Source organism: Photobacterium rosenbergii (assembly GCF_003026455.1).
Lineage (GTDB): Bacteria > Pseudomonadota > Gammaproteobacteria > Enterobacterales > Vibrionaceae > Photobacterium > Photobacterium rosenbergii.
Map to the genome: position 1 here is coordinate 57,672 of NZ_PYMB01000011.1, position 57,671 is coordinate 115,342.

The following is a 57,671-nucleotide window of genomic DNA, read 5'->3' on the forward strand; positions in this document are numbered from 1 at the left end:
TGTTGATGTGTTAGAAATACTGCGTGTGCTGCGTAAAAATATGCAGGTCGAGGTCATTTCCTTTGACACTGAAGTCCGTGACCGGAACCCAATGCTGTATGCGAGCCTCCAGGATATTTACACCGGGGCCGGTTGTGATTTCACTGTTTGCAATCATGAGCAGTTAGTCAACGACGTCGCACCCAACGCCAAGGTGATCATCCGCTCGGGCTCATTCAACGCCTATGCCAATATCGCCTTAACCGCTGCAACCGACGCCCATGCTTGGTTTACCGATATTGAGCCGCTTGATGCCTACATTGAGCGAAGGAAACTCATCAAACAAAACCATGTACCGGTCTTGAAAGACTGATCGTGATGGTAAATAACATAAGCCGTTCAAGAAAGCTTGAGCGGCTTATTTGATTTTATTGCCTTTGCCTTCAGTCGGCATTGAAACGAGACCTTTTCCACACAAAACACAACACTCTAATTCGTTGTTAGATTTCGTAATTGTTCCCGTGACTATTTAAGCGGATACTGTCCTTAATAAGTATTGCGGAGGGCTATTATGCGCGTATCCATAGATGTTAAAAAATTCGGGGTTGAGGCCACGATGACGGATCACCTGGGTGAGACGGTTGGTAAGGCATCCGCATTTGCTTATTCGGATCTACTTTCAGCAACTTTTGATGTGCTGGATAGCCTTGGGGATGTTGCGGATCTGGCGAATGTAAAGGCAATCCACTTCAATGGCGAGCATGGGCGGGATATCCAAATGGATGGGGTACTCGATATCCATGTTGCCAGAAAACTAGAGATGCCATGTGTCCCAGTGCTTATCGGTGCTTAGGTGACCTAGCTCTCATCTTGATAGTAAAAATCACAAACGTATTACATTTACTTGCGCGGCCTCGCAATGTTGTACCGCTTCGCTCAGGTAAAATAAAGGACGATAACCATTAAAAGTAATTTGTTATGCGTAAGAAACCCTACAGAATCGCCCTGCTATTTAATGCCAACAAAGTGTATGACAGAGATATCATTAGCGGTATCGGTGAGTATATTCATGCCTCTAATGCCAGTTGGGATGTGTACATAGAGGATGACTTTGTCATTGCGAAGGACGTGATATCGCATTGGTCTGGTGATGGCATCATCGCTGATTTCGACGATCTCGAGTTGGCAAAGACACTACTTCGAAAAGACATGCCGATCGTGGGTATAGGCAGTTCGTACCACGACGAGAGGATGTACCCAGAGATCCCATACGTTGCAACCGATAATGATTCTGTTGTTGAACTTGCCTACAAGCACCTCAAAGACAAGGGCATTACCCAGTTTGCATTTTACGGTTTGCCTGATGTTGAGTCGAAATTATGGTCTTATGAGCGAGAGCAGGCATTCAAGAGGTTGATGAAAAAATACGGTCACGACCATTGGGTATACCGCGGCCTCCGTAGTTCGTCGAAAACCTGGGAGTATAGTATGCACCGGCTTTCGGATTGGGTGAAGCAACTGCCGAAAGGGACCGGGATCATCGCGGTGACCGATGCAAGGGCCAGGCATTTACTCCAGGTATGCGATAACTCCGATATCATTGTCCCTGATGATCTGGCGATTATCGGCGTTGACAACGAGCGGGTGGCGCGGCACTTAACCCGTGTTTCACTGAGTTCGGTTGAACACTCTTGCCGTAAGATGGGCTTTAATGCCTGCAAGATGCTGCACAAAAAACTGGAAGGGGGAGAGATAAAAAACAGCCGTATCGTTGTACCCGCTACCAGGATTTTCGAAAGACAAAGCTCGTCATATCAAGCCATTCAGGACCCATCTGTCATCAAGTCGCTCCACTATATCAGGACGCATATCAAAGACGGTATCAAGGTCTACCACGTGTTGGACGAACTCCGTCTATCTCGCTCCAACCTCGAAATGCGTTTCAAGAACGAGTTAGGCCACACCATCCATCACGAAATCCACAATACACGCCTCAATATGGCCTGTTCTATTTTATCCAGCACAGAAATTCCCATCAGTGATGTGTTCAGCATGTGCGGCTACCCGTCACTTCAATACATGTATTCGGTTTTTTCCAAAAATATGGGTATGACGCCCAAAGAGTATCGGAAGGCAAAGCTAAGCAATGAAGCTCTATAGAATTGAGAACAAAGGTATCAAGATAGATATTTCGCCGATTGGCGCATCCATTGTGAATTTCTTCGTTCACGATAAACACGGTGTCGAAAGGAATATCGTTCTTGGCTATGACAGTAGCGAGAAATACCAAAACAACGGGACATATTTTGGTGCGGTGGTCGGCCCCATTGCCAACCGCGTTGCCAATGGCGAATTCATGCTTGATGGCCGTAAGCGTAAACTGACGCAAAATGATGGCACCAATCACCTCCATGGTGGCGATGCGAACTTGAATAGCCGCACATGGGAAGTACTGGATAGAACCGACAAGGGGATTTTGCTATCGGTAAGGGTTGCGCGCAGAGATGGTGGTTACCCGGTTGATATTGTCATCTCTGTCGCCTACTTCCTTTCCGATAATGGCGCATTGAGCATCCGCTACACAGCGACGCCAGCAGGTCGCTGCCCGTTAAATATTACCCAGCACGCTTATTTCAACCTTAATGGGTCGGGAGATATTCTTGATCATGAGCTTTGGATCAACGCAGATTCCATACTGGCGGTAGATGACAAACTGATCCCGACAGGCCAGTTGAGTGTGCGTGGTAATGCGTTCGACTTTACCTCTCCTCGCCAGATTGGCGAAGCTATGTCGACTAAGCCTCTTCACAGACAACTTGAAATCGCCAATGGTGGATATGATCACTGTTATGTCTTAAACCGCGATGCTATGGAGCAAGATTCCATGCGGGTGACCAGCCCGAAAACCGGTATTTCACTGCATGTTCAGACCGACCTCCCGGGTGTACAGTTCTATAGCGGTAACTTTTTGAATAGCGAGGCTGGCCGCCAGGGCGAGACTTACAACAAGCATGCTGGGCTTTGCCTTGAGACGCAGCACTTTCCAAATCAAGTCAATACCAACGGCGCAGAGCGTTGCATTTATGATGTCCAGCGACCATTCATATCGACAACGATTTATCGGGTTGAGGTGAGCTAACCACCTCCCTTTTTCTAGGCTGCTAATTGATTGGGATCTGATTAAAGTTAGATCCCAACGAGTCCAGCTATATCGACTAGAGCAATGAATGTTAGCTAAATTGGATTTGAACTGAGTTAGCAATTTATCTAATTTAAATTTATATTAATTAGTTAGAGTACGTCTTTGATCTACTTTATATTAAATCAATTTCCTTTTATTATTCAGCGAAGCAGCGATTCAAGCAAAAATTTCGGCAGTAAGCCAATCCAAACATTTCTATCAGAGTGCTCACTACGGTATTTGTGACCGTCGTATATTTAAAGTAGGTCGAGGTTAAGTTGTCGTTTAGACTCTATAACCATTGTTCATTCAGTAAGTACTGTAGTCTACTCCTTAGGTTTTTTGGTCGTCTATTAGTTGGCTTTATATGTTTAATTGATTATCTTGTTGAATTACTAATTTAGATAAATAGATATATTTCAAGCTTAACACATTTACCAGTGACAGTGCCTTATTCCATTGTGATAGTGACAACCACTGGAATCTGTAGGTCCGGCATGCTTCAAATCGATTGTTAATATGGTAATTGTCAATGATAAAAAAGCCAGTGCATAATATTTTTTAATAATTGTATATGACATTTCTAAACCTTCTATTTTTTGTTTTTTAATTTGCGCCTTCATCTTTTATATATATAAAAGAAGTCGACATAAATAACATGGTAAAATATCTTGCCATTCTATCTTTATAGATTAAATCGTCTTCATCTAAAAACTCAACTAATTGCTCTTCAAATTTATGCTGAATAAAATCCCGCCATTCAATATGTTGTCTAATACCTCGAATTATCCAAGTTTGTCCATTTTTTCTTGCAGGTTTTGATTGGGTTTCAATAACCCAGTCAACAAACTTATTACCATCTTCGCCTTTTGTTCTTGCTTCTTTAGTCAAATCTTCTCTATCGATATCAACCTCTATTTCTTTGTCTGCATTTATATTGAATGTAGCATTTGCAAAATCAACCGGTTTCTTTACATGCTTATCGCAAGTTTGCATCAGCTCAACTATAAGGATGTCATTATCATTTAATATTTTCATTTTTGATGACTCAATAGAAAAACTTAAAAATTTAATGAAAACTCCCCTATCAAGTGTTCTAATAACCTCATACTTACTTTCAATTTCATGCTCTAATTCACTTGAAAACTTTGCATATATTTTACTCAGATCTAGCCCAAAGTTTAATTTTATCCTGTCTAATTCAGATTTTACTTGAACTATTTTTTCATCACAATTTTTTACATCACTTATGTTTGGAATTAATTTTTTTAATTCTTTTGATGAAAGGAGTACTAAATGACCAACAATAGGAGTACCATCAAAGAAAACTTCAGTATCAACATGATCAAACTTAAATATATCATTGGTATTGCAATATTGTATTGAGTTTATTGTATTTGGAAAGGGAATAATTAACTCACTCCCTTTTTCTTCATTTCGTTGATAGACTTGAACATTAAATTTCTTACAACCACCGTTGTATATGAAGTCTTTCTTTCCCATAACAGCATAATGATTTCTAATTGAAAATTCTTTACTTACTCCAGAACAATTATTTTCATTAGTACAAAAGAATGACTTTTCTAAAGTTCTGTTGACAAAATAAACTTTATCTGTTTCGATTTTTCTTGTTTTGTCAACCCGAACAAAACTCATTAACCCTGAGGATCTTATTCCATAATAATAATCGTTACCATTGAATTTGATTTTTTTTACGGGTTTAAATCTATCCCCAATTGCAAACATACCTGTTTCAGATAATCTTCCAGGTTCGCTTAAGTCTTGGCAATCTAAATTAAAGTAATAGCCTCTGTCTACAGTAAAATAATAACCAATCTCAGTATCAGTTAAGGGCTGCAAAATTTTGTTAGCTGTTTGTGTGCGAAATCTGTCTAACATTTCTGTAATTATCTGACTGTTATTATTGTTCATCTGTTTTTCTAAATTATAAAAAAATGAACAAACTTCGCCTTGAACAGCAAATGAGCGAACTGAAAAAAACAACAACACAAGAATGAAATTATTTCTCATAATATTGGTTCAAATGAAATGTATTACATACAATTATAGCCAACTTTATATACATTAAACGTTGTCAACTCAAAATTTGCCAGTCTTTATCGGTGTATGTGAAATTTACATATTAATTCAGTGATTTAAACGTAACGTTCTAAGTGAATTATTTTCTTAATTATAAGATTTAAAAATAAATCAAGTATATAGCTAATCTAAGTTCAGGGTAACAATGGAAGGATAAAGTATCAACACTGTACTAAGACACTCTCTTTTCGTTATTGCGATTACTAGATTGCTTAACCACAAAGTCAGTTTCATGTCGTAAGGAGGTTAATTGAATTGGAATATCCTATTTCTTATGATTCTGAAATATTTTAGTCCCCACACATTTTAGTTCTTCGGATGATTAGCTTAACAAACAAATATTGAAACAATAATGATATTAATTTTGGGGTGTTAAATTTGTTCAATATCTTAGGGTTAATTTTGAAGTGGAATAATCGATATGGCATAACCTATAGAACATAAAATAATGTTATTTAAAGTGGTTTCACGTACCTTATTAGGATAAGAATAATTAAAAGCATCTAACGCTAGACGAGGAAATTAAGTTACCTCAACCCCTGTTCATGAAGGACTTCATGGATTACCACATCACTCCCCATATCGGTTTTAACCAACAAAAAAGGGATCTGAAGTTATTCAGATCCCCTATGGGTTAGCACTCTACGCGATTGCGCAGTTTGACTGGGTTGAATTAGAACTCAACTTTACCCGTGCCGGTGAACTTACCGTTTGGTGAGTGAACGGTGATTTCTTGGTCTGTCATGATCCAGCCTGAACCGTCTTTGTTCAGTTTCCAGTGCGGCGCTTCGAACTCGATACCGGTACCGACTGTTAGTTCACAGTCTTCATTCACGAATACGCCACCAATATGCAATAGACCCAGAATCGGGTTAGTGTGAGCGTGAGTATTACAGATTGGGAACGACTGCATAGAAGCGTACTTAGCAGCTAGGATTAGAGTCTCGTCCACTTCGTTAGTATGATCGTTAGTTTGCTCTGCGATATCTTCATCTTCACAGCCTCCTTCGTACCAACCTTCCCAAGATTCGCCTGGGTTTAGACGAGATTCAGGTGCGTTCCAAGCGTCAGGGCCAGAAAGAACACCGTTCCAACGGTCAGCGTATGCTTCTGTCTTGGTATGAAGAGACATCTTCTCAAGCTCTTTCTTCGCCCAATCAACACGACCACACTTAGCAGCACCTGCGATGAGTTTCTCGTTAATTGTGTACCAAACACCACCGCGAGATGCACGGCCCTTACCAGTGTGAGGGTACATTGTACGAGCGCCCAGTGGGCTTTCTTTGCCGTTGAAGTTGTCAACGTGCTCAAGAACGGCGTCAACCATGCCCGCATCTTCTGCCGCACCACATAGCAATGCGAATGCTTGCACTTCGATCCAACAGATATCGTCACCAACAACAGAGCCGTCTGGCACAGTCGCACGAGCGAAGAATTTGCCGTTGTGTTGCTTAGCAACTAGCGCGCGAAGTTCTGCGGCTTGTTCACGAGCTTCTTTAGCGATTTCAGGTTCGCCAAGTTTTGCCATCAGGCCAGCAAACATTGGCAGAACCCATGCAGCTAGTGCTGAGTTAAATACCGAGCCGCCTTCGTTGATCATTTGCTCGCGGTCATAAGCACCGGCGAAGTCTAGTACGTCATCCTGCCAGTCAGCATTCCAGATACGTGGGTGGTTAAGAGCACCACGACCAACAACGTCTACGAAGAAACGGAATTGACGGATGAGGTTCTCTTTCAGCGTAACAGGCTCTTGCTCGTGCATTGGGTGGTAGTTTTGAAGGTCAGAAAACGCTTTCAAGTCACCCGTTAGTGCGTAGTATTCACAAGCAGCCCATAGAGACCATAGACCTTGATCTGATGGACGGAACGCCATCATGCCCGCTTCTTTGTCAGAAGATAGAGTGAATGGTAGGTCGCCATCTTCAGAACCCCACGCTAGAGTGTTCTTCAGACATTCTAGAGATAGGTTTGGCTCCATGTATGCCATTGCAGTTACGTACTGCAGTGGGTCACGAGGTGCTGCGTTACAGCCTACGGTGAAGCCGTACGCACAGCCCTGGTTAATGGTGTGGTGACCAAGGATCTTGTCTTCGAAAACCATACCGTAGATAGCTGCGGCGTTCCAAACAACCTCGGCAGAAGTTAGCGGTAGATCTTCACAGCTACCAGTAGGCAGGCGCTTCTTAGTGGCAGCTAGCGTGTCGTCGTAGAACTTCGGTGCATCGATTTTTGCATCGTCATAGCGGCCGAATCGGAAGTAGAACTCTTTGGTTTCACCTGGCTCTAGTGTGACTTCGCCGGTGAAGGTTAGTGTTGGGAACTGTTCGCCATTTGTAGCGGCTTCAAAACCAGCATTGAACGACTCAACCATCATCTTCGCTTCGGTACCGGTTTCGCCACCGAAATCTTCATCGCCAAAGACTTCCTGCGCAATGATCTTGTCACCAAGCTCGATGTCGTAAGTCACTTCATCAGCGAGTTCCTGGCGATCTTCAGGAAGCATTAGAAGACCTACGTAGAATGGGTTTAGTTTCCATTCTTCTTGTAGTTTGAATGTGCGAGTCGCCTGAGCTTCATCAAGTGATACACGAACGCGTACAAAGGCCCAAGGTGCATTGCCTTCTGGCATGATCATGTCACGCTGAACGTTCAGGCCGTTGTAGCTTGGGTAAACACCAAAAGAGGTAGGGCCGAAGTGGCGCTCTGGGATCATTCCCTCTGGCTTCTTAAGGATTGATGTCCCCCATACGGTTCCATCCGCTTCCACAATGTGGGTGAAACCTGTACCACCGTTTTGGTGATCTGGGCGAGTAAGCCAGCGAGAACATTCAAGCTCGTCCCACATGCCGGCGCCACCGTAGTTATCAACCAAGAATGAAACGGCTCTGTTACCAATGAAATGATAGTTCTGACGAGTTTTTGGGTACGGTAGCGGTTCCCACTCACACGCTGGGGTCTCTAGTGGGTTCACTTTGTAGTTGAATACTGGCAGACCATCTTTCATGATCCACTCACCAAATACGCTGTTGCCTTTGAATTCCTTAGAGTCAGGAGACAATAACATCTTTTTATCCTTACTTAGATAGTTCTAGAATCTTGTTTTCTTTGCTAGCGTCTAATGCGCCTTCGTGGAGGTAAGCGACCTTGCCATCTTTGACGATGATGACCGCAGCGCTTTGCTCCTCAAGTTCCCACTCGGCGAAGAGTTCACCATCGCGGTCAAGCACTACTCGTCCCGCAGGATCTTTCAGCATGCTTTCCTCAATCGCGCCTTCTACAAACATGCCAGTGCCAAATGCGGCATCGTCTTTGTTGATGAAATTAATCATGTCAACGTTGGCACTTTTCAGCTTCTCAACGAACTCTGTGGTAACCATGTCAGCCGCAGCGGCACGGCCGGCCTTGGCAATCAGTACAATGGTGCCCTGTGGTTTAATCTCACTTACCGACCATTCTTTGTACTCCACCTTGCCATCTTCTACATATGCGTAACCGCCATCCGTTACGGTTGCGGCAGGTAGAGTGTCGCCAACACCAAAAGTCGCGGCACTTGCCGAGCCAGAGATAAGAGCAGCAATGGCAGCCGCTGCGAACAGTTTTGTTTTCACGCTAGTTCCCTTCTCGTTTATGTGGTTGGCCTAACAATGAGTGAAACCGTGGGAAAAAAAATAGACATCGCGCAACTTTGCAAAATGGCGGATGGTGTTTGTTAAATATCATAAGTGAATTCAGCCATGGTCATGTAAACAATGAATCAAGACAGAGAGGGAAACATGACACCTGAAGAAAATGAGAAACGTAATAACAGGCTTAAGTGGCTTTGGATTATGGGTGTTGGCGCGCTATTTTCGCTAGCAATGAAAGACGCTTGTGAGCAACGGGGAAAAGATCCTGCGCTTGAACAAAAGGCATTTATTTTGAGCTGTGACGCAAAATAAACAGTCAAAATAAAGGATACTTTCCATTAATTATTAGCCAAGGAGGGAATTATGCCATTAATAGCAACGAAAATTACTGCCATAACAGCCGCTGCCGCAACTGTCATCGGTGGCTTTTTGGCTGGTGATGACCTGTCGAATGCCGCTAAGCTAGCATCCGATTATGTTGAGATAAAAGTCGAACGCCATACCCAAGAGCTGGGACGGGAAGCATTAACAGGGGCATTAGCCTCGCAATTCTCCGACCTAGGCGGTAATCCTTAATCGACAGTTTTTTAATTGAAGCCTTTCATATGAAAGGCTTTTTTAATGTCGAAAACCACATATGTCTATCACTTCTCTGTTTGTGAAGCAAAGCAATCATTACCCGTTTAATAAATAACGATAAATCTGAAAGATACCTGATAAGGACCTAATAATGAGTAAACTCTCAACCAGAGAATCGATAGGATATTGTTTTGGCGATGTGGGCAGTAATTTAACCAATACCTTCGCAAATATATTTCTATTGATCTTTTATACCGATGTTTTTGGCATTTCCCCGGCCCAGGCGGCAACGCTGTTTTTAGTGGCGAGAATATGGGATGCCATCAATGATCCGATTGTGGGATATTTCGTTGACCGTACCAATACCAAGAATGGCAGGTTCAAGCCCTACATTGGCATCGCAGCACTGCCCGTCGCACTATTTGGTATCGCGATGTTCACGGTCCCCGACTTAGGCCCTGATGCAAAACTGGTGTATGCCTATGTCACCTATATTGGCTACGGTATGGTTTACTCGTTAATGAGTGTGCCATATATCTCTATGATTTCTGCTTTATCAGAAGATAGCAAGGCACGTACTAAGTTGGTTGGTATTCGCAGTGCACTTGTGATGCTGTTTTCGGCAACCATGGCAGGGATCCCGGCACTGGTTGATTTGTTGGGTGGCGGTGATCCGGCTGTTGGTTACCAGCGTGCCATGATGGTATACGCATCTGTGGGATTCCTGATGCATGTGTACTGCTACCGATCTGTCACTGAGCATATCCAAGTTGCCGCCAATGATCAGGAAGAGCGAGTTTCATTCAAACAGGTGGTGTCGTACCTAGGTCAGAACAAGCCGCTGCTTATCTTGTTTGCGCTATTCTTTGCTGTCTTTGGCAACTCGTTTATTACGACCTCATCCGGTATCTATCTTCTGACCTACCTATTCGAAGCCAAAGATATCTTCCCGCTGTTTGTGGTCTGTCAGCTGCTTTGTATTGTGTTCGGCGTGTTGCTGTCGAGGAAGATGGTAGACAAATACGATCCAAAATGGATTTTTGTCGCTGGCGCCCTGCTGGCAGCAACGCGAACTATTGCGGTATACAGTGGCGATCTCAATACGTTCCTTGCCTTTGTCCCTCATAGCTCTCTGGGGCAGGGATTCATGGTCGGTGTGATTTGGGGCTTCGTGCCCGATGCCATCGAATATGGGCGACAGAAAACGGGACTAAATATTGTTGGTATTGGTAACTCACTGATTGGCTTTTTCTTGAAGTGTGGTGCTGCTGTGGGGGGCATCGTACCCGGTTTCATGCTCGAGATTTACAACTATGTGCCCAATGCAGCGCAATCTGAAGAAACCCTGATCGGCATCAAGCATATGAGCGGCACCTTCCCGCTTGCCATATTAGTGGTTGTGGCACTTATCGCGTCTGCCTACCCGCTTACCCAGAAGAAACTCAAAGAAGTTATTGTTGCATAAGGATATTAAAAGGGCAGCAATGCCCTTTTGGAGTGTTATAGATGTCGCTACAAATTCGCAATCTTTTTGTTGCCAAAGTCGCTAAAGGGGCCATTCCGATTAATGCCTTTTTTGCTTTTCTTATCCTGCAACCGTTTGAGCCGATTATCCTATTGTCGACAATGACGAATGAACTTATTGTGCAATCGACAGTGGCTGCCTGCCTGATTAGCCTTCTCTTTCCTATTGGGATCAGAAAGCAGATGGCCAAGCACCAAGGCGAACCGTCGGTGTGGAATGAAGGTACATTCAACCGCGTACTATGCCGCTTTATACCAGAGAATAAATATCAGGCCCTTCCGGTATGGATGTTCATCGCTGCGTTTTTTTTCCAGTTGCCAACGTATCTGCTATTGAAGGGGTTAGCTATTACCGAGATGTCTGGCTGGGGTTATTTTGCATTCAAAATGACTCAGTCGTGGCTATTCTGTGTGCCATTTAGCTATTTGGTCATTATCGTCAATATCTCTGCTCGGGAAGGTCGCGAATAACAACAGTGACGCTTATCACACTAAAGGGCTTCTGACATCAGGAGCCCTTTTTTGTTCAAAATGTGAAACGAGACCTTAGACACATTTAACATCCACTGTCCGCTATTTGTTAAATATCGTAATATTTCCCTCTAAAAAAAAGGAGCAAATTAATAGCGTTCAAATAAACAAAATTACTGGGTGTTCAATGAAAAAATTACTACTGACTGGCTTAATTGCTAGCGTGTTCTCTGGCGCTGTGTATGCCGATGCTATTGATGATAAAAAGGCTGAACAAGAGGGTGTTCGCTTCAATACGGCTATCGGTCCATTTTATGATCCTATTTTCGATTTTGCCGGCTCTGTTATCCCAACTCTAACTTATGAGATTGGCGATGCGACCAAAACTTCCCGTACTAGCCTGTATGGTATCTATGGCTCCAACGGCAACTGGGTAGCGAAAGTAAACACCACTAACTACCTTGGCTCTGAGAACCAGTGGAAAATTTTCGCCGATGCAACATATACCTACGCAAAGCTGGATGTCATGAACTTCATGCGCTTCGGCCAAGGTCTGGATGCCGTACAGGCGCTATCTCCTGATGCTGCCGGTTTCGCAGGCATCTCAGATTCACCGACGGTAGAAGTAGAGCAGACGACGCTCCGCTTTGAAGGTGACATCGGCTACCAGGTAATCGAAGATCTTTACATTGGTCCATCTTGGATTTACGTCGATACGGAGTTTGACCGTGATAGCAGTGCGCCTGAATACGGCACCATCAACATGATCACGGATAAAGAGTTGACGGGTTACGGTATCAAGGTTGAGTACGACAAGCGAAGCAACCCGCTAACGCCGCTGTCGGGTTTCTACGTATCTGTGAACGCTCAGACTATCGAGGTAGAGAACACCAATGGTTCAGTGGTTGGTGACCTATCTGCCGCGGCTGATTTCTTAGATGGCATGGGACAGCAGGAAGCCGCTGCTGGCCTTCGTGGTGTTCAGGGCATGACGCTCAATGGCACCGACGAGTACGAGAACGTTAAAGCTGACCTGCGTTACTACACCCCTATCAGCGACTCAACGACGTTTGCATGGCGTGGCATGGCCAACTGGAACTCAGAAGATGCCCCTACGACCCTAGCAACGTTAGACTCTGTGGCGACCGGTTTCACGATGGAAATCGCAGGTCGCTCATCTTACGGCACGGATTTCCAGCTTCGTCATTGGCTAACTAATGATATCGGTATTGTGGGCGGTGTTGCCTTTGCCAAGGCCCAGGATGTTGGCACCGGTGGTGATGATGACATTCACTACTCAGGCACTGTAGGTTTCCGTTACATGCTAGCGCCTGAAGATGGCCTGTCTATGCGTCTTGATATCACTTACAACGATCAGGAAGAAGACAATGTTCTAGCCTTCTTCAACGTCGGTGAAAGCTTCTAATTTGCCGGGTATTTTGGGGGCTGATGCCCCCTTTATTGTTTAGGGAATTAACATGAAAGACTTAGCGTTTAGCTCAGAGATCAGACGTTTTGTATGGCTTCAGGTGGCATTGAACATGTTCTTCAACAGCCTGGGAATTATTACGGCGCCAGGCGGTATGCTGCCAGTGATGGCACCAACTGGTTCTGTGATTTTTGACTTTACCCTCACCACAATTCTGATCCCATTCTTCTTGTTTGTATTCGGACGGCTAGAACTAATCGGCTTTAGAACCAAGAACAACCTTGAAGGCGTCGCTTTTGACCACAAGAACAAGAACCACACTAAACTGCTTCCATTTGCGACGGTATCGCCGGCAGTTGCCTACTTTAAGTTGCTGATCCGCTGTGCAGTGTTTATCACTCTGCCTATTTTTGCCGTGGTGTACTTCTTGTTTGGCGAAGCAGGTGCAGCGCCTGTGCTACCAATGCTTGGTATCAAAGAACTGCTAGCTGTGATCATGGCAATGTATACCGCTAAAGTCGGTGCATCTGTCGGTGCCTTTGATATGACAACGGTACCTGGCGGATATATGCCACAGGCCAAACCGGCCAAAGCTTGATATAACGAAAACAGAAAGCCTCGTATAGTGAGGTTGATAGCTATCTAGGGCCTGATGTGATCAGGCCTTTTTTGTGTCTTCAGTCACGTCCTAAAGAGTAAGTCATTTATCGAAAAGGGCTTAATGATGTTGATTAAGGCACCAACTTAAATCGTTCGATATTAATTGGGGGGTAACACTAGGTCGCCAAACTGATTTATGCCCCTTTCCTGCTTAGAGTAAATGCTTATTCAAAGTTTGTTCATCTGTCTTGGCCTTACATTTTCTTATCATGCTGGCTTTGTTTCCTAACTCGAGTTCAGGTAAAAAACGCCTAATATGACTAATTGTTAGGCGATCGCTATCGTTTCAGGCATGCCTAGCCCTGTGAGCTTGTTTAATGCTTTTATCATGGCGTAAGTCTCGCCAACTTGAGCATTGTAATCTCTTAAGCTCAATGTACCGCCGAGCAGTTTCTTCACCCGGAACATCGCCGTTTCTGAGAGTGAACGCTTATGATAACCGTACTTCTTTTTCCAATGCTTATTTGAACCGTAGAGCTTCTGGCAACCAACAGCTAGGTTGCGGGGATGACCTCACTCCCAGAAGGCGGCACCTTTCCTTGGCGGAATGAGTGGAACAGCTTGCTTGATGCGAATAGCTTCGAAGCACAACCTTGTGTCATAAGCACCATCACCAGATATTTCCATAATTCTTCGACGGGTCTGTCTAAGCAAATTTGGAAGCGCTTCACCGTCGCTCACATTCGATAAACTTAACTCTGCAGCAATAATTTCATGCGTGTTTGTATCGACCGCTAAATGTAGCTTTAGCCAGATCCGGCGTTTTCCATCAGTGCCATGCTTTTTAACTTTCCACTCGCCCTCACCTTAGACTTTTAGCCCTGTAGCATCAATAGCGATATGCTGGATTGTCTCTTTAGTCTTTGCTTTGAAAGCGAGTTAACCATTTTAGCTCGCTTACTAATGCATGAATAATGAGGGCATGACAAAGGCAGTTGAGCGAGTTTAAGAACAGAGTTGATGAGTCCTTGCTGACCTCTTAACAGCATTGAAAATACCTGTTTAACCATGAGAACTGTCGTAATCGCTAAATCACTAAACAAACTAGGTCTTCCCCGTTTGCCTTGCTTGATTTGTTTCCATAGCTGAATAACTTCTTCATCAATCCAAAATGTCAGTGAACCGCGATTGATTAAAGCTCGGTTATAGTGTTTCCAATTGGTGGTTTTGTAGCAAGGTTTGGCCATTGGTCAAAGTATTTGAATGAACTTAGCTGATCAGATCGTAGGCTGATGATTTAGCTCCCTGATTTAGGAAACAAAGCCCAGCTAATTGAAATATGATTATCAACTACTAAACTTAAAATTATTTTATGTGTGATATTAGCCAGTTCATTTAATCTGAGTTTATAATGGGAAGTGTTAATATGATTAACGATAAATCTAAATTATATAAAAAGTCAAGAGGTAAGAAGCAATATGAATTAATTGAGGTATTAACTCGAATACAGGAAACGTGTCGTACTCCTAAGACTCCGCCGCTACCTTGTGATCCCGCTAGTTTTGACAACTCTACTTGTAAAGGACCATCTGAAGTTCTACAACCAGAAGCTATAATTAATTTTAGGCGTCCAGTTCCAATTTTACCTTTATATTTCTCTGCACCTGAAGGTGGAGAGGTTGCCCCATCAGTTTACAATAATGGTTGTTTTTCACTAAATACAGTCTCATTTTCGTCTGTATTAGCTTTAGACCTAGAATTTAGTCAGAAATGGTGGTTTCAATCTCTGTTTCGTTCAGCGCTTGCTACAACGATATCCCTCTCACCCGGAGAACAATTGCGTATTTCAATAGAAACATCACAACGAAAATACTTTGAGCGGACATCTCTGGATGAAGTCGAAGAAAATGACTCATCAGAAAGTCAGATAGTTGATAGGGATGTTATAAATATAACTCGCTCATCAGCAAGAATAAAAAACTGGAATGTATCAGGTGGAGGCTCTATATCAATTCCCATTAAAAAGGCCGAATTAGGTTTAAATTTAAGTGGTTCTATTTCTGAATCTCTAGAAAAGAATTCGTCTTCTAGTACAGAAAAAGTACGCGACAGTACCCAAAAGTCTTCTGAGGCACTTCGCTCACTTCAGAGGGTTGAGGTTAAAGAAACCATTGAAACGTCAGAGGTAAATGGTCGCTCTAGGCTTCTGCGTAACCCTTATCGAGATCGTTCGTTGGATTTAAAAGTGTACGCTCTCGCCAAAAAGTTTTGTGTGGAATTCTCTTTAGAAAAAATTAGGCCTTCACTTATTTTTGAAATAAATGATATGCCTTTCACTAGGAAGTTTGTTCAATCTAATGCGTCGTTCCTTGAGAAATATTTACAAGATTCTCGCCTGCTCTTTGAATTACACGAAGCCTTGGAGTCACTCGTAGACTTCGAAAACAGGACAGCTTTTGAGGATATCGAAAAAATTTCCAAAATCGCTTTGCACTACTTGTTTGAAGAACCAAACATATTCAATGTAAAAGAGTTAGCCGGCTTTGATGCAAATGACCCTGCATCGTCCTTTGATGCAAATCTTCCGGGGAATGGACTTAATGATGCGACAAATAACAAATTGGGCCTAATTTTTACAACTTTAAACTTTTACTATGCCATATACAAAAAAGAAACTCCTTTGGATAACAAATTATATCTGACTTTAGCTTTATCTTTAGAGTCGGCTCTTAGGCCTTTGTGGTTTGGTGTAGAAGAAACGGAAAAATCTAACAACGTATTAGATTCTTCAGATTTTACTGAAACTTTTCGAAGGCTGGGTGGTTTTTTAACACTTGTTGGCGGTTCTGTACGTCCACTGCTTCACCCAGCAGAAGAAGATCGTGATACTCTTGAAAGAGCACGACATGCAGAGTTTGTAATAGATCGAGTAATAAGTCATTTAAAATGTCATCGACTTTTTTATATCGGAAAATATTTAGAGTACATTTCAAAGTTAGCTGACGGGGTAACATTTTCTAGAATGATTGAAGAATTAATGGAAGATATTGATGAACCAAATGAATTGAAGAATAACTGGGAAGAAATTTTTTCTACTGAAGACGCTTTTATTAGTGGCAATCAAATTATTATACCGGGTTATTGTGCTTATGATGAGGCTACAACAAGAAAATTCCTAAAGGAATACGAAGGTACAAGAAACATTCGTTTTGGTTTACTAAGTAAAACACATGTATACTCACCTACAGATGGAACACATATAGAACCTGTTTGTGGAGATTGTATATTAAGCGAAATACCACCGCTTGAAGAATCGGCACCAATCAAGGTTTCAATTTTACACAATCAAGACTTTTTATTTTCTGACATAGATTCTACAGATTGATGGGCTATATATGTGCCGATCTAGATATTGTCAAAGAGCCTATAAAGAAGCAAAGGGTTATGATCGAGTTTCTAATAAATTACTATCATTATTGAAACTCCCTATTCATAAAGATGATAATGTAGCCATCGTTAATCGTTATGTTAAGTTAATAAATATTTTTCTTTCTACTAGCAAAGTTGAAGCAAATAATCTTTTTAAAGTAATTACTAATCTTAATAATAGTCTTGGGCGTTTGTTTAAGTGTGAGTTATCCACTAGTGCTCGTAACCAATTGATAGATATTCTTAAGGCTAAAAAAAATATAGAGACTAAAAATAACTTTAAACCTGATTTTCATAAGAATAAATTACCAGTTATATTGTATTATGGTGCGGAAAATCCTCTTCTAAATCCTAGGTATATAGATAATGTTGTTACGAGCATTAGCTATACTATTGTACTTAAGTCATGGACTTTAATATGGCGAGGTAATGGTATACTACACGAAGAAGAAATAGCTAATTATGAATTATCAGAGACGAAGGGTTATGTTATGCTAGTGACTCAAAAAATTTTTGAAAGTAAAGAAGAAGCACTGAGTGAAGTGACGAAAATTAAGTTTATAAACGAAAATTCGAATGATGGGTATAATCCACAAGTAATAACCTTTTATAAAGGTAGAGGTGGAATCATTGTGCCATCTCGATATACAGACATATCCACGCCTCGAATTTTTTCTGGAATGAAAAATTATCTTAATGATGGGTATACGTTAGATACAGCAGATTCACTTATAAAACTGTTAAAGAATACTAAAGACGTAATCAATCCCTTACCTTTTGATATTGATGAAAATGGAGAAATTAACGGGGTGAGACCTTCTAGGTTTCCCAAAATCCCCAAAAATAATGGTGGAAATCGGTTGTCTGGAGTTGAGCGACTGATACGATCTAAAGTAAAGTTTACCTTAAGAAGCATTCTTAATAAAATAAATAAAAAAATTATTTGGACTACGAAAAAAAAACAGCCAATTTACCGAACAGATTCCGATTTAATTATAGGTTCCTACGAAGCGTTGAATAAGTATCGTGTCTCAAAACATGCCAATGGGGCGTTGAAAGGTTGGCATGCGCACCATATTATAGAGCAAAGGCACTTAGATAGGTTGGGAATTTCAGACATGTTCCCTGCTAAAGCTGATCTCCCGTGTGTTTTTTTACCCTCAAGAGCCCATTCTCAACGAATATCAGGTTTTCTTACGTCAGAACTAGGTACAAAAAGAGTAATAACTGACATTGACGTTGTTGTTGCATATTCTAAAGCTTATAAATTATTAGGAGACTTTACAGGCATGGGAGCAAGCGTAATCCAATTGGAGTTAAAAACAATTGTCCGGACAATGTTAGGGTTCGATTAATACTGGTATCGCTGATCAAATCAGGTACAACGCAGGTCTTACCTACGCGGTAAAGTCGTTAGTATCGAGTAGTCATACGGAGTCCTATAACTTTGTTTATGGTTTTAACTTTAATGAGTAACTCTCCGACTTGTGCATTATAGTTTCTTAAGTTTAATTGACTACTGGTTTCCTTCGCACCGAGAGGCTGTGTCAGATATAGAGCAGTCGTGATAACCATTGTCCACCTTCCATTGCGTTAACGCGTTACTTGTAAGCTTTTACAGTTTTTTTCTTGGGCTTCCATAGTTCTAGTAGTTGATCTAGCTTGCGTGTGAATTTTAACTAATCTTTTCGTTATTTAGAGTTTTGAAAAGGGGGGGACAATAGAACACACAATTTAGTGCTTAAATTAAAGAAGACAAGATTATCGAACTGACGCTGCTGAACCCTCATGCGACATTAATGCAATTATTGAAGGAGTTAAATCAACACGACATCATCGTGAGTATCGGCACGATTAAAAACATCTGGAAGGAAGAAAAGCTCAACACTAGAGAGCTTAGGATTAAAAAATTACAGTCGTGAATATCGACGTGTGAGGCAAGCGCGTAACTTGAGCACTAGAATATAGGAGCATGACAGAATCGGTTGGTATTTATCCCGTCATGTTCCCTCAGTAATGACAAGTAATCAGACCTTACCCTCAGCTCGGTTTACTGGTGCGATAACACGTGAAGGACAGTAGACTTTAGAAGCCCCGCAGTGCGGGGCTTATTATTAAGGGCTTATTTGTTCAGACGGTAGTATAGCGCGTTGTGGCTGAGCTCTTGTTTGAACGATTGGATTTGGGTGTTTTCGTTGATGTTCACAATCTCGATACCGGCAATGGTTGCGAAGTCATACATCATTTCCGGCGTTACCGCCTGTGAGAACGTGGTGTGGTGAGCACCACCGGCATGGATCCAGGCGCCGGCAGCAACCTTAAGGCTTGGTAGCGGCTCCCATAGCGTGCTGGCAACCGGTAGGTGCGGCATCTCTTTCTCTGGGCGGACCGCCTCAACCTCGTTCATGATCATGCGGAAGCGCGGGCCAAGGTCGATCACCGAAATGTTGATACCGTAGCCTTCTTTTCCGGTGAAAAGCATACGAGGCACAAGCACGTTACAACCGATGGTGTGACGGTGGATCTCGATAGTCGGCTTCTTGTTGGCAATGGTCGGGCACACTTCCAGCATGTGGGCACCCAGTACCTGATCAACATCGGCGAAATTGTAGGTGTAGTCTTCCATGAAAGACGTACCGCCCGCCAGACCCGTTGCCATCACTTTCATGATGCGGGTGAATGCCGCGGTTTTCCAGTCACCTTCGCCGCCGTAACCGTAGCCCTGCTCCATCAGGCGCTGGGTTGCTAGTCCTGGCAGGCCAGACATACCGGTCAGATCTTCAAAGCAGTTGGTGTAGGCCATGCAGCCTTTGTCTTCAAGAAAGGCCTTCATACCCAACTCAAGGCGGGCTTCTTTGCGCAGTAGTTCGTTGGTTTCCTCTTCGCTCGCCAAATCGCCAATCACCACATCGTACTGGGTGTGGTAGACGTCGAGCAGCACATCCACGTCTTTGTCTTCGACCTTGTCAATGAACTTAACCAGCTCGCCAACACCGTAACCATGGACTTCGAAACCGAACTGGATTTGAGCCGAGACTTTGTTGCCATCCGTCACCGCCACATTACGCATGTTGTCGCCAAAGCGGGCAACGCGTAGGGTTTGCGCTTCGGCCCACCCCATCGCTGCGCGGATCCAATCATCCAGCTCCTTGTGCACTTCACCGTCTTGCCAGTGACCGACGATCACCTTGCGGTCTAACTCCATCGCCGCCCCGATGAAACCAAACTCGCGGCAGCCGTGTGCGCTCTGGTTGGTGTTCATGAAGTTCATGTTGATGCTGTCCCAAGGCAAACCCGCATTGAACTGGGTGTGCAGGTGAGCAAAAGGTTTGTTCAACTGGCTCAGGCCCGCAATCCACATTTTTGCCGGGCTGAAGGTATGCATCCAGGTAATGATCCCGGCACATTCAGGATCGTTATTGGCTTTTTGCACAATATCGAGGATCTCCCCTGCCCCTTTGGCTGTCCCCATGTAGACAATTTCTGCTGAGATTTGCTCTTTGCGGTTGAGGCCTGCAACGATATTGTTTGAGTTGGCGTCTACTTCTTCGAGTACCTTCGGGCCATACAGGTGCTGTGAACCGGTTACAAACCAGATTTTCTTGTTAAATGCTTTCATTGTTTTACCTTTACTTCTGCCCGTAATAGGCGTCTTTGCCGTGTTTGCGCATGTAGTGCTTGTCTAGCAACTCTTGTGGGATGCGGGTGATACGTTGGTTGATCATGATGGTTTCCGTCGCCATCTTGGCGATCTCTTCCAGCACGACGGCGTTGTGTACTGCATTTTTCGGCGACGTTCCCCACGTAAAGGGGGCGTGTTCACGTACGATAATTCCCGGTATCACCATTGGATCGATTAAACCAATGGTTTCGATGATTACCTTGCCGGTATTTAACTCGTACTCGCCTTTTAGCTCTTCTCGTGTTAGCGCGCGTGTGCATGGAATGTTTCCGTAGAAGTAGTCTGCATGAGTGGTCCCCAGGGCCGGAATATCACAACCGGCTTGCGCCCATGCCGTCGCCTTTGGTGAGTGGGTGTGAACCACCCCGGCGATATTCGGGTATTCCTTGTACAGGGCGAGGTGGGTTGCGGTATCAGAAGATGGGTTGAGGCCATCACCCATCACCTTACCCTCAAGGTTGACCACCACCATGTTCTCCGGGCTGAGCTCTTCATAAGGGACCCCGCTTGGTTTGATCACCACCAGTCCTTGCTCGCGGTCGATGCCAGACACATTGCCCCAGGTAAAAGTCACCAGGTTGTGCTTTTGCAGCAGCATGTTGGCTTCGTATACCTCTTTCTTGAGTTGCTCTAACATTACATTTCCCCTTTAACGCCAGACATAATGAGGTTCTCGATTGACTGACCAAGAGTTTGGTAAGCTTCGAAGCGTTTCTGGTAGATCTCAGATTCCTGGGGTCTTGGGCTGTATACCTGACACACCGGGCTAGACATCACCTTCTGTGCTTCTTGAGCGTTAGTGAATAGACCTGCTGCGACTGCCCCGAAGATGGCGGCACCAATTGCACAGCACTGATCAGACTCAACAACGGAAATTCTGAGGTTCAAACAGTCACTCATTGTCTGCATAACAAGTGGTGACTTTTTGGAGATACCGCCAATGGCGATAACACGTTTGATATCTACGCCTTGGGCCTGGAAGCACTCGGTGATTGACTTCGCGCCAAAAGCTGTGGACTCAACAAGGGCGTGGTATAGCTCGGGCGCATCAGAGCCCAAGTTGAGGTTGGCGATAGCGCCAGTTAGTCGCTGGTTCGCATTAGGGGTACGGCGGCCATTGTGCCAATCCAGTGCGATAGCACCTTCACTGTTGTCGTTGTAGCCGACGGCAGTGGTCAGCATTGGGAAAATGCTTTCCTCAATATCTTTACATACCTGTTTGTCTTCAGGGTTCTGATCACGCCATTGCTGCAGCGGCCAGGACAGCAGACGCTTGTACCAGGCGTAGATATCACCGAAAGCAGACTGGCCGGCTTCTAGCGCAACCAGGCCCGGCAGGGAGCTACCGTTCACCTGACCGCAGATACCGTTGATGGTTTGCTTGCCCAACTCTTCGGCATCAACCATGAGGATGTCACAAGTGGAGGTGCCGACGACTTTCACTAGATCGTTTTCGCCTGCACCAGCACCGACAGCGCCCATGTGACAGTCGAATTCACCGACAGCAACGGCAATACCTTGGTTCAAGCCCAGTTTTGTCGCCCACTCTTCGGTTAGTGTGCCGGCTTTCTCGTCAGATGTGTGCACCGTCTTGGAATACTTAGAGCGCATTCCTTCCAGTGTCGGTGAAATCGCGGTTAAAAACTCTTGGGATGGAAGGCCGCCCCAGCTTTCGTGCCACAGCGCTTTGTGGCCAGCCCCGCAGATCCCCCGCTTGATTTTGTTAGGGTGTGTGGTGTCGGTAAGTAATGCCGGGATCCAGTCACATAGCTCTACCCAACTATGGGTGTGCTTGTGTATCTCGTTATCTTGTTCTGCAATGTACGCGGCCTTTGACCAGTACCATTCAGAAGAGTAAATACCGCCAACATACTTGGTGTAGTCTTCGAACTCGTCCGAAGCGGCAAGCTTGTTGATGCGATCTGCCATTTCCACAGAGGTGTGGTCTTTCCATAGAATGAACATCGCGTTGGGGTTTTCCCAGAACTCAGGTTTGAGTGCCAGCACTTCGCCATTGGCATCAACAGGAGCCGGCGTAGAGCCGGTTGTATCCACCCCGATCCCGACAATTTTTTTCGCGATCCCCTCTTCCGAATCAGCTATCGCATCCTGGATAGCTTTGGTCATTGCATTGATGTAATCGGATGGGTGTTGACGGAACATCGACTTGGATGGGTCTGAAAAGGCACCGTTCATCCACTGTTTGTAGAAAGCGACACCGCTTCCCTTTTCCTTGCCATTTTGTGCACTCACGATAACTGCGCGCACAGAGTCTGAACCGAAGTCCAAACCAATCAGATATTTTTTGTCAGCAGGCTTCATTCTTATTCACCGTCAGTTAATTTGCCGACAAGGTACAACATAGAAATCTGTCGAAATGAGACAGTAAACACATTAAGCAAATAGCGGATGGTGTTTGTTAAATATCGTAATTGTCTGTTTTGGCACTCAGGCGCAAAGTGAGCCTCGACATTAGATCCCGCTTAGGACAAGCACGATGAAAAAATTAATCATTAATGAAAATAAAAAGCTAAATCAGATCTCTGAGGACATCTATGGCCACTTCGCAGAGCACCTGGGGCGCTGTATCTACGAAGGTATTTTTGTTGGCAAAGACTCAGACATTCCTAACGTTAACGGTATGCGTACCGACGTGGTTGAAGCGCTACAGGAACTAGAGATCCCTGTTCTTCGCTGGCCGGGTGGTTGTTTTGCTGAAGACTATCACTGGAAAGAAGGCGTGGGCCCTCTTGAGCAGCGCAAGCCTGTGATCAACTCACTATGGGGTGGTGTGCTTGAGTCTAATCACTTTGGTACCCATGAATTCTTCGAACTGTGTGAACAGCTTGATTGTAAGTCTTACGTGAACCTTAACATGGGCTCTGCCTCTGTGCGCGAGATGCAAGAGTGGGTCGAGTACATGACAGGCGAAGTGGATTCCGAACTGGTACTTCAACGCAAAGCCAATGGCCGCGAAGAACCGTTTGAGCTGGACTATGTCGGGATCGGCAACGAAATGTGGGGTTGTGGCGGTCACATGAACCCAGAGCACTACGCTTCTGAGTTCCGCCGTTACAACAACTTTGCGCGTACTTACAACTGGAATGCACCTTTCCGCCGTATCGCTTCTGGCCCTAACCGTGGTGACTACGATTGGACAGAGAGAGTAATGAAAGGTCTTATGACTAACCATGATGGTCGTGATGAGATCGATGACTACTACCACATGACGGGTTCTAACGTTACTGGTCTTGCTCTTCACTACTACTGCTTCCCTAAAATGGAGCACCCTCGTGGTTATGCGACTGACTTCGACGGCGGCGAGTACTACCGTACCCTAGAAAGCGCGGCTCACATTGAAGAGTTAGTCATCAAGCACTCTGAAATCATGCGCAAGTACGATCCAGAAGGTGAAGTTAAGCTGATGGTTGATGAGTGGGGTGCTTGGTACCAGACTGAAGACGGCACAAGCCCATTCTTCCTGTACCAACAAAACGCAATGCGTTGTGCTCAAGTTGCAGCAATGACTTTGAACATCTTCAACAAGCACTCAGACAAGATCGACATGGCTAACATTGCTCAAACGGTTAACGTTCTTCAAGCAATGATTTTGACGGAAGGTGACAAGATGATCACTACCCCGACATACCATGTGTTCAACATGATGAAGCCGCACAAGAACGCTTCTCTAATCGAATCTCGTCTAGAAGGCGTTGAGAAGATTGGTGTTGAAGGCGCTCAAGTTGCTGACCTATTCGAGTCTACCTCTCGTACGCGTAAAGGCGTTATCACCACTACGCTAAACAACACGTCTATGACTAATGCTCATGAGCTTGTTGTCGAGTTCGCAGAGCTTAAGCCAGAAAACGTTACAGCTACTATCCTAGTGGGTGCGCCTGACGCGCATAACACGTTTGAAAACCCTGAAAATGTCGTTCCTGCCGATTTCACAGACTTCGAAATCACTGATCAAGGCATCAAACTGACTGTTCCAGCCTGTGCCGTAATCACACTGCAGGTTAAGTAATATGACAAGCAGCCTACGCGAGTGCAAAGCCTGCATCATGGCAAAAATAGATGCTGAGTTTGCAGCGAACCTTGAACAGAAGATCAAGCATATTGACGATGAACTGAAGGTAGACCCCTCAACATACCAGGAGCGAATGTCGATATGTGAAGGGTGTGAGAAACTGATTCAGGGGATATGCCGGGCGTGTGGCTGCTATGTCGAACTAAGGGGCGTCATGAGAAGGAATACCTGCCCCTATAACAAATGGGTAGCAATACCTGAAGATGTAGAAGACCGATAACAACAGCCCCTCTTTTGAGGGGCTTTTTTTAGGTGCATGGGTGTTATTACGATATTTAACAAACGCCGCCCGCTATTTATCAAAGGTGCGCAATGTCTATTTTTTTGTTTTCTTCCTGCCGCACTATAAGCACCAAGACACCGAAACACTATTAAAGGAATTTAGATTATGTCCAATATCGTTGTAGGCCAGAAACTACCAGAGTTCGAAATTGTTAAAGGTGGCGTTGCGACAGCATCTGGCAGCTTTGAGGCGTGGGGTTCAGACGAACTAGAAGGCCAAGCGGTTTACTTTGTGGCAAATGCGGGTCATGGCGAGTCAAACGACATGCACCACGAGACGTCAACCAAGATCCAGGAAGCGGGCGATATTCGTATGTGCCGTATCATCAATGCCAAAGACGCGCCAATGGGTGCAGGCATGTTCATCAAAGGTGAATTCAAAAAAGCGGCTGTTGCCGATGAATCTAACCTTTACATCATGGACAGCAAAGGTGTGATTGCCAAAGAGTTGGGTATGCAGAAGAAAGGCGCCGTGGTTGCTGTACTTGATGCTGCCGGTACTGTTGTTTACACCCACGAAGGCGTTGTAGGTACTGACGAAGAAGCAAAAATTATGGAAGCCATTGCTTCTGTGAAGTAAGCAAAAACTGTTAGCTATGTTTTGGCGGTCTTATGACCGCCTTTTTTATTTTTGATGCACGGGACAGGAAAGGTCATGACAAAAATAATGGAAAATTGGTCTATCAAAAAACAAATATCAGTGCCGACAGTCGCTGTAGGGTTGCTCTTCTTTGTGTGTCTGGTTTACACCATTGCCGATCTCAGCGGTATTTCGGCGCAAGCCTTTCGAGCGATAAAACAATCTGAGCGGCACACACAGCAACTGGTCATAAACGTCAAAGAGGCAAAGTCTCTATCTGAAGCGAGCAGACTGGTTCAAGCCTTTCAACAGCAGCATCAAAATGATGTCAAAGCGGCCGTCAACAGGTTCAATGCCAACCAGGCAAGCAGTGCACAAGTCCAAGGATTGTTGATTGTCGTGAGTATCTTCCTGCTCGCGATTTTCGTTCCGCTATATGTTGCCCGGTTGATAGTGGGCAAAATCAAGGAGATCGAGACGGCTGTCATTCGGATTGCCGAAGGGGATATGACCACCCATATTCCGGATGTCGGTAGTAATGAAATTGGCAGTTTGGCCAAAAGCCTGAACAAGACAACCGCCCGGTTAAATACGATAGCCTGCTCGTTGACCGAGATTGGCGCTACCGCTGACGGTGCCACCAAAGAGTTGGCCACCATCACCTCTGCCGCCGAGTCGAATGCAGAAACACAGAAGTCTCAGATTGACTCTATTGCCTCTGCCATCAACCAGCTCTCCAGCGCCGCTAGTGAGGTTGCCACCAGTGCGACCAGTGCCGATTGCTCGACGAAGCAGGCTGCTCATTTATCAGAGCGAGGGCTCAGGGCGTTTCAAGACAGTGAGGTTGCTACGGATTTGTTGAACGGTGAGCTTGGCGAAACCGCAACACTTATCACTGCCCTTGCCAAACAGTCAGAAGAAATTGGCCAGGTTATCAATGTTATCGAGGGTATTTCGGAACAGACGAATTTGTTGGCGCTTAATGCTGCCATCGAGGCGGCACGGGCCGGCGAGCAAGGGCGTGGTTTTGCGGTTGTTGCCGATGAGGTACGTACGCTTGCTGGGCGAACACAGCAATCTACAGAACAGATCCAGGCCATAATAGAAAGCTTGCAGACCAAAGCCCACATCGCCAATGAAAGCATGCTGGCTAGCCTTGAGAAACTAGACCAAAACAAAACGATGATGGCCAAGGCCAGTGAGCTAATTACCGGCATTACTGCATCCGTTGAAAGCATCAGTACCATCAATGCGCAAGTTGCCGCGGCCTCTGAAGAGCAATCCATGGTTACTGAGCATATCAATTCAAACATAACCTCAGCGCTCGATATCATTAACGACAATATCGCCGGTATTAATCAGTCTGCCTCTGCAGCACAAGCCTTGTCGGTGTTGGCGGAGAAGCAAAAACAACAGCTGTCATTTTTTAAATAGCCTATAGGGACAAGGTTTTGGACCATAAAAAAGATGGAGCTTTGGAGATTGTTGTGCGAATACTGGCTAAAACCAATCGATATGATCTGTTGGCGAGGATCCTGCCTGTATGTCTGTCTAGCGATAAGCACAATGATGAGGCCGAGAAAGAAAATAGCCCTAATCATCATGCAGAAAATAAAAACACGGCAAAATAGAAGATGGTCATGATGAACCTCGCTGGGGCGAAACAAGCGTCTTTAACACCCATTATGACGGACAGTGTACTTTATAGTGCGAGGTTTATTTGCTAAAGTAATATTTTACTTTTACATTCAAAAGTATTATTAGGGCGCCATGTCCGGAATCTGCTAACCAACGCTATGTAATGGCAATGTACCTTTGCCCGCTGTGTGCGGGCTCTTTTTTATGTATTGTTATCGTTTTAACCCAGGGTTTGCGGAGCATGCTGTCCCGCACATGGGCAATCACTAAGGCCCTGACCTTACCAGTTCATAACCTGACGGGGTTTGAGCTAAGGTTACTTTGGGATCATCCCAAGTCAGGTGCGTGGTGGACCCGCAACCAAACAGGAACAAGGCTGCTGCTACTAGAATGATTTTCTTCATTTTGTACCTCTCGCTGTGTATCTAGCCTAAAGGTAGCCAACAAAAATCGTCCGTTATTCCAATAATTAAGACATGGCATGATGCGTTTGTGTGTAGCGTTAAGTTTACTTTCGATCATTCATTCTCTGCGAGATTCACAACCGCATAACCAATACTCATATAAATGCAGCGTTCAACTTCTGCAGGATCGCCTGCAATCTTCTCGAATAGCCCTTTGACACCTCGCTGAGGCGATATGATGGCCCCTGAATGACTAATGGCTTTTACGAAGTCTTGATCATGGTGAATGGCATAGACCCACGAAGTAAAGAAAGCGTCTGGAGAGGTATAGATAAGTGGCTTATCAATGATTTCGACGAACATCGGGATCAAAACATCGATGAGATCGGCTTTATGTTTAAAGTGCGCGTTGATGCCCGAACGGGTGATCCCCGCCTTTTTGGCTATGGTACCAAAAGTTAATTTTTCAAAGCCCTCGTTCATCGCGATTTCAAACGAAACGTTGATAATTTTTCGTCGTGTTTCGGCTGCAACCGCCTGGCTCACTCTTGGCATGACTCGCTCTCCAAAAAGGTCTCTGTCTCTTATACGGTATGAGACATTGCAAACAGGTGCCATAGTAACAGCATTTTTCTTTTCATTGGATAACTACTTGAATGTAGTTGCCTTCCTTTTGGCTCAGTTTGTTTTCACCATTTCAGCTGATGACAATGTAATATTGCACTTAATAGTCAGTGTCTATTATTTGTTGTTTTTATGACGTGTGCCTCTTTTTGTAACTTTGTTAGCAACCTGCTTTGCTGTAAAAAGGAAGTAGAAAAACGTTAGTAGCTATCGATTATTGGGTGTCCTAATAAGTCCATGATTAAACCTATCGTTTTGGGGTTTATCGGCACAGACGATCTATTTGAATAATTAATATCCAGATGCTCTGGTTAAAGGTCTAATTAAGATTATTAATTGTTTGATTAATAAATTATATTTCAAAGGAATAGCAATATTGAAAAAACTCAGCCTATCGGTATTACTACTTATAGGGGGAGTCGTGTACTACTCGGTTGGCGCTCCACCCTTGCTTACTTTCGGCAACGACCTTGGCTTGCATACAACACTGTTTAGCGCTTTATTCGCCATGTTGCTGTTAACGTTGTTTTCTATTTATCAAACGCTCTCGCGCTATATAACTTCAGATATACATAAGTTGTCATTTGGAAATGGAGATTTTGCTTATAGGGTATTGGTCAGTTTTACGATTACCCTGATACTCAGTGCCGCTGTGATAGGTTTGATTTTGCAGCAAGATAAACAACATGGTGTGATGCTTATTTTCATCCTGATGGCCTTCTTCACCTTACCTTCCACCCTTTTTACCCTATATTTTGGAAAAAAAGCCAATGACAGTCTGCGAGAGTCGCGTTATGAAGTGATTCGCCGTCTAGGCCATGCGGCAGAATTCAAAGACAATGAAACGGCCTTACATATTATTCGAATGAGTTTCTATACCAAGATCCTTGCCAATAAACTGAAGATGAGCAAAGAATGGCAAGAACTTATCTTCACCGCTGCGCCTATGCATGATATCGGCAAGATTGGTGTACCCGATGCGATTTTGAATAAAAAAGGAAAATTAACTGCAGAAGAGTGGGTTATAATGCGAAAACACCCGCAATTCGGGGCCGATATTATTGGCCATCACAATAGCACCTTATTGAAAATGGCGCGTGATATCGCCATTGCCCATCATGAAAAGTGGGATGGAACCGGATACCCAAATCAGCTTAGCGGTAATGACATTCCGTTGGCATCTAGGGTTGTCGCCATTGCTGATGTGTTTGATGCCTTGACGAGTGAGCGCCATTACAAGAAAGCCTGGGCCTTCGAGGAGGCCGTGGCTTACATTGTTGCCGAATCAGGTCAGCATTTTGACCCAGACATCGTTAGGGCTTTCACCAAGTCTATTCCTGAGTTTAAAGTCATTCATCATCGATATTCAGATAAGATTGACCACTAAATATAAAAAAGGTATTTCTCTCGCCACTGAAAGCCTGTTATTGATCGCCAATATGCCCAGTTTTATGCAAAGCTAGGCAGGTCAGACGCGTATAGAACTCATCGCTTAGGCTAATACCAAAATCCTTGAGCAGGCTGACATTGATCGATAGCTGATGGAGTTCATCGAGGCTAATAAGCTCAGACATTTCACTGATGTTATCAATATTCAGTGCCATTAGTTTCTTGTATGTACTGATCACACCAATCTCTTCTTGGGTTATTCCGCTGGAAAGCCCCGCATCCTGCTCCATCGCCCTCTGTTTTGCTTGTGCGATGGCGGCACTCTCCTCGACGACATGTTGCAAGCCTGCGTATATGGTTTTCTTAATGTCATCGACGTCACTTTTTGCGTTAATAACACCGTTCTGCTTGAGCTGGACCAAAATTTCCTTGCAGAACTTATCGATATCTAACCCGTCATAGCCCGCTGTCAGCTCAGGCTGGGCTGCGAGAGCTTGTTCGCATGCATTGGCAGAGTTGTATTTCAAACAGAAGCGGATGTGGGTGACCGGGCGGCCACGGCCTGCTTTGTGCCGGCCTGAGAGTAACTCGTGGCCCAACCCTTCGCTATCTGTTGCGGTCCACACCCCGCCAGATTCATTTAGCAATTGGGTAAATGACGGCGTCAGGACATTATTGCGCAGATCTTTGATCGACGGATAAATTCTGATCCGGTTCCATTTCGGCTCGTTCGGGTCGCGAACCTTGATGTAGTCGCCAATCTTTGCCCCTGCCTGCATCGCTTCTTGTGGGTCGTCGTAGACCTTGAAATCGACACCGAACAAGCGCCTGAACTCTTCGATCTCCATGGTAAATTCAGTGCGGTTCTTATCCCTGCTGACCAACTCTAGCAGGCGGATAGCATGGGGGCTGGAGAGCTTGGTCCAGATCTTGAGGTCAACCACCGAAAACCCCCTGGAATGTTCCATGAAAATCGGTACCGCTGTATCAAGCACACCGAGCGTCAGCTTCTTATTTTTGTATTCGGCAAAAGGCACCGGCACGAACGACACGAAAGAATCCTTGCCGTTGTGATCTTCCAGCATCACCACTTTGTTGGTGATAGCCTGGCACGAGCGTTTCAGGGTTTTATGGAATGAGGTCGGTTTGACCCCAAGGAAAGACAACACCGTTTCGTAGTCAAAGGTATGGTAGCGGTTTACTTCCATCTGCTCTGAGGGGATATAGTTGTTGTAGTGCTCCCTGGCCTGGGCGGATGTCATCGTTTTTGTTAGCGGCTTGCCGACCGGGTCAACCTCGTACAGTCGGTTGCGCTCCTGCTGCATGCCCAGCATCACCAGAGCCGTCATACAGCGTTGGTATCGGGTATAGTCCTGCCGTCCGCGAAGGAACTTATTGGGGATCACCAGCGAGTCGGGAATTTTGCTCAGGTGCTTTGGCTTTTTGTTCATAGTGGGGTTCTCGCGAACAGACATATTACGGTCAGTCAGCTGCCGTTTAAAAATAGGAGCTACCTATATTTTAACTCCTCTTCTTGCGGACAAGCACTCCCCTTCACAGCGTTTTTTTATCCCTATCGGTGCCTTTATGTGCATAGGTGCAGGCGGTGATCTGGTTTTACTCCCTTTCCGATATGGTTATGCTCCTATTAGTATCGGGTTCTACTCCCTTTTTCATCGGGTTTGGCTCCTATTCAATATGGTTACACTCCTCTCCTATCGGGCTTTACTCCTTTTCATTGCTTATAAATGATTGTAATTAATGAATTTTTATGTACCTAAAGTAATAAAGCTCTTTAAGCTCTATAAAGAATTAAAAGTAATTATTAAAAGTGCTGTGGATGTGTGGATAACTGTTCCTAACATGCAGTTATATAACGGAATACTAGGTTGCCCAGACTTAGGTTGTCGCTAACTGATGTGCTAAGCACAGTTTGCAGTGGGGAATTTGGTTGTTATGGAAAAGGGAGTCGATGACAATGATAAAAATCTAGTGCACTATAATTTTAAATGCCCCAATGATTAAAATAAATAACTACCAACAGAAAAGTTCTAAGACCAATAACAAATAAGCTCAACACGATAACGTTCCGTGACGGTGTCACTTTCACATGTTTAGTAACTCTTTTACCCGTTTTGGCCAGAATTGCGATCCTGTTCAGCACCTGGCACCGTAGAATTTGCATAAGCCACAATTCTGTTATTTAATGCCAGAATAATGTCATCTATGGAACATGTCGTGAGTAAAGACACTAACTATCCCGCGATTGGGCCGGCACTGCCAAAGCATATCAAAAAGGGCCATCAACTGGTCTTCAGCCGCCAAGATCTCTCCGCCCGTGAAGCCGATTTGTTTGCCCTGATGATGGCACATATGAAAGAGCCGGACTGGTTCAACAATACCCCTGTCTATTCCTTTTCCTGCAGCCAACTCTCTGAATGGCTTGAAATTGATTCACGCCATGTAGGATCGATCCTTAGTCCGGTGGCCGAACGACTGTCACAGCGTAAAGTCGGGATCCGCGGTGTCTCTGAAAAAGGTGATGAAGAGTTTGACTACATTCCTTTCTTCAAACGTCTGACTTATAAAGACGGCAAGTTGATGATGATCCCCAATGATGAGCTTCGAACTGAATATATTGAATATAACCAGGGTTTTGCTCTTATCAACACCCGGAATTTCTTCAACCTCAAGAAAGAATACTCTAAGCGTCTATACGAGCTATTGAGCCGTTTCAAGACCGAAGGCACTACGATGAAAGTCCAGAATATCGACGATCTAAAAGGTCTCTTCGGTATCCTGGATGAAAAAGGAAAGCTCAAAGCTGATAAAAGTTCCTTTAAAAACAACAGCGTGTTTATGAAGCGGTGCATCCGCGACAGCATCGATGAGATATCCACTAACCCACAGACACGTAAAGAGCTGCTGTTCTTAACCAGTGATAAAGGCGAGAAAGGCTACCGCTTATATAAGCAAGGCCGCAAGATTGTCGGTATCGAGTTTCTTTACCGCTGGCTAGAATCCGGTACGGTTCAAGAACTTAACCTTCAAGCAGCGAAAGAAACGATCCGCAAACTAGAAGTGAAACGGCTGCAATCCGGTGAAAAACTTGGCATTGATGAGCTGCGCCTATTGGCTGATGCCTATCGTGCTATTGATCATATCGACACTGCCGAACAAATCGAACGAAGCATTGCCGAACGCCAACTAGAAGAAGTTCAGAATCAACAAGATAGTGCCCAAGCTGACGAATTCAATGACATGCTAGCCAAAATCGAAGCCCTTAAAGAGATGGGTGGCAACCCCCAGTATTGATCATATTTATGGCGTCATAGCGTTTTGACGCCATAAATGTGTTATCTATCGCCTTCTAAACCCTGACAGATATCACAATTCTGGCTTACCCCCCTATAAATAACATAATTATGGTGCGCCACATGCATTAAGCCATAAATATGTTATCTATAAGCCAGAAAACTGTCCTTCAAACACCATAAATAAGATCAATGACACCACATATATGATCATCAACGCCATAAAAAGGATCATAACAGCCAGAAAAGTGTTATTTATACGCCAGAAATGTGATCAATAAGCGTTGTTTTAACCTTATAAATCAGTTGGTTACAACTCCTATAGATCTTATAGATCAATAGTATTAATAGATTAATATAGAAAAATAGATCTTATAGTCACTGTGGATAAGTGGAAAATCAAAGATTTACACACTTACCCACAGCAGCCATCAAATTCTTTCTCTCTTTGTTTCTAACCAATGTAGCCTCGACCCCGCAAAAATCCCCTACTAAGCCAAGATCTTCTCTTACAGCGCGTTACAGAGCGTCTGTGAAGGTCAATCAGCGGGTTTAGACAAAATAGTACAACAAAAAAATAGAAGCAGATCATACAGATTTTGATTTACTTTTTTTCTTATATGCAGCATTATGGCTCTAAGGCTAAAATGCTGCATATTAAAGGAACGCACGATATGTATGACCCACAACACCTGATCACACGAGTCGCTGAGCGCTCAGAACGTATGCTGAGCTCACTCACTGAGCAAATTAAACAGCAAAAAGAAGAACTCGATTCCGATACGTATTACCAGGTGTACTCCAAAGCCGCTGTCGCCAAATTACCGAAGCTAACCAAGGCTATCGTTGACAAAACGGTTGGAGAGATGGAAGAAACTGGCTACGTATTTGAAAAACGCAAGGCAGGCAGCTCTGAAAAGTACGCCATGTCTATCCAGAACATTGTTGATATTTACCATCATCGTGACGTTCCGAAATACCGCAACAAGCATGACCAAGCCTTCACTGTCTTTGTCGGTAACCTAAAAGGCGGTGTATCGAAAACGGTAAGTACCGTATCTTTGGCGCATGGCCTACGCACCCACCCTCACCTGCTGCAGGAAGATCTTCGCATTCTGGTGATTGATCTTGATCCTCAGTCATCGGCGACTATGTTCCTTAACCATGCTCATTCTATTGGCTCAGTGGACGCCACTGCTGCTCAGGCTATGCTGCAGAATGTCTCTCGCGAAGAGCTTCTTGATGAATTCGTTGTTTCATCCGGCGTCCCGGGTGTGGATGTGATCCCGGCTTCAATTGAAGATGCATTCATTGCATCAAGCTGGGACGAACTGTGTGCCGAGCATCTACCAGGCCAGAAAACCCATGCCGTGTTGCGTGAGAATGTGATCGATAAGCTTGTTGGTGACTACGACTTTATCTTTGTCGATAGCGGCCCACACCTTGACCCGTTCTTGACCAACGCGCTGGCAAGTTCTGATCTGCTGATGACGCCGATCCCACCGGCCCAGGTTGATTTCCACTCAACCCTGAAATACCTCAACCGCCTGCCTGAGCTACTGGGTATGATTGAGGAATCCGGTACCGAACTGCGCGTTGTCGGTAATATCGGCTTTATGTCGAAGTTGGCCAACAAAGCTGACCATAAGTTGTGCCATAGCTTGGCCAAAGAAATTTTTGGTGGCGACATGCTTGATGTTGCCCTTCCTCGCCTTGACGGCTTCGAACGTTGTGGTGAGTCATTCGACACTGTGATTTCAGCAAACCCGGCCACTTATGTCGGTAGTAGCGAAGCGTTGAAAAATGCCCGTATTGCTGCGGAAGATTTTGCCAAAGCAGTGTTCGATCGAATTGAATTTATCCGTACAAACTGAGGTAAGTGATGAGTAAGAGAAAAACAATTGGCCGTACTTTTAGCGGTACGTCACTGGCCTCTGAAGCACCGAAAACCAATGCTAACCAGACATTCACTCTAGCATCGGGCAATACAGCCACTTTCAGCCTGCAAGAGATCCCTGCAGCTGATCTGGCTAACAAAACTTTCGTTGAACTGGTGACTAACGGTCGTGATCAGCAGGCATTGACCGAAGAGTCAGTGGCAGACATTGCCCGTACCATTGGTTTGCAGCAATTTTTCCCGGCGATTGGCCGCAAGGTTGAGGATCGTATCGAGATCCTCGATGGTTCTCGCCGCCGGGCTGCGGCGTTATTTAGCAATGTTGGTTTGAAAGTACTGGTTACCGAAGAGCCAATCAGCGCTGAAGATGCCCGCCAACTGGCAGCTGATATCCAAACAGCCCGTGAGCACAACCTGCGTGAAGTCGGTATGCGCTTGCTGGTACTGCGCGATAGTGGTTTGAACCAGAAAGAAATTGCTGAGTCGCAAAAGCTATCAACGGCGAAAGTAACGCGTGCTATTCAAGCTGCGACTGTCCCTGCCGAAATGCTGGCCGTTTTCCCGGATCAATCCGAGCTTAATTATCCGGACTACAAGCAACTGCTAGAACTAGCAACGTCTCTGTCTACGAAGGGTATTGATCTCGCTGATGTGATTGCCCAGGTAATGGTTGATAAAGATGAGCTTGATGCAGGCCTTGCTGTTGATGAAGTGAAAGCCGCATTGATCAAAGCTTACCGCCATGCGGCTGACGAGTTGTTGGCAAAACCAGCCGCTAAGAAGGCCAAAATTGAAAAGCTATGGAAATTTGAAGATACCAACACGTTCGCTCGCAAACGCAGCAAAGACCGTGCTTTTAGCTACGAGTTCAAGCGTTTGCCAAAAGCGCTCCAGAGTGAGCTTGATAAGGTGATTGCCGAAACATTGCAAAAGCACCTGGCCGAATAAGCATCGCCAACGCGCTAGACTTCAGTGTCAGAGTTAAAAGCAGGGCGATCCGAAAGGGTTGCCCTGTTTTGTATCTGCTAACGGTTATAGCGTGTAAAACTGGATTTAACGGTTATACCGTGTAGAATTGATTTTACCGGTTATCGCGTGTAACGTTGTCATGTAGAAAGGTGCGCAATGAAAGTAACGTCAGCCTCCCAGCTCAGCCATTTACTGCAAGAAAGCCGCAAAGAACAAGGCTTATCACAGTCGAATACCGCGCAAAAAGTCGGGATCCGGCAGGACACGGTATCTAAATTCGAAAATGCACCGGAAGGCACCCGGCTTGATACCTTATTTAAATTGCTTGCGGCGCTCGATCTGGAATTGGAAGTCCGCCCGCGTGGTGAACAAGCTAGCTCCGACACCGAACAATGGAAAGAGGAATGGTAAATGGCTGATTTGATGGTGGCGATGAACGGCTATGAAGTGGGCATACTGCACCAGTCCCCCACCGGTGCCCACCGCTTTCACTATTCACCAAGTTGGCTCGATACCCCCGGTGCGCGACCTATTTCGTTGTCGCTGCCGCTTGGCCGGCGTCCTTTTCATGGCGAGGCAGTCTATAACTTTTTCGATAACCTGCTGCCGGACAATATGCAGATCCGCCAACGTATTGTGGCCCGCCATCAGGCCAAATCCAGTCAGCCCTTTGATTTGCTGGCCAAGATCGGCCTCGACAGTGTCGGCGCGTTGCAGATCTACCCGTTGGGCACCAATCCCGGCGATGTACGGCACATTAGCTGCAAACCACTCGATGACAGTGCGTTGGTACGCATCCTCAAGGGTTACCAAAGTGATGCCCCGCTGGGCATGATTGCCGAGGAAGACGACTTTCGTATATCCCTGGCTGGCGCCCAGGAAAAAACCGCCTTGCTGCGCAGAGATAATACCTGGTGTCTGCCGCAGGGCAGTACCCCGACCACCCATATTATCAAACTGCCGATTGGCGAGATCCAAAGCCATTCCTATACCATCGATCTTGCCGAAAGTGTTGAGAATGAACTGGTGTGCCTTCGTTTGGCCAAAGCGTTCGGGCTGCCTGTTGCCGAGGCTGATGTGCTGGATGTAGCCGATATCCGCGCGTTATCAGTCTCGCGTTTTGACCGCCGTGAATCCAAAGATGGCCAGTGGATCATGCGCTTGCCGCAAGAAGATTTTTGCCAGGTACTCAATATCTCGCCGGGTCGTAAATACGAGGTCGATGGCGGCCCCGGTATTGCGGAAATCATGCGTTATCTTCTGGCTTCCGAACAGCCAGATGCCGATCGTCGTGAATTCATGCGGGCCCAAGTCCTGTTTTGGCTGCTCGCGGCGACCGATGGCCATGCCAAGAATTTCTCGGTATTCCTATTGCCCGGCGGTGCCTTCAGGCTGACTCCTTTATACGATATTTTATCTGTTTACCCGGTGATGGGTGGCAAGGGGGTGTCGGAGCGAAAAGCCAAGATGGCCATGGGTTTGTATGGTGAATCCGGCCGTCACTACAAATGGTATTCATTGTTCCCCCGTCACTTCTTGGCTACGGCTCGGGCGGTAGGGTTTTCAGAGGCAGCGATGCAGCAGATCTTGGATGAGTTCCGCGACCGTGCCTTTGAGGCCGTTGAGACCGTACGTGCATCTTTGCCTGATGATTTTCCCCACCATATCAGCGACGCTATTTTGGACGGGGTGCTTAAGCGAGCCCGTCGGTTGGGAAACGAACACCCGTAATATCTTCAGAAAAATCCCAAAGCTGCTGGGCCAGCGCGGCATTGACGTATTTCGGGGAAGCTTTGTGTAAGGCCGGCGATCCCCAAATGCCATATCTTGGGCCATAGAGCCCTTGTGGTTTGATATTTGGCGCCGTAGCGGCCAGCAGTTGTGAGCGGCAGCCATTGTCGACAGAAGAAGCTAAGCTGCGTGAAAACACTCCCCCTACCCCAATAGTTTGCTGTCGTTCGGTACCCGTTAGCCCCGGATGGGCGGCTACTGACATTGCATTAGCGCCGATGCTGTCGAAGTAGCGTTGTAGCTGATAGCTAAACAGCAGGTTGGCCAGTTTACTGTCGCCATAGGCTTTGACCCGGTGATAGGGGCGTTGTTGCCAATTGAAGTCGTCGAAATTGATTGTACCGTATTTGTACCCCCCGCTGCTGACGGTGACAACACGGGCATGATCAGCAGAAAGCAGTGCGGGAAGTAGTCTTCCGGTCAAAGCAAAGTGACCAAGATGGTTGGTGGCCATGTGCATTTCAAACCCTTCAGGTGTGGTTTGTCGCTGGGCTAAATTAACCACGCCCGCATTGTTCACCAAGATATCGAGCTGGCTGTACCGGCTGGTAACTTGATGGACGAAATTTTCAATTGACTGGCGGCAAGTCAGATCCAACGAAATCACATCCAACTCAGCTTCCGGCAGTGTCTGGCGCAACCGGTTAATGGCTGCCTTCCCTTTTTCCTCGTTACGGCAGGCGAGTACTACTTTGGCGGCATTGCGGGCCAGCTCTAGTGTGGTTTTAAAACCTAAGCCGGTATTCCCCCCAGTGACAATCGCTGTCTTTCCCGTTAAGTCAGGTATGTCTTTGAGTGACCAGCATCGTTTTGTTGTCATCGAAAATCCTCATTTTGATATGGCTTTGTTGAGCCTGTTTTGAATCTATGCCGGTCAGTGTAAACTGTGTGGTATACCACACAGTCAAGGGGGACGTTTATGCTTATCGGACAATTATGCAAAGAAGCTGGGGTTTCTAGAGAATTAGTGCGCCATTACGAATCGCTCGGCTTGTTGGTGTCGTCCCCCAGAACGGCAGGCAGTCGGACTTACCGGGAGTTTTCAGCTGACTCTCCGAATCGGCTCCGTATTATCAAACAGGCGCAGGCTATCGGATTTACGCTCAAGGAAGTGGAACCCTTGCTTAATGCCTTCATGTCGCAGGATCTGACACGCGCTGAAGCTTTGTCGGTGTTAGATGAAAAACTCGAGCGGATAGAACGCATCATCCAAGATGCATTGGAGGCCAAAGCGACCTTGCTCTCAAAGATCGAGACCATCCGTGCCAAAGACGGTTCAGGCTGTCTGAAATAGTTTTTGTGTCGTCGTTGAGAGAACAATCCGATCGATCTCTCAATTACCATTTCGGTTATTCCTGATGTGAAATATCGCAATAGAGCCTATCTAGGGAATGGGGCACACTTAACTCGGGGCAAGGAGGTTTGCCTTTTTGGAATTAGCAATGATATACACCTTGAAGTCGGTTTATTGTTTGCCTTTTCTCCTGATTAAGTTGGGTGTGCCAGGTACTACCCCCCTGATTTTAGGCAAGTAATGTTGTTGACCCGGGCAGTGTAGACTGCCCTTTTTTTTGCCTGAAATTCATAGCGGCATAATAAAGCCATTATAGGTATCTACCTTCCAGCTTCTCTTTCAAAAAGTCGATAAAGCACCTGACTTTCAATGGGACATAACGATTTTGCGGGTAGATGGCATGGATTGGGATGTTATCTGCCTCATAGTCGGCAAGCACCTGTACTAACTCTCCGCGCTTGAGGTGTTGGTCTACCATCCATATCGGTAATTGGGTGATGCCCATACCGGCCAGTGCGATTTCCAGGTTTGTTTCACCACTGTTGCTACGGAATATCCCTGATACGGAGACTGAACTCTCGACACCACTGTGTTTGAAGTGCCAATTGTTCAACGTTTTCTTATAGGTATACACAATGCAGTTGTGGTGCTTGAGGTCGTCAGGTGTTTTGGGCTCGCCATATTGCGCGATATAACCTGGCGCTGCCACTAAGAGTTGCGGATTAGCAAACAGTGGCCTGGCGATTAAGGTGGAGTCTTCCAGTTTGCTGGCGCGGATGGCGACATCTATTCCCTCGGCGACCATATCTATACGTCGCTCTTCCAGCACCATATCGACTTCGATATCAGGGTAGGCCCGTAGGAATTCTGCAATTAACGGCGCCAGTACCAATCTTCCCAATGGGACTGAGGCGGCAATGCGCAATGTTCCCTGTGGCGTGCTGACCTTGGAACGTAATCGGGCTTCAACCTCGTCAATTTCTGCCAGCAGCGCAATGCAATTCTCGTAGTATTCCTCGCCCACTTGGGTGAGAGACAAGCTCCGACTGGTACGGATCAGCAACTTGACGCCTAGTTTGTTTTCTAGCGCTGCCACCTTCTTGCTGATCGTCGCTTGGGAGGTGTTCTGCTCCCTTGCTGCAGATGAAAAACTGCCGGTTTGAATGACACGCACAAAGGTACGCATAGCGCTGAGTTGGTCCATATATGCTTTCGATTTTGGAATAGATGCTATGCACTTTAGCCCAGTTCTATTCGATATTCATCATAAGTACTATTTTCCCGACAGCGAGTCAGCCACCTGATCCCTTTGTTCGGGAAGTCTGACAGTAATGAATAACCGATACGGATGAATACCCATGACCAACACTACCTATACCAAAGAAACTCATACGCCTGCCGCGATTCGAGCGGCCATGGATCACCTAATTGACCGGGCAACCAATTTTGATATCGAGGCACTAGATACTATCTACCATGACGATTTCCATACCACACTGGTTATGCCTGATGGTAGCGTGATGACATATAACAAACAGGCGTTCAAAGCCCACTTTGCCAAGCAGGCCGAAGAAGGCAAAACCCAGCTGAACACCTGGGCTGACTGGCATGATTTCCATGTGCTGGGAGACAGTGCGGTATGTGTTTTGAGCCGCATCCACAGCGGCATGAACGGCGAGGAAATGAAGTTGTTGTGCAACATCGAATTCCGCTTTGAAGACGATCGCTGGCAAGTGTTGCGTGAGCAAATCTTCCTGCGTCCACTCTCTGAAGGCTAAGCCTCTTACATAGCTACATTTCAATTTAGGCAGGAGCGCGGTTCTTTGTGCCCTGCCCTCATCATTTAAAGGAAATACGATGGAAAATAAAGTGGTTGTGATCACCGGTGGCAGTAACGGGATCGGAAAGTCGGCGGCCCTCGCCTTTGCCCAAAAGGGGGCCAAAGTGTTGATCACCGGTCGTCACATTGATGCGCTAGAGCGTGTAGCCGCCATGAATAACAATATTATGGCGTTGGTTGCCGATAGCCGTTCCCCACAAAGTGCCGACCTGATTGTGAATACCGTTATCGAACAATGGGGCCGGTTGGACGTATTGGTGAACAATGCAGGTGCCGGAGCGAATGCGAAATTGGACGAGATGAACGAGCAAGCGATCACCGACATTTTCTCGGTCAATGTTGTGGCGGCGAGTTTATTGGCCAAGACCAGCCTACCCTACCTGAAAGCGAGCAAAGGCGTGATCGTGAATGTGTCTAGTACCATTGGCCATATGCCGGCAGCCAACCTTTCCCATTACGGGGCAAGTAAGGCGGCGCTCGATTATTTGACCAAGTCGTGGGCTTTGGAGCTTGCGCCGGACATTCGGGTCAATGCTGTGGCTCCTGGCCCAACAGACTCTGGCGCCTTGACTGGAATGATGGGGCTGACCGAACAGCAGGCCAAAGAGGTCGAAGATCAGGAAAGGGCGATGATCCCAATGGGGCGTCGAGGGGTACCGGAAGACATCAGCCGCTGGATAGTCCTGCTCGCTGAACCGTCAAGTTCATGGGTAACGGGGCAAGTAATTGGTGTTGATGGTGGTCTGGGACTGAACTAAACCTAGAGCCAAGTTTTGCTTGGCTCTGCTGCTTCTTTTTTCCAAGCCCCTTCCCTTACCATTTACTATTAACTGCTCAGACCTTATTTAGTGATAAGGTTAATAAAACCAAACGGATGAAATTGTCATACTAAACGGTTCACACTCCACATACTGTAAAGGAAATACGGATGTTAAAACCGCTGGGGATCGCCCTAACTGCTTCTACCCTTCTATTCTCAAACCTTGCACTTGCCGGTGAGCATGTTTTTGCACAAGCCTCAAAAGGCAGCTTCAACGACGCGGCTATTACAAAGCTGTTTGAACAACAGCCAGCGCTAAGTGCGTCCGTGACGTTTGCGGGGACACCAAGCAACACTTTCAAGCAATCTATTGAGCATGATGCCCTCGCCTTCAGCGCAGTAGAGAACAGCACCATCGATGGCCGTTTGGTGCAGGCCACGGTTGAAGCCTTTCAGCAATACCGCCTGGTTGAAGCCAAGGCTTTCATCACCACGCCGATTGAAATGTGTGTGCTGATGAACAATCAGGATGTCGCCAACGACACGGCCATTACCACTATTGCCTCCCACCCAGCTGCCCTTAAACAGATCGATAGCTGGAAAAATAGCTTCGAGCCTAAAGAGCTAGCAATCCCAGAAGGGACGGCAGCGGCAGCCCAGAAGGTTGCAAACCAAGAATTACCGTCCGGCACGGCAGCGATTGGTGCCTGTGTACTGAGTAACGTCTACCCCAACCTAAAAGTGGTCGAGCAAGGCGTGCAGGATAACAAGAACAACAAGACCTCGTTCTTGCTGATGGACGTCGAACCGCGTGAAGAAAAAATCAGTGAAGCACAGGCGCGCAAAGAACTAACCGCAGCCATTGAGGCGGGCAAGAAACTGGCGAAAGCTGGGTAGTTAGCTTGATAGATACCCGTGGGATGTACGGGAGTTTGTTATCCATACGCATTTCATGGCTAACTAGTTGATAAATAGTAAGTGTTGATGGCGATTTCAGGGTGAAATCGCCATGGTTTCGGGCTGGGTTATAGCCGTATTAATGAGAGATCTTCTTCTGAGTGAGTCATATAATAAATGACTGGGTATCATAATGATGATCCTTTCTTGCCTGTATAGCCATTGAAGAACCATGTGCTTAGATAGTCATGTTGTGAGGCGGAAGCTTTACCATTAGGTTTACCAAATCTTGTAGTAATGATTGTCTCGCCCTCGGTGTTCTTTCTCGCTCTGATAATATTATTGCTGTAGTGGATGTATGTTTTATCGCTACGCCCTTTATCAAAACTGATGTATTGCTTCCTTTCATTAGCGGTGTAGCCCTTTGAGATTAATACCTTATAAAGCTCTTCTGAAATGGCATCAGTAAGGGTTAACACTTTCATCATTTGCTCCTTGGTTTGTGCTTTTATTGATGGCATTGTCGAAGCTTAGCCGCTAGCTAAGGTGCCGTTAATATTAGAGGACATAATTATCTACGCTAGTTGAGAAGAAATATTCCTTGGAAGTTAAGTAATCAGTTTTAATAGCATCTATGTGTGAAGCCAGTTGTTCGTCACCTTCTCTTAATGTTCAGCCTAATAAGGTTAGCTGGCACACGTTAAGGAGATTGTGCCAGCTGTTGTAGTTGCTCTAGAGTCTTCGTCATCTAGAAGCTATGAATGTGTACAGAGATTAAACCACTTTTTTTGTGGGTTGGATGACCTCTTTATTGCCTTGTTCGTGAGGTTCTTCATAACCGGTGACCATGGTTTTGATATGGCTCAGAGGAGTTGGCCCTGTGGTTGTCATATAGATATGTACGATCAAGAAAATCAGGATCAAAAACGCAGTGGCTAGATGCACGTTTGATAGCGTGGACAACGCGAACACTTCCAGCCCAAAGGGATAGGCAAGCAGCAATAAGCCCGATAGCCAAATGACAGGTGCCAATAGCAACTTGAAACCCAAGTAAGAGAAACGCTGTAACGGGTTGTGTTTGCGATCCGGTGTCGCTTTATAGGGGTGAGGTTTGCCGAAGAAGATATCCTTACTGTAATAACGAATGACGGCCATCAGTTTCTCTGTGGTCGGGATGTATTGCCGCCACTCCCCTGTGGTGAAATGCCAGAAAATGGCAAACAGCCAAAGAATGATCAAGGCAAGAGCCCCCACCTCATGCCAAAGCAGTGCTTGCTCGAAACCCAGCCAGCTAAAAAAGCCGTGGATTTCAAACCCTGTTACTAACATGGCCAACATCAGCAAGCTTTGCGACCAATGCCAGAAACGCTCAAACCGTTTATAAATCATCTGACGCATAACTCACTCCTTGTCTTTTTTGTTGGGGACGAACACTCGCAACAGTGCATGAATGCACACGACCCCGAGTACTATCACCACTAACCACCGAAGGAACGGCCCGCCTCTGAAGGTGTGGGATTGGCCGGGAATATGGAATCCCGCCAATTTGGCCATTCGGCCATCCGGGTTATGGCAAGCCTGGCACTCCAGCGCTTTTTCAGCAGGGGCAACCATATGGGTGATTGGGAAGTGGTACTCGGTATTGATGAAATCAAGCTCACCACTAAAGGTTTCACCACTGGCTTCCATCCCTGCCTGTGCTGAGGCATCCCAGTCGTAGCTTTTCCAGTATGCGGCTTTGTCTTTACCGAATAGATGCGGTGTGACCATGATTTGGTTTTCACTATCGTACGGCTGTATGCCTTTCATCACCTTAAATGGCCAGATACGGGAATCGTCATCGCCGCAACGTCCTTGCGGGGTCGTTAACGCAATAATGCCGGCATTATTAGGTGTGACTTTCTCACCGACAACGGTGTAGTCAATATCGCCGTTGAAACACACATATTCTGGTACGACATTCATTTCCCAGATGAAGTCCCCTTTTTTCGGGGTATAGGTTACGTTGCCCCATTGGTCTTTGGTGACTGGGCGGCTCTTGTCACCTGCTGTTGACCAGTCCCAAAAAGTCTTGGTGGCTTTTTCCCGGGCGAACTCAGGAATATGGCAAGTCTGGCAAGCGATGTTGTCAACGTGTTGGTTGAGGCGTATGGCATTTCGGGAGCCTTGATGCGGTTCGATACCATGGCAGGATTCGCAGCTTGCCCGGCTAAAATCACTGTGGCCGGGAATATCGATACCTAAGGTATCTTTCGCAAGCATGGCGTAGCGCGAGCCCTTGGTTTGGTGATTGCTTGTGGTATGGCAGTCTTGGCAGTTGAGGTTCGCGCCCTCTTTAGATAAGTGGACATCCAGCTCTGGTGACGCACTAAAGAGGGTTGAGTCCATATCACCATGTTTTACTGAGTCCCCGCCTCCACCGAAAAAGTGGCAGGCACCACAATTTTCAATATCTGGGGTGGCAACACTTTGGGCGGCCATCGCTAAGTCAACCGCAGGTAACATCTTGCCAGAGCCTTTCGGCCACTCCTTGTCGACATAGTTGGGGTGGCCGGCATCGGTCGGGAACTTGCGGTACTGCCCAGATTGCTCGTGGCAGATCAGGCAGTCGATACTTTCCTGCTTGGTGAAGTCAAAGCTATCATCCTTCCAGCCATAACCAGCATGGCAACTGGTACAGCGTGGTTCATTAGAAGCGGTAGCAATACAGAAGTTATTGACGACACCTGTTTTGCCGTACACGGTATCACTACCCGCTTGGCCATGTTGCCAAGTCCAGTGAGTGGACTGCTGTAATTGCTCTCCGGCTTCGGTATGGCAATCCAGACAGGCTTTAGTGACTTGCTCTGCTCGCTCAAAAGGACCATGCAGTTGTTCAAAAGTGGTGTGATCGGCGGTCGAGGCAATAATTTGAAGAGGCAGAACCAAAATAGCTGCAACGCAAACAGCCCGACACCATATCGAGAATGTAATCCTATCCATTGTAGCGCCTCCTTACATTAGCTGTTACTTAATTAAGTGATCGCTAATGCTAGAATGCCAACACAACTGAAAGCAGATTTGTCCTATGTCAAAAAAGACGCTCAAAAAATGCACAGTTTATGTGTTGGGTCACATTCTCTTTTCATCCACAGGCTGTGTCGTGACTTTTCTCCTATCACACAAATCATGTGTTAGCAGTGTTGACTGATTTCAGGTTATAGCCGTGCTGATTTAATCTTTAAGTGATTGATATTTAATGGTTAGGTATGGCGATTTCAGGGTGAAATCGCCATGGGTTTCGGGGGCTGGGGTCTGGGGTCTAGGCTTTGTGTTTTGGGTTGTGCGTGTAAGTTCATCGGCGAATGATTAATAACGAAGAGTTACTCAATCGTCACTATGCCGTGCTTAGCGAGTGTTTTCAGTTTTCCATTGACAGCGCTTTGCTTTGGTACCATGACGGTAAGATTGAATTTAGCGCGACTTAACATGATATAGAGTGTGCTGTCTTCAGTGTGCTCATCTACAACAGAGATAACGACAGGGAACTCTTTTCCTGCAACTTGCTCTGCCTGTAGGAAGCAGACATCACAGTGATCTTTCAACTGCCTGACTGAGACAGATAAGCCACTAAGGATCAGCTCTTTAATGAGCAGCCGCATTCTAGTTTCATTCTGCTGTTCAAAAATGATAACCAACGGCAACTTTTGAATGAAATGGTTCTGGATGTATTCCAGTTTTCTACTCACCTCAGCACTTAAACTTTTGTTGGTTACTGTAGGTTTGTCGAAACCTTTTTGATTCTCAAAGTACTCTTCTTTCAAGTCTTCAATTTCGAGCCCTAGCATCAACTGTCTAAAGTTGTAACTCAGGTTGCCAAGCTCATAGGTTTGACGGAAGTTATGTTTAAGTTTGTGTAAGGAAAGCTGTCCTTTATTGACAAAGCCTGACTCATGGCGCAAGTTGAGCCAACTCCCTACCCCATCAGGATTCTCATTTTGGGCTTCGTCACCAGAGAGAATGAGTTGCTGTGTGAAAAAGCCTACTAGTTCTATGTCTACAGAAGGGATATCTTGGGCTTCATCAATGATAATTGTGTTGAGAACCTTTACTTCACGAATTGCCAGTGTTCTCAATAGAGTCTTTGACTCTGCATCTTGGTAACCAATGACGCTTTCTGGCGTTGCCCGTTCAATCTTTCCATATACATTTTCTAAGCTAGCTTGGTGCTGTTGCAAACCGCGTTTGATTTGATTCAGCTCCAGATCATTATTTATTTCATTTCTACGGGCATTATCAATCCGATTTTTCTCAGCAAGTTCGTAATCTTCGAGTTGGTCATTGATGCGCTTTTCTATCAGATCATGAAGGACCTTTAATTGACCTTTGTGGTTTATGCGACCCTTGATTCGCTTTTCAAGCTCGAAGGTTTTATTTTCTAAGTTGGCAATTAAAGTATCATATTGAACCCGTTCTTCTTCATCGGACATATCTCGCAAGTCTACTAGAGAAGAGTATTTTCGTTTTGCTTGATGTAGTTTCTCTTTGTCATCATCACTCATCCCGAAATTATGATGAAACTCGTCACGATTTGATAAATTCGAGAGTTCTGCACGTTTGTTGCTAAGGCGTTGTTCCAACTCAACATCAAATGGCTTACGGAGCTCTTGCTCTCGCTTTTCTTTTCTAGCCCTCAAGTGCTCACCGTCAAACTGAATTGCGTTGTGTTCTTTTAGCAACTCAAACAGTGTGCCGTCATCTAAGCAATCTGGCAAGGTGACCATATGGCTGTGTTTTGCTTTGGGTTTTAACTTTTTGAGAAAGTCCCTGAGTGTTTCAGAGATGCTTACAAGCTCATCAATATTGCCTTGTGTGAGGTTTTGGTAGTTACTTCCTATTTGCGAGGCCAAAAAGTCAGAGACAGCAATGATTTCTACCCCTTCGATGCCCATCTGAGATAGTAGGCCTTTAAAAGGCGCAACGAGTCCCTGGTGCTTTACCATGACCATGATTTGGTTCGGGCTGATTTTTTCATCGTTGACTAGAACCAAAATCTTTTGAAGTATTGATGTTGATTTACCTGTCCCTGCCGGACCATCAATGATGTGATTACCTGAAGCATAGATCGCCCTCATCTGACTCGCTGTCGGAATCACCTCTTTCATTTGCATAAAATTATCAACATCGATTTTGCCGCTATCACGCTGGGTTGTGGTGTCTTCAATCGTTAGTGAATGAACGGCATCTTCGAAATAATGGCGCCCTTGTGCGGTAAGATATGTGACAGACTTTAAGTTGTGGGCCTCGGGTTCGTAGTTACCAATCAGGCTGACTAGGCCATGCTCGCTAACTTGATTTATCTCAGTACTGAGTACACTGCGGGCCATCTGATGGTTCCAGGGTAAGTGCCGGGCAAATTTCCCTTTTAATGCAAAGGTCGATAAACCGTAATTTGAACTGCGTGTCACATAGAAATTGGCATTTGATGTCTCAACCCGACGAAAGTAAGGCCTGTCACCGTAATTTAAGTGCGTTTCGACGTCGATGGCGAGCTCACCTTCAATTTGGCTTAGTTCTTGTTTCAATTTGGACTTGAAGCTATTAAGCCGGTAGATCTTTTTGGCTTGCTCTAACTCTGTGAAAAAAGTTGGATACTCTTCGAAACTCAAATGCTCACGATATAGTTTTTCAGCTTCTTCTGGTTTCCCTTCTGATAGCAATAGTGCTAGTTGGTTAATGTATTCACTTTGGTGGGTGTAGACCTCACTTGTCATCTGAAGATGGGCAAAGTGCTGGTGAGTAATAATCTGGGGATGCTTATCGACCACCTTCCTAAGCAATATTGAGTAAGCCTCTTCTTCCAGTTGCTCTTTAGCCTTATCTAGCCATTTGGCGGCATCAACGTAATCGGAGTAGCGAATACAACCTGCAATGTTTGAGTAGAAGCGTTCCATAGAGTTCTCAAGATAGAAAGGCAGAAAGATAAGTAGTCAATACGCAGAGGGCTGGCGATGAGCTTGTAGCAAATCTATGGTGCCAACTGACATTAATTTGCGATGTTGCTACAGGTAGACTTCAGAGGTCAAGCCCAACAAGTGACTAACTCTGTAATTGTCGCAATCGAACAAATGCGTTTCATATTTAGGTTTTTGACTTCTTAACTTAAGTAGAAGTCAAGTCAATAATAGAGTCTTTAACGACCAGGGTTTGTTGTCTGGTGTTGAGTTTAGGTACTGCAGTGTTGAAATGTATCCCTATTGATTTAACTCTTAAGTGATTGACATTGAAAGGTTTGGAGTGGCAATTTCAGGGTGAAATCACCATGGTTTAGGTTGGTTTAAACCATAATCTCGTTTTTGGTATTTACTGAAATACCGGTTAGACGCAGTTTGCTGTATTGAATTCTCTCTCATAGGTATGGGAGTAGTACTGTTCACCTTTCTTGTTTTCGTAGATGTAAACTCTCGAAAAATGAATAAGATTGCTTTTTGATATGTCTATTCTGGCGAGTGTAATGCCTGAGTTCGTGGTTGCTGAGTAACCAAAAAACTTTTGATTAAACCCTTCGGGATAATCCATATCGACGTGATCGAAGTAGCTAACAATTTGCTTTCCGGTTGATAAATCAGTTGTTGTATATGTCAGTTTCTCATAGCTAATCTCGAGCTTTTCGCTGTAATTTCGAACTTCGTTTTTGTTGATACAGATCTGATCAATAGTATTGGCATATACATTAGGTACAACAAAGAAGGATAGTAGTAGGGCAACTTTAGTCATAGGTAATTTAACGATCCGCATTCAGCTCAAGTCAAAGATTTCGAATCCTATCGAAGTAGGAGATTCGTGAACAGGTCATTTGCCGACACATTATCAATTTCTGTTGCCAATACAGCAGCATTACCAGTGCAGGATAGAGTTATTTACGTATTCATTTAGTATTGTGCTAATTGAAACCCTTATAATATATTTCCATCTTAAAGCTATTCTTAAGTTTATGAATTTTATATTTTTGATGTGACGATTTCAGGGTGAAATCGCCATAGGTTTCGGGTGGTTTATCTTGTGATTGGAGGATAAGTCGCAATGTGTGGACGGGCGGAGATCTGCTCAATATACGCCTGCATGTTCTCGCTCAAAGTGAGCTCGGCAATCATTGTGAAATTCCGAAGCTCGGCAAAGGCGGCGATATCATCGATTGTCAGGCTGCGACGTCCTGATATAAGCCCTTCCACATCTATCTCTTGTTCCATCAATTCAAGTTGTTGCTCCAATTGCGGCAGGTACAGCTCGGTCTTTTCAAGTGCCTGCTCGATACTTTGGCCAAGTACGCCTTTGCGCGATTCAACAAAACTATCGAGCGCCTGCGCCGTTGCCAACTCAGGTAGGTTAAGCTTTGGCATTCGTGGATAGAGCAACTGAGCCGTTACCGGCTTGAGTTGTTCTAGCCGCAACTCGAGAGCTTCTGATAGTTCATAGCTGTCGAACATCGGCTGGTTTAGTGGGCTTACGTGTAGTTGGTCTAACTTGCGGATGATATCCAAGCTTTCGACCATCAAAGAGATCTCGCCAGTTTCTGGGTGGGTTTCTTCCAGCACCGGCACGCTAAAGCGCTCCAGCTTTCCTTCGAGCGAGGTTGGCATCTCGCCCAGTACCATTGGGCTGATTTCACACTCTATGCCCTTCAAACCAATAACGGCTTTCACCCGCACGCAAAAGGGGCAGCTGTCGAATACATGTAATTTCATTGGGGTTCTCTCTAAAAGTAATTAAACGGTTTGGCGAAAGTGCCCTTAGTTACCGTGCCAAATTGAGTACGACATTCTTTCTACGTGCGCTGGAAGGTTCTCTTCGTAACCGCGCCAGTGACTAAACTCAGGTAGCTTGATGGTTTGTTTTAGCTCCTCGGTGGATTTACCTTCCTGCATGCCTTTCCATACCGCATCAAAAAGGGCTTTGTTGAAGCGGTAATCTTCCTTGAGGGCGTCGGGTGATGAAGCTGGCATATGGCCACTCAACACAGTGTCAAATTCAAGTTCATCCAGAACGCGCTCGAAGGTGTTGAGAATCGCCACATAGTTGTGAGCCGTCAGGCGGTAGGGCTCATTAACGTAACCGGGTAGGTGCCAATCAACTGCCATAAGCACCTGGTCGGTTGGCATGTGAATAATGCTCATGCAGTCGCCATCGTTCGGCCCGTAGTAATGCAAATCAACCTGCTTGTCGCCTAACGTGATTGAGTAGGTATCTTGATAGGTGGTATCCGGTTGGACGACCCTGTTTTCTAAATCTCGGCTTAAAAGCTCGGTACACTTTTCTTGTGTGATGAACTCCGCACCTTCCTCTTTGAAGATCTGGCCACCTCTGGAGTGGTCAAAATGGTCGTGGGAGTAAATCACTTTCTTAACCGGTTGTTCGGTCAATTGACTGATTGCTTTGCGCATCATTTTGGCGCGAGCTTCACCAGAAGGGTCTGTCACAATGACACCATCATCTGTGACCACAACCAGGCTGTTGTAGAAGAACTGCGAGTATTGGTATACGCCTTCTTTAAGTTCGGTCATGACCGGTTTAGTGGGATCGAATCCTTCGGCGGCATTGGCGTTGGCCGCCATACCGACTGCGAGAGACAAAAGAGTGAGAGTAGGGGTGATCTTCATAACGATGTTCTGCTTTGTTGGATTTGGTAAAGCAGAAGATAATTAATACAATGAAGTTACACAATTGAACGAAAAGTAACTTCAAACTATACAAAAAGTATCGAATGGATAAGTACAAGAATATGCAGCTGTTCTGCACCGTGGTGGAAAAAGGCAGCTTTGCAAAGGCAGCAAAAGCCATTGGTGTGACCCCTGCAATTGTCGGGCGAAGGATTGCGGATTTAGAAAATGACCTAGGTTTTGTATTGCTGAATCGAACTACCAGAAGCATGCAACTGACACCCGGTGGTAAAGATTACTATCAAGGTGCCAAACGGATAGTCGAAGATATCAACCGGCTTGAAGACTCATTGAGTAGCGATCACCAGCATAACCCTTCCGGCCTTATCCGCCTCTCTGCGCCGGATGGGCTAGGGCCGTTGTTGCTTGAATCAATACGTGTGTTTCGGCAAAGCTACCCGAATATTCGCTTCGATATCATGTTGAGCAATAGCCAGACCAACCTGATTGAAGAGGAAATCGATCTCTCCTTCCGCTTATCTTTCGACTTGCAGGATTCCTCCTACATTGCGACCAAACTCGGAACAAGCAGCTTTGGCCTTTACGCCTCACCGCTTTATCTTGATTCTAACGGCCGACCTGAGCATTTCAGCGAACTGGAGAATCATGACTGTATCCACATGGGAAGCAGCCGTTACGGCGATGCCTGGAATCTGCATGTGGACGGCAAGAACATCACCTACCGCCAACCTTGGGCAATGGTAGTCTCTAGTACTACGGCATTGATTCAGGCTTTGGTAAGTGGAATGGGAATAGGGGTTGTACCGACACTTTTCGCTCGTGAGTATGTCGAGCAAAAAAAACTATCGGCATTGCCCGGCCTTACCCAGTTCCCGGAGGTCGGTATCTATGGCATGTACCCAACCCGCAAGCATATGCCTTACCGCATGACGCTATTCCTTGGCTTTCTAAAAGCGTGGTTTGAAGAGAATGTCGGCGAGTAGTGAAATATGCCAGTTCAACCAAGTAAATTTCGTGTTTAAGTAATTGATATTAATGGGTTTGGTGTGGAGATTTCAGGGTGAAATCGCCTTGGGTTTTAGGCATTATATGTGATATCGCAGCAGTTGATGAAGGATAGGGCTTTTTCCATGAATGAAGCTACCCTATCCGAGATGCCTGGTTATTTATTCAAGAATTTTTCGAAGACTTTTTCACGGTGGTAGTCTAAATATTCCTTTTTGGGCGGGGATTTCTTTGGTTTCCGCAATTTTTTCCCTTTAATCAATTCTGTAATTGCTTGCAATGATGGATCTTGATTAACGGCATCAGATACAACGACTTTAAGGTCAGCATTCAATGTGATGTACCCTGAATCAAATAGCTTGTCGTGCATGACACACAGCGATATGCCATTGGATGGGTCAAGTCTTATATCTTTTCTTTTTGCCCAAGGGATTATATGTGAGCCGATCAAAAAAGATTTGGTCTGAATACCACAAAGAGCACAGGTATTCCCATAGTTATTCTTGACCTTATTGGAAAATACACTTTGTTTTGAGCGACGAGCAGCTGCGCTTTTTTCATCTTCAGCGTGGTAGTTTTCGTTCTGGATATCTTGAAGTGCTTCAGTAGCGGCTGTGTTGTCGTAATCCGAATCTATACCATCTTCTGCTATATCCATTAGGGCGATAAAATCCTCCCTATCTATCTTGTTCATACCGTACTGGTTAAAAAAATACATCCAAGTATCAGGTTTTCGATCTTTAAAATGCCAGTCGAAATCTTCAAGGTCTTCCGGGTGAATATCATTAACAAAAGGGAGAGGTTTTGTTATGGCACCGTTGACTCGCTTTTCGTCATCTACTTCGCCTTTAGTGTCAAAGGCGGAGGCAATTGTTTCGATTTTTCCTGCACCAAAAAAGTAGAACTTTCCCGTTTCAGATGCTTTACCTGGACGACGATAGATGAATAGATCACCGACATTAACCAGACCAAATTTATTTGTCCTCCAGGAGTATTTTATGAAATCCGCATCATCATGCTTTACACCACTTCCTTTAGTATCAAGAATGAAAAAGTTGGTGTCAGGGTTGCTTAGCTCTTTTTCATATAAAGTCTTGTAATTCATTACGCTATCCAGAAGTATGTTGTCTTCTTAACACTACATTCATTTGAAATCATAGGTCAATTGACTTAGATGGGATTTTTGAACTTAACGATTAGACACATGATTAGAATGTTAGTAGATGTTCATACCTTAGAACGCTGTCCTGATTAAATAAACCTAAAACGGTTCGTCTTCCATTCTAGGCCGTCGATGACACCTTGCTGGTACAGGCCTCCCCAGTCATAAAAGAACGGGGCGAAACCTACACCTTCTGTTAAATGCGCAAGGCCAATACAAATAACGACGACGGCGGCAGCAATTGCATATTCGATGGGATCGCCGGTCCGGAAACGCCCACCAAATAGGTGGAAGCGCCGGTCACTATAAGGTGAGAGGGGAACTCCCGTAACTGTCATTGCGTCGGTGAGGATATGGCTAACCCCTCCCCATGCAAAAGCGGCCCCTATGCCGTGGTAATCCCAGATAAAAGTGGTGGTAACGGCGGCGACCAACCAATGAGTAAAAATATGGGTTGGGCCGCGGTGTTTGATGTGATGGCGGGTAAGCTTGTAAAGGTATTCCAGCCAGTCGGGAGCTGTTGCCCCTGCAACACAGATTGCAACATGGGTGGGCGAGATGGCGGCACAGATAGCACCGGCAATCAGGGTATGGTTTAGCCACTTCATGTCATTGTGCCTCTGAGGTGTTTGGCGGTGGAAGGTGGGCAATGTTCTTTAGGTATTGGTTGATATCCGGGGCGCGAAGATCATCACACATTGAGATAAGAGTTAGGCGCTGTTCAACCACTTTTGCCTCAAACTTGAGGATATCGCGTTGGGCACTGGCCACTTTTTCGAGAAAGCCAACTTGCTCCTTAACGTTAGCAACCCCTTGTCTCACCCTCGCTTGTGAACGGGCCTCCATTGCCAGGTATAACCCTAGCTCCCTATACGCATGATTGCGGTTAGCTAATGCTTCAGCAAAGGCTGATACAGCCGTCGCGGTGGCGGTTCGCCTTTGGTACTCCCATTGGCGTTCACGAGCCTGTTCGGTTGTGGAGTAGAGAGGCATCTTGCCAACAATGCCGACATAGTGCTCGGTGATATCCGGCCAATTGGATGCATCATACTGGTTGATGCTTGATTTCACCCCGGCAACCAAGCTGAGGTCGATTTTGAATTTACTTTTTTCTGGATAGCAATGGGTGATGATGTCGAAGATGGTATCTGGGTCTATCTTGGGGGCTGCTTTTAACGCTGGAATGGGTGTATTGAAATGGGGTGAGTTCCCTTTGATAGTCGGCAGCTCGAAAGGGGTTACTTCCGGTGCAGGCTCGCTGGGTTGGCTCCATGGGCCGCTGATGGGCCAATGTGATTCGCTTGCTATGGCATAACGACTCGCTAGCAATAGGGTAGTGAAAACCCAAACAATGGTTAGTCGTTTTATATGGCTATTAGTCTGCACGAGTCGAACGCCTACCTCTGCCTAACATTTGCAGGCCGCCTATGACAGCGCCAACTTCCCACGCGCCCGCTACCATACACATGGCGACCATGAACCAAATAAAAGCTTTGGTGGTGTCATAGCTAACATCACTTTGGAGGTTGATACGCTGGGGATCTCGACGCTCGATAATAGGACGGATTGACGGTGGAAGCCGTCCTTCTTCACTTGTTGTGATCAGCCATAATTTAGCGGAGAGCATACACTTTCTCGCTATCTGTGCTTTGCGGCCGGTTAACTTGTGTGCGTCATCGATAAACAACATTGCTTGGGTATCGAGTAGGTAGTCTGCCAATAGGTCGGCTTTGAGTTGTAGGTTGAGTTTTGCCCATGGCGTCGCATTGGCATCATCTTTGGTGAAATGGGCATGCCACTCGGCTATTCCCTTTACTTCGATCCAACTAGATAGTGGCATTAGTCCTTCGAGTAATATGGGTTGCGGTTTCCGTCCCCAGATAGCATGACGGTTGTCGCGAAGCCGAGTGAGCCAGCGGCTTTTACCTGAGTCATGGGCCCCACTGATTAATTGGCACTGTGTTCTACGCAAACTGGTTTCCCTGCGGTTACTGCTTGGCGCAAAGCGGCGAGGGGAGTCGACGATTAATGGCGTGACGTATTTTGTCCCGTCCTTTCGGATGCGTTTGTGGTCTGTTCGTAGTTTTAGGAAGCGCATGTTTGCGTGTCATCCCCTTTGCCTTTTCCACCCAGAATACTTGGCCTTCCAGTCCATGTATTAAGCTTGTCGCTACCTTTCGACCTATTTCAATGGAGACTGTAATTGTGCTGTTGCTCGCTACTTAAGACAGTAGAGGCTTGTTCGAGGCATTGCTGTTAATTCCGTACGAAGAAGCAGTATTCCAGTGATATGTAAGGGGTAAACAATATTGGCATAGCAAAGCAGTCTGGCTAAATAACAGATGTACGGGAATATCGACCGTTTTTGGCGTACAGGTATCTTTGACGGGGGCTGGGTGATGCCACACAAGAGCGTTAACATCAACCTGCTTTTCCATCAAAAAAATGTCTGTTGGTTTTTCTTCCGGATCCATTATCAGGTGCGATTGTTTCGCGACAGATTAGTTAGGGCTGGGCATAGTCGCACGGTTCGCCAGTACCGCTGCAGGTCGAGGCGTTACTCTCTTCCGTTTCCCTGTTGGTTTGCGTCAGTTTGAATTTTTGATAAATGTCGCACTGAACAGACCTAACAACAGGGCAGTTATGGTTATCACCCGTTTCGCCTTACCTGCTTATCGCCCGTATCACTAAACCCGGATACAGGCACGTCCCCGTTAAGACGGGAATCCGGTTGTCACCGAACCATTGTTTTGTGCCGTATTGCTTACCGACAAGCCGCCCATTTGTTTTAGGTCGCTGGCGTGGATTTTCCCGCTACGACTAGGAAGTTCGGTTTCCTAAATAATTGCGAGTGAGTTCAAAAAGGACGAGTTGATATGACCGCAATGAAGCGGCAAAATGAAAGGGTATTGTGTTTTCATTTCTTGCTACTGAGCTGCGCCAACAGCAAATAGCATCCTCAAATCATCCTTGATTCACTACGTTGTCTTCTCCTCTAAAGGGTTGGATTTGCCTGTAACATATCAGGCTGAACGCTGAATTCTTTTCTGTTTTTCTATCACTCGAGACAATTGGTTTTTATCTGAAATCTTCAAATTGTCAGTTACATATGGACGTCGATCCGTATTGGGTTTGCCTTGGGTGAAGATGGCTTGTCTAGCGAAGGTGTGGGGAGGGGAAATGGCCAATTATGCTTATCTGCGGGTGTCGACCGACAGCCAGGATGTGAATAACCAAAAGCACGGTATCTTCGAATATGCCAATAGGGTAGGGGTGGCTAACCTCGCTTTTGTCGAGGATGCAGTAACCGGCTCTAAGAAGTGGCACCAAAGACGGCTTGGCCCTTTACTCCATAGCATGGGGGAGGGCGACACCATCATATTCTCCGAGGTCACCCGTATGGCCCGTTCGACGCTACAGGTATTGGAAATCCTCGAGCTGTGTATGGAGAAGCAACTCAAGGTACACATCGCCAAGCAGAACATGCAGCTCGATGGTTCGCTGCAATCAAAAATCATCGCCACCATGCTGGGCCTTGCAGGGGAAATAGAACGCGAGTTTATCCGCATGCGCACCAAAGAAGCGCTGGATGCACGCAAGGCAGCAGGCCATCAGCTTGGCCGACCCAAAGGGCCAGCCAAGAACCTTAAGCTTGATGCCAAGCGCGAGCAGATAGAGAAGTACCTCGGCATGGGTTTAGGCATCCGAGAAACCGCACGGCTTATCGATGCCGCACCCAGTACCTTGAGTGATTATGCGAAACGCAAAGGGCTGAAGGTTTTGGTTAATGGCGCTAAATGAAATTGCAGGTGTTAACCGCGCTGGTTTTATGTTTTAGTTATTGATATTTAATGAGTTTATATGGCGATTTCAGGGTGAAATCGCCATGGCTTATTAGTTGAATTTAGAGTAGCTAAGTTATTAGATGTGCTTAATCTAAATAGCAAATTGATTTGGTATCTATATCAACGCAACTGTATGTACATTGATTTTAATGCTTGTACATTATGTGGAACCTGCAGAGCTTTAATCTCCCATAAATGTAGCTTTACTATGAGCATCAGCATCAGCCTGCCCTTGACAACTTTCACAGTAGCCATATTGTTCTTGGTAGTATTCTACTAGGTTATCGTCATCAAGAATGTTCGTGCATTCTTGTTGATACTCTTCACACTCATGAGTGTATCCCGAACATTGTACATTTTCGATTAAATGACGGATTGAGTTATCAAAATGGTATTTTTGGTTAGAAGACAAAGCATCGTAGCCATTACCAATAGCAAAAAGAGCAATACCCATGACAACACTTTCATCCGCTTTGTTCTCACGAGCTGATTGTTCTAGAATTTCTGGGCTGTTTGTTACTATTTCATTTAATGCATTAAGATTCATTATTGTTATCCTACAATTATTTATAAATGATAATTTTAAAGTTCGGGCTAAACTTTAATTATAAGCAGCTACCACTAACATAACTT

Annotated in this window: 50 protein-coding genes and 1 pseudogene (2 of these 51 cut by a window edge); 28 read left to right on the forward strand and 23 right to left on the reverse strand. The window is 45.5% G+C overall.

The annotated features are described in order from the left end of the window. The 4 genes from rbsD to C9J01_RS18940 form a co-directional block, all read left to right on the forward strand. Positions 1-352: the 3' portion of a D-ribose pyranase gene (rbsD, locus tag C9J01_RS18925; protein WP_107299699.1), read on the forward strand. The gene continues 143 nt to the left of window position 1, outside the view; 352 of the gene's 495 nt are visible here — the last part of the coding sequence; its start codon lies beyond the left edge, outside the window; its stop codon occupies positions 350-352. A gap of 198 nt (positions 353-550) precedes the next feature. Further along, positions 551-832, forward strand: a complete 282-nt coding sequence (locus C9J01_RS18930; RefSeq protein ID WP_107299700.1) for a hypothetical protein — start codon at positions 551-553, stop codon at positions 830-832. 125 nt (positions 833-957) lie between these two features. Beyond that, positions 958-2,139, forward strand: coding sequence for a XylR family transcriptional regulator (locus C9J01_RS18935; protein ID WP_107299701.1), 1,182 nt, complete (start codon positions 958-960; stop codon positions 2,137-2,139). Further along, positions 2,126-3,118 carry an aldose epimerase family protein gene (locus C9J01_RS18940; RefSeq protein WP_107299702.1) on the forward strand — a complete coding sequence of 331 codons (993 nt, stop codon included), beginning with the start codon at positions 2,126-2,128 and terminating at the stop codon, positions 3,116-3,118. The genes C9J01_RS18935 and C9J01_RS18940 overlap by 14 nt, the downstream gene beginning before the upstream one ends. A gap of 648 nt (positions 3,119-3,766) precedes the next feature. On the opposite strand, the gene C9J01_RS18950 is transcribed toward C9J01_RS18940, so the two are convergent. The 3 genes from C9J01_RS18950 to C9J01_RS18960 form a co-directional block, all read right to left on the reverse strand. Further along, the gene (locus C9J01_RS18950) at positions 3,767-5,191 is read right to left on the reverse strand and encodes a hypothetical protein (RefSeq protein ID WP_107299703.1); all 1,425 of its coding nucleotides are present in this window, start codon (positions 5,189-5,191) and stop codon (positions 3,767-3,769) included. Positions 5,192-5,933: 742 nt separating this feature from the next. Then, positions 5,934-8,324, reverse strand: coding sequence for a GH36-type glycosyl hydrolase domain-containing protein (locus C9J01_RS18955; protein WP_107299704.1), 2,391 nt, complete (start codon positions 8,322-8,324; stop codon positions 5,934-5,936). A gap of 10 nt (positions 8,325-8,334) precedes the next feature. Continuing rightward, positions 8,335-8,868, reverse strand: coding sequence for a YtfJ family protein (locus C9J01_RS18960; RefSeq protein ID WP_158264565.1), 534 nt, complete (start codon positions 8,866-8,868; stop codon positions 8,335-8,337). A 165-nt stretch (positions 8,869-9,033) separates the two neighbouring features. On the opposite strand from C9J01_RS18960, the gene C9J01_RS29660 reads away from it, so the two are divergent. From C9J01_RS29660 to C9J01_RS18985, 6 genes are all read left to right on the forward strand, one after another. Continuing rightward, positions 9,034-9,198, forward strand: coding sequence for a hypothetical protein (locus C9J01_RS29660; RefSeq protein ID WP_158264566.1), 165 nt, complete (start codon positions 9,034-9,036; stop codon positions 9,196-9,198). A gap of 51 nt (positions 9,199-9,249) precedes the next feature. Beyond that, on the forward strand, positions 9,250-9,462 hold the full coding sequence (locus tag C9J01_RS18965) for a hypothetical protein (protein WP_107299706.1): 213 nt from the start codon (positions 9,250-9,252) through the stop codon (positions 9,460-9,462). Between the two features lie 154 nt (positions 9,463-9,616). Beyond that, positions 9,617-10,930: an MFS transporter gene (locus C9J01_RS18970; RefSeq protein WP_107299707.1), complete on the forward strand. Its 1,314-nt coding sequence runs from the start codon at positions 9,617-9,619 to the stop codon at positions 10,928-10,930. A 41-nt stretch (positions 10,931-10,971) separates the two neighbouring features. Further along, positions 10,972-11,460 carry a hypothetical protein gene (locus tag C9J01_RS18975; RefSeq protein WP_107299708.1) on the forward strand — a complete coding sequence of 163 codons (489 nt, stop codon included), beginning with the start codon at positions 10,972-10,974 and terminating at the stop codon, positions 11,458-11,460. 187 nt (positions 11,461-11,647) lie between these two features. Continuing rightward, on the forward strand, positions 11,648-12,886 hold the full coding sequence (locus C9J01_RS18980) for a BamA/TamA family outer membrane protein (RefSeq protein ID WP_107299709.1): 1,239 nt from the start codon (positions 11,648-11,650) through the stop codon (positions 12,884-12,886). Between the two features lie 52 nt (positions 12,887-12,938). Further along, positions 12,939-13,487 (forward strand): hypothetical protein, encoded by a 549-nt coding sequence (locus tag C9J01_RS18985; protein WP_107299710.1) that lies wholly within the window; start codon positions 12,939-12,941, stop codon positions 13,485-13,487. A 329-nt stretch (positions 13,488-13,816) separates the two neighbouring features. On the opposite strand, the pseudogene C9J01_RS18990 reads toward C9J01_RS18985, so the two are convergent. Continuing rightward, positions 13,817-14,736, reverse strand: a pseudogene (locus tag C9J01_RS18990) (IS5 family transposase). A gap of 179 nt (positions 14,737-14,915) precedes the next feature. Between C9J01_RS18990 and C9J01_RS18995 the strand changes: the two are divergent. After that, entirely contained in the window at positions 14,916-16,874 is a 1,959-nt protein-coding gene (locus C9J01_RS18995) for a hypothetical protein (RefSeq protein WP_107299711.1), read from the forward strand. Positions 16,875-16,884: 10 nt separating this feature from the next. After that, positions 16,885-18,273, forward strand: coding sequence for a hypothetical protein (locus C9J01_RS19000; protein WP_107299712.1), 1,389 nt, complete (start codon positions 16,885-16,887; stop codon positions 18,271-18,273). A 767-nt stretch (positions 18,274-19,040) separates the two neighbouring features. Here the strand turns inward: C9J01_RS19000 and araA are convergent. Genes araA through C9J01_RS19020 form a run of 3 tightly spaced genes read right to left on the reverse strand, consistent with a single transcriptional unit; the run spans position 19,041 to position 22,922 of the window. Then, complete coding sequence (gene araA / locus C9J01_RS19010; RefSeq protein ID WP_107299713.1) at positions 19,041-20,537, reverse strand: L-arabinose isomerase; 1,497 nt, start codon at positions 20,535-20,537, stop codon at positions 19,041-19,043. Positions 20,538-20,547: 10 nt separating this feature from the next. Further along, positions 20,548-21,237 (reverse strand): L-ribulose-5-phosphate 4-epimerase, encoded by a 690-nt coding sequence (locus C9J01_RS19015; protein WP_107299714.1) that lies wholly within the window; start codon positions 21,235-21,237, stop codon positions 20,548-20,550. Then, positions 21,237-22,922, reverse strand: coding sequence for a ribulokinase (locus tag C9J01_RS19020; RefSeq protein ID WP_107299715.1), 1,686 nt, complete (start codon positions 22,920-22,922; stop codon positions 21,237-21,239). The genes C9J01_RS19015 and C9J01_RS19020 overlap by 1 nt, the downstream gene beginning before the upstream one ends. 175 nt (positions 22,923-23,097) lie before the next feature. Here C9J01_RS19020 and C9J01_RS19025 point away from each other — a divergent pair, with 175 nt between their 5' ends. The 4 genes from C9J01_RS19025 (at position 23,098) to C9J01_RS19040 (ending at position 26,986) form a co-directional block, all read left to right on the forward strand. Continuing rightward, positions 23,098-24,627 (forward strand): alpha-N-arabinofuranosidase, encoded by a 1,530-nt coding sequence (locus C9J01_RS19025; RefSeq protein ID WP_107299716.1) that lies wholly within the window; start codon positions 23,098-23,100, stop codon positions 24,625-24,627. Between the two features lies 1 nt (position 24,628). After that, complete coding sequence (locus C9J01_RS19030) at positions 24,629-24,910, forward strand: DUF6171 family protein (protein ID WP_107299717.1); 282 nt, start codon at positions 24,629-24,631, stop codon at positions 24,908-24,910. Positions 24,911-25,078: 168 nt separating this feature from the next. Further along, complete coding sequence (locus C9J01_RS19035; RefSeq protein WP_107299718.1) at positions 25,079-25,552, forward strand: YtfJ family protein; 474 nt, start codon at positions 25,079-25,081, stop codon at positions 25,550-25,552. A 75-nt stretch (positions 25,553-25,627) separates the two neighbouring features. Then, a complete protein-coding gene (locus tag C9J01_RS19040) occupies positions 25,628-26,986 on the forward strand; it encodes a methyl-accepting chemotaxis protein (RefSeq protein WP_158264567.1) in 1,359 nt (452 codons plus the stop codon). Positions 26,987-27,708: 722 nt separating this feature from the next. Here C9J01_RS19040 and C9J01_RS19045 read toward each other — a convergent pair. Beyond that, positions 27,709-28,149, reverse strand: a complete 441-nt coding sequence (locus tag C9J01_RS19045; protein ID WP_107299720.1) for a TetR family transcriptional regulator — start codon at positions 28,147-28,149, stop codon at positions 27,709-27,711. A 445-nt stretch (positions 28,150-28,594) separates the two neighbouring features. Here C9J01_RS19045 and C9J01_RS19050 point away from each other — a divergent pair, with 445 nt between their 5' ends. Next, positions 28,595-29,605 carry an HD-GYP domain-containing protein gene (locus C9J01_RS19050; protein ID WP_237157009.1) on the forward strand — a complete coding sequence of 337 codons (1,011 nt, stop codon included), beginning with the start codon at positions 28,595-28,597 and terminating at the stop codon, positions 29,603-29,605. A gap of 37 nt (positions 29,606-29,642) precedes the next feature. Here C9J01_RS19050 and C9J01_RS19055 read toward each other — a convergent pair whose 3' ends face one another. After that, entirely contained in the window at positions 29,643-31,058 is a 1,416-nt protein-coding gene (locus C9J01_RS19055; protein WP_158264568.1) for a replication initiation protein, read from the reverse strand. 775 nt (positions 31,059-31,833) lie between these two features. Between C9J01_RS19055 and C9J01_RS19060 the strand changes: the two genes are divergently transcribed. From C9J01_RS19060 to C9J01_RS19080, 5 genes are all read left to right on the forward strand, one after another. Beyond that, a complete protein-coding gene (locus C9J01_RS19060; protein ID WP_107299722.1) occupies positions 31,834-32,922 on the forward strand; it encodes a replication initiation protein in 1,089 nt (362 codons plus the stop codon). Positions 32,923-33,595: 673 nt separating this feature from the next. Then, positions 33,596-34,795: an AAA family ATPase gene (locus C9J01_RS19065; protein ID WP_107299723.1), complete on the forward strand. Its 1,200-nt coding sequence runs from the start codon at positions 33,596-33,598 to the stop codon at positions 34,793-34,795. An 8-nt stretch (positions 34,796-34,803) separates the two neighbouring features. Further along, the gene (locus C9J01_RS19070; protein WP_201797842.1) at positions 34,804-35,766 is read left to right on the forward strand and encodes a ParB family protein; all 963 of its coding nucleotides are present in this window, start codon (positions 34,804-34,806) and stop codon (positions 35,764-35,766) included. Between the two features lie 177 nt (positions 35,767-35,943). Further along, the gene (locus C9J01_RS19075; protein ID WP_107299725.1) at positions 35,944-36,198 is read left to right on the forward strand and encodes a helix-turn-helix domain-containing protein; all 255 of its coding nucleotides are present in this window, start codon (positions 35,944-35,946) and stop codon (positions 36,196-36,198) included. A 21-nt stretch (positions 36,199-36,219) separates the two neighbouring features. Next, entirely contained in the window at positions 36,220-37,518 is a 1,299-nt protein-coding gene (locus C9J01_RS19080) for a type II toxin-antitoxin system HipA family toxin (protein WP_336596078.1), read from the forward strand. Here C9J01_RS19080 and C9J01_RS19085 read toward each other — a convergent pair. After that, on the reverse strand, positions 37,481-38,398 hold the full coding sequence (locus tag C9J01_RS19085; protein WP_107299727.1) for an oxidoreductase: 918 nt from the start codon (positions 38,396-38,398) through the stop codon (positions 37,481-37,483). The genes C9J01_RS19080 and C9J01_RS19085 overlap by 38 nt on opposite strands. A gap of 99 nt (positions 38,399-38,497) precedes the next feature. Between C9J01_RS19085 and C9J01_RS19090 the strand changes: the two genes are divergently transcribed. Then, positions 38,498-38,872 (forward strand): MerR family transcriptional regulator, encoded by a 375-nt coding sequence (locus tag C9J01_RS19090; protein ID WP_107299728.1) that lies wholly within the window; start codon positions 38,498-38,500, stop codon positions 38,870-38,872. Between the two features lie 310 nt (positions 38,873-39,182). Here the strand turns inward: C9J01_RS19090 and C9J01_RS19095 are convergent, their stop codons facing one another. After that, positions 39,183-40,076, reverse strand: a complete 894-nt coding sequence (locus C9J01_RS19095) for a LysR family transcriptional regulator (protein WP_107299729.1) — start codon at positions 40,074-40,076, stop codon at positions 39,183-39,185. Between the two features lie 154 nt (positions 40,077-40,230). Here C9J01_RS19095 and C9J01_RS19100 point away from each other — a divergent pair, with 154 nt between their 5' ends. The 3 genes from C9J01_RS19100 (at position 40,231) to C9J01_RS19110 (ending at position 42,369) form a co-directional block, all read left to right on the forward strand. Beyond that, positions 40,231-40,650 (forward strand): nuclear transport factor 2 family protein, encoded by a 420-nt coding sequence (locus tag C9J01_RS19100; RefSeq protein ID WP_107299730.1) that lies wholly within the window; start codon positions 40,231-40,233, stop codon positions 40,648-40,650. A 79-nt stretch (positions 40,651-40,729) separates the two neighbouring features. Then, positions 40,730-41,470 (forward strand): SDR family NAD(P)-dependent oxidoreductase, encoded by a 741-nt coding sequence (locus C9J01_RS19105; RefSeq protein ID WP_107299731.1) that lies wholly within the window; start codon positions 40,730-40,732, stop codon positions 41,468-41,470. A 170-nt stretch (positions 41,471-41,640) separates the two neighbouring features. Then, the gene (locus C9J01_RS19110) at positions 41,641-42,369 is read left to right on the forward strand and encodes a prephenate dehydratase domain-containing protein (protein WP_107299732.1); all 729 of its coding nucleotides are present in this window, start codon (positions 41,641-41,643) and stop codon (positions 42,367-42,369) included. Between the two features lie 188 nt (positions 42,370-42,557). On the opposite strand, the gene C9J01_RS19115 is transcribed toward C9J01_RS19110, so the two are convergent. From C9J01_RS19115 to C9J01_RS19145, 6 genes are all read right to left on the reverse strand, one after another. Beyond that, positions 42,558-42,854 carry a hypothetical protein gene (locus tag C9J01_RS19115; protein ID WP_107299733.1) on the reverse strand — a complete coding sequence of 99 codons (297 nt, stop codon included), beginning with the start codon at positions 42,852-42,854 and terminating at the stop codon, positions 42,558-42,560. Positions 42,855-43,143: 289 nt separating this feature from the next. Then, positions 43,144-43,767 carry a cytochrome b/b6 domain-containing protein gene (locus C9J01_RS19120; RefSeq protein WP_107299734.1) on the reverse strand — a complete coding sequence of 208 codons (624 nt, stop codon included), beginning with the start codon at positions 43,765-43,767 and terminating at the stop codon, positions 43,144-43,146. Between the two features lie 3 nt (positions 43,768-43,770). Beyond that, a complete protein-coding gene (locus C9J01_RS19125; protein ID WP_107299735.1) occupies positions 43,771-45,351 on the reverse strand; it encodes a tetrathionate reductase family octaheme c-type cytochrome in 1,581 nt (526 codons plus the stop codon). 380 nt (positions 45,352-45,731) lie between these two features. After that, the gene (locus tag C9J01_RS19130; RefSeq protein ID WP_146157096.1) at positions 45,732-48,176 is read right to left on the reverse strand and encodes a hypothetical protein; all 2,445 of its coding nucleotides are present in this window, start codon (positions 48,174-48,176) and stop codon (positions 45,732-45,734) included. Positions 48,177-49,403: 1,227 nt separating this feature from the next. Further along, positions 49,404-50,093: a glutathione S-transferase N-terminal domain-containing protein gene (locus C9J01_RS19140; protein ID WP_107299738.1), complete on the reverse strand. Its 690-nt coding sequence runs from the start codon at positions 50,091-50,093 to the stop codon at positions 49,404-49,406. 45 nt (positions 50,094-50,138) lie between these two features. Further along, positions 50,139-51,005: an MBL fold metallo-hydrolase gene (locus tag C9J01_RS19145; RefSeq protein ID WP_107299739.1), complete on the reverse strand. Its 867-nt coding sequence runs from the start codon at positions 51,003-51,005 to the stop codon at positions 50,139-50,141. 104 nt (positions 51,006-51,109) lie between these two features. Here C9J01_RS19145 and C9J01_RS19150 point away from each other — a divergent pair, with 104 nt between their 5' ends. Next, positions 51,110-52,009 carry a LysR family transcriptional regulator gene (locus tag C9J01_RS19150; protein ID WP_107299740.1) on the forward strand — a complete coding sequence of 300 codons (900 nt, stop codon included), beginning with the start codon at positions 51,110-51,112 and terminating at the stop codon, positions 52,007-52,009. A 179-nt stretch (positions 52,010-52,188) separates the two neighbouring features. Here the strand turns inward: C9J01_RS19150 and C9J01_RS19155 are convergent, their stop codons facing one another. The 4 genes from C9J01_RS19155 to C9J01_RS19170 form a co-directional block, all read right to left on the reverse strand. Further along, the gene (locus C9J01_RS19155; RefSeq protein ID WP_107299741.1) at positions 52,189-53,136 is read right to left on the reverse strand and encodes an HNH endonuclease; all 948 of its coding nucleotides are present in this window, start codon (positions 53,134-53,136) and stop codon (positions 52,189-52,191) included. A gap of 146 nt (positions 53,137-53,282) precedes the next feature. Next, positions 53,283-53,801: a metal-dependent hydrolase gene (locus tag C9J01_RS19160; protein ID WP_107299742.1), complete on the reverse strand. Its 519-nt coding sequence runs from the start codon at positions 53,799-53,801 to the stop codon at positions 53,283-53,285. Position 53,802: 1 nt separating this feature from the next. Then, the gene (locus tag C9J01_RS19165; protein ID WP_419687367.1) at positions 53,803-54,501 is read right to left on the reverse strand and encodes a hypothetical protein; all 699 of its coding nucleotides are present in this window, start codon (positions 54,499-54,501) and stop codon (positions 53,803-53,805) included. Between the two features lie 67 nt (positions 54,502-54,568). Continuing rightward, positions 54,569-55,291: a hypothetical protein gene (locus tag C9J01_RS19170; RefSeq protein ID WP_107299743.1), complete on the reverse strand. Its 723-nt coding sequence runs from the start codon at positions 55,289-55,291 to the stop codon at positions 54,569-54,571. A gap of 1,082 nt (positions 55,292-56,373) precedes the next feature. Between C9J01_RS19170 and C9J01_RS19175 the strand changes: the two genes are divergently transcribed. Continuing rightward, the gene (locus tag C9J01_RS19175) at positions 56,374-56,994 is read left to right on the forward strand and encodes a recombinase family protein (protein ID WP_107299744.1); all 621 of its coding nucleotides are present in this window, start codon (positions 56,374-56,376) and stop codon (positions 56,992-56,994) included. Between the two features lie 225 nt (positions 56,995-57,219). Here C9J01_RS19175 and C9J01_RS19180 read toward each other — a convergent pair whose 3' ends face one another. Next, on the reverse strand, positions 57,220-57,585 hold the full coding sequence (locus tag C9J01_RS19180; RefSeq protein ID WP_107299745.1) for a hypothetical protein: 366 nt from the start codon (positions 57,583-57,585) through the stop codon (positions 57,220-57,222). Positions 57,586-57,643: 58 nt separating this feature from the next. Beyond that, on the reverse strand, positions 57,644-57,671 hold the end of the coding sequence (locus C9J01_RS19185) for a hypothetical protein (RefSeq protein ID WP_107299746.1). 884 nt of this gene lie beyond the right edge of the window; the window shows 28 of its 912 coding nt (coding positions 885-912); its start codon lies beyond the right edge, outside the window; the stop codon is at positions 57,644-57,646.

Coding starts and splice junctions, on each gene's coding strand:
- C9J01_RS18975 (WP_107299708.1), top strand. CDS start 10,972: ATGTCGCTACAAATTCGCAATCTTTTTGTTGCCAAAGTCGCTAAAGGG.
- C9J01_RS19060 (WP_107299722.1), top strand. CDS start 31,834: ATGGAACATGTCGTGAGTAAAGACACTAACTATCCCGCGATTGGGCCG.
- C9J01_RS19110 (WP_107299732.1), top strand. CDS start 41,641: ATGTTAAAACCGCTGGGGATCGCCCTAACTGCTTCTACCCTTCTATTC.
- C9J01_RS18995 (WP_107299711.1), top strand. CDS start 14,916: ATGATTAACGATAAATCTAAATTATATAAAAAGTCAAGAGGTAAGAAG.
- C9J01_RS19055 (WP_158264568.1), bottom strand. CDS start 31,058: ATGAACAAAAAGCCAAAGCACCTGAGCAAAATTCCCGACTCGCTGGTG.
- C9J01_RS19045 (WP_107299720.1), bottom strand. CDS start 28,149: ATGCCAAGAGTGAGCCAGGCGGTTGCAGCCGAAACACGACGAAAAATT.
- C9J01_RS19065 (WP_107299723.1), top strand. CDS start 33,596: ATGTATGACCCACAACACCTGATCACACGAGTCGCTGAGCGCTCAGAA.
- C9J01_RS18985 (WP_107299710.1), top strand. CDS start 12,939: ATGAAAGACTTAGCGTTTAGCTCAGAGATCAGACGTTTTGTATGGCTT.
- C9J01_RS19100 (WP_107299730.1), top strand. CDS start 40,231: ATGACCAACACTACCTATACCAAAGAAACTCATACGCCTGCCGCGATT.
- C9J01_RS19170 (WP_107299743.1), bottom strand. CDS start 55,291: ATGCGCTTCCTAAAACTACGAACAGACCACAAACGCATCCGAAAGGAC.
- C9J01_RS18930 (WP_107299700.1), top strand. CDS start 551: ATGCGCGTATCCATAGATGTTAAAAAATTCGGGGTTGAGGCCACGATG.
- C9J01_RS19145 (WP_107299739.1), bottom strand. CDS start 51,005: ATGAAGATCACCCCTACTCTCACTCTTTTGTCTCTCGCAGTCGGTATG.
- C9J01_RS19175 (WP_107299744.1), top strand. CDS start 56,374: ATGGCCAATTATGCTTATCTGCGGGTGTCGACCGACAGCCAGGATGTG.
- C9J01_RS18935 (WP_107299701.1), top strand. CDS start 958: ATGCGTAAGAAACCCTACAGAATCGCCCTGCTATTTAATGCCAACAAA.
- C9J01_RS19160 (WP_107299742.1), bottom strand. CDS start 53,801: ATGAAGTGGCTAAACCATACCCTGATTGCCGGTGCTATCTGTGCCGCC.
- C9J01_RS18955 (WP_107299704.1), bottom strand. CDS start 8,324: ATGTTATTGTCTCCTGACTCTAAGGAATTCAAAGGCAACAGCGTATTT.
- C9J01_RS18965 (WP_107299706.1), top strand. CDS start 9,250: ATGCCATTAATAGCAACGAAAATTACTGCCATAACAGCCGCTGCCGCA.
- C9J01_RS19105 (WP_107299731.1), top strand. CDS start 40,730: ATGGAAAATAAAGTGGTTGTGATCACCGGTGGCAGTAACGGGATCGGA.
- C9J01_RS19155 (WP_107299741.1), bottom strand. CDS start 53,136: ATGAATTACAAGACTTTATATGAAAAAGAGCTAAGCAACCCTGACACC.
- C9J01_RS19015 (WP_107299714.1), bottom strand. CDS start 21,237: ATGTTAGAGCAACTCAAGAAAGAGGTATACGAAGCCAACATGCTGCTG.
- C9J01_RS19075 (WP_107299725.1), top strand. CDS start 35,944: ATGAAAGTAACGTCAGCCTCCCAGCTCAGCCATTTACTGCAAGAAAGC.
- C9J01_RS19115 (WP_107299733.1), bottom strand. CDS start 42,854: ATGAAAGTGTTAACCCTTACTGATGCCATTTCAGAAGAGCTTTATAAG.
- C9J01_RS19000 (WP_107299712.1), top strand. CDS start 16,885: ATGTGCCGATCTAGATATTGTCAAAGAGCCTATAAAGAAGCAAAGGGT.
- C9J01_RS19030 (WP_107299717.1), top strand. CDS start 24,629: ATGACAAGCAGCCTACGCGAGTGCAAAGCCTGCATCATGGCAAAAATA.
- C9J01_RS19140 (WP_107299738.1), bottom strand. CDS start 50,093: ATGAAATTACATGTATTCGACAGCTGCCCCTTTTGCGTGCGGGTGAAA.
- C9J01_RS18970 (WP_107299707.1), top strand. CDS start 9,617: ATGAGTAAACTCTCAACCAGAGAATCGATAGGATATTGTTTTGGCGAT.
- C9J01_RS19025 (WP_107299716.1), top strand. CDS start 23,098: ATGAAAAAATTAATCATTAATGAAAATAAAAAGCTAAATCAGATCTCT.
- C9J01_RS19035 (WP_107299718.1), top strand. CDS start 25,079: ATGTCCAATATCGTTGTAGGCCAGAAACTACCAGAGTTCGAAATTGTT.
- C9J01_RS29660 (WP_158264566.1), top strand. CDS start 9,034: ATGACACCTGAAGAAAATGAGAAACGTAATAACAGGCTTAAGTGGCTT.
- C9J01_RS18980 (WP_107299709.1), top strand. CDS start 11,648: ATGAAAAAATTACTACTGACTGGCTTAATTGCTAGCGTGTTCTCTGGC.
- C9J01_RS19180 (WP_107299745.1), bottom strand. CDS start 57,585: ATGAATCTTAATGCATTAAATGAAATAGTAACAAACAGCCCAGAAATT.
- C9J01_RS19040 (WP_158264567.1), top strand. CDS start 25,628: ATGACAAAAATAATGGAAAATTGGTCTATCAAAAAACAAATATCAGTG.
- C9J01_RS19120 (WP_107299734.1), bottom strand. CDS start 43,767: ATGCGTCAGATGATTTATAAACGGTTTGAGCGTTTCTGGCATTGGTCG.
- araA (WP_107299713.1), bottom strand. CDS start 20,537: ATGAAAGCATTTAACAAGAAAATCTGGTTTGTAACCGGTTCACAGCAC.
- C9J01_RS19070 (WP_201797842.1), top strand. CDS start 34,804: ATGAGTAAGAGAAAAACAATTGGCCGTACTTTTAGCGGTACGTCACTG.
- C9J01_RS19090 (WP_107299728.1), top strand. CDS start 38,498: ATGCTTATCGGACAATTATGCAAAGAAGCTGGGGTTTCTAGAGAATTA.
- C9J01_RS19125 (WP_107299735.1), bottom strand. CDS start 45,351: ATGGATAGGATTACATTCTCGATATGGTGTCGGGCTGTTTGCGTTGCA.
- C9J01_RS19080 (WP_336596078.1), top strand. CDS start 36,220: ATGAACGGCTATGAAGTGGGCATACTGCACCAGTCCCCCACCGGTGCC.
- C9J01_RS19085 (WP_107299727.1), bottom strand. CDS start 38,398: ATGACAACAAAACGATGCTGGTCACTCAAAGACATACCTGACTTAACG.
- C9J01_RS19020 (WP_107299715.1), bottom strand. CDS start 22,922: ATGAAGCCTGCTGACAAAAAATATCTGATTGGTTTGGACTTCGGTTCA.
- C9J01_RS18950 (WP_107299703.1), bottom strand. CDS start 5,191: ATGAGAAATAATTTCATTCTTGTGTTGTTGTTTTTTTCAGTTCGCTCA.
- C9J01_RS19095 (WP_107299729.1), bottom strand. CDS start 40,076: ATGGACCAACTCAGCGCTATGCGTACCTTTGTGCGTGTCATTCAAACC.
- C9J01_RS18940 (WP_107299702.1), top strand. CDS start 2,126: ATGAAGCTCTATAGAATTGAGAACAAAGGTATCAAGATAGATATTTCG.
- C9J01_RS19150 (WP_107299740.1), top strand. CDS start 51,110: ATGGATAAGTACAAGAATATGCAGCTGTTCTGCACCGTGGTGGAAAAA.